Source organism: Mesorhizobium sp. CA7 (assembly GCF_020165015.1).
GTDB lineage: Bacteria > Pseudomonadota > Alphaproteobacteria > Rhizobiales > Rhizobiaceae > Mesorhizobium.
Genome location: NZ_JAIUHH010000017.1, coordinates 1 through 51,519, shown reverse-complemented (window position 1 = coordinate 51,519; position 51,519 = coordinate 1). Strand labels below are relative to the sequence as shown.

At 62.7% G+C, this 51,519-nt stretch carries 73 protein-coding genes (1 of these 73 only partly in view); 34 read left to right on the top strand and 39 right to left on the bottom strand.

The genetic code is table 11. The annotated features are described in order from the left end of the window. Both ppx and LB552_RS23845 read right to left on the bottom strand, forming a co-directional pair. Positions 1-58, bottom strand: the start of a protein-coding gene (gene ppx, locus LB552_RS23850; RefSeq protein WP_224610609.1) for an exopolyphosphatase. The gene continues 1,478 nt to the left of window position 1, outside the view; 58 of the gene's 1,536 nt are visible here — the first part of the coding sequence; the start codon lies at positions 56-58; the stop codon falls past the left edge of the window. After that, a complete protein-coding gene (locus tag LB552_RS23845) occupies positions 55-2,250 on the bottom strand; it encodes an RNA degradosome polyphosphate kinase (RefSeq protein ID WP_224610608.1) in 2,196 nt (731 codons plus the stop codon). Before LB552_RS23845 ends, ppx begins: the two co-directional genes overlap by 4 nt. Positions 2,251-2,502: 252 nt before the next feature. On the opposite strand from LB552_RS23845, the gene LB552_RS23840 reads away from it, so the two are divergent. Then, positions 2,503-2,748 carry a zinc-finger domain-containing protein gene (locus tag LB552_RS23840; RefSeq protein WP_027169907.1) on the top strand — a complete coding sequence of 82 codons (246 nt, stop codon included), beginning with the start codon at positions 2,503-2,505 and terminating at the stop codon, positions 2,746-2,748. A 15-nt stretch (positions 2,749-2,763) separates the two neighbouring features. Then, positions 2,764-3,996, top strand: a complete 1,233-nt coding sequence (locus tag LB552_RS23835) for an FAD-dependent monooxygenase (protein ID WP_224610607.1) — start codon at positions 2,764-2,766, stop codon at positions 3,994-3,996. A 58-nt stretch (positions 3,997-4,054) separates the two neighbouring features. Here LB552_RS23835 and LB552_RS23830 read toward each other — a convergent pair whose 3' ends face one another. The 5 genes from LB552_RS23830 to LB552_RS23810 form a co-directional block, all read right to left on the bottom strand. Beyond that, complete coding sequence (locus LB552_RS23830; RefSeq protein WP_224610606.1) at positions 4,055-4,723, bottom strand: TIGR02117 family protein; 669 nt, start codon at positions 4,721-4,723, stop codon at positions 4,055-4,057. A 173-nt stretch (positions 4,724-4,896) separates the two neighbouring features. Continuing rightward, positions 4,897-5,646, bottom strand: coding sequence for an amino acid ABC transporter ATP-binding protein (locus tag LB552_RS23825; protein ID WP_176477089.1), 750 nt, complete (start codon positions 5,644-5,646; stop codon positions 4,897-4,899). Between the two features lie 68 nt (positions 5,647-5,714). Next, a complete protein-coding gene (locus LB552_RS23820) occupies positions 5,715-6,872 on the bottom strand; it encodes an amino acid ABC transporter permease (protein WP_224544664.1) in 1,158 nt (385 codons plus the stop codon). Between the two features lie 4 nt (positions 6,873-6,876). Then, the gene (locus LB552_RS23815; RefSeq protein WP_224544663.1) at positions 6,877-8,064 is read right to left on the bottom strand and encodes an amino acid ABC transporter permease; all 1,188 of its coding nucleotides are present in this window, start codon (positions 8,062-8,064) and stop codon (positions 6,877-6,879) included. Positions 8,065-8,126: 62 nt separating this feature from the next. Then, positions 8,127-9,155 carry an amino acid ABC transporter substrate-binding protein gene (locus LB552_RS23810; RefSeq protein ID WP_140545460.1) on the bottom strand — a complete coding sequence of 343 codons (1,029 nt, stop codon included), beginning with the start codon at positions 9,153-9,155 and terminating at the stop codon, positions 8,127-8,129. 467 nt (positions 9,156-9,622) lie between these two features. On the opposite strand from LB552_RS23810, the gene LB552_RS23805 reads away from it, so the two are divergent. The 5 genes from LB552_RS23805 to LB552_RS23785 all read left to right on the top strand — a co-directional run bounded on the left by LB552_RS23805 (position 9,623) and on the right by LB552_RS23785 (position 14,046). Next, a complete protein-coding gene (locus LB552_RS23805; RefSeq protein WP_224610605.1) occupies positions 9,623-10,795 on the top strand; it encodes a cystathionine beta-lyase in 1,173 nt (390 codons plus the stop codon). A 143-nt stretch (positions 10,796-10,938) separates the two neighbouring features. Continuing rightward, positions 10,939-11,637 (top strand): RNA polymerase sigma factor, encoded by a 699-nt coding sequence (locus LB552_RS23800; RefSeq protein ID WP_224610603.1) that lies wholly within the window; start codon positions 10,939-10,941, stop codon positions 11,635-11,637. 93 nt (positions 11,638-11,730) lie between these two features. Beyond that, positions 11,731-12,255: a DUF4142 domain-containing protein gene (locus tag LB552_RS23795; protein WP_140840753.1), complete on the top strand. Its 525-nt coding sequence runs from the start codon at positions 11,731-11,733 to the stop codon at positions 12,253-12,255. Positions 12,256-12,341: 86 nt separating this feature from the next. Further along, the gene (locus tag LB552_RS23790) at positions 12,342-12,638 is read left to right on the top strand and encodes a cupredoxin family copper-binding protein (protein WP_224531102.1); all 297 of its coding nucleotides are present in this window, start codon (positions 12,342-12,344) and stop codon (positions 12,636-12,638) included. Between the two features lie 322 nt (positions 12,639-12,960). Continuing rightward, on the top strand, positions 12,961-14,046 hold the full coding sequence (locus LB552_RS23785; protein WP_224610602.1) for an HPP family protein: 1,086 nt from the start codon (positions 12,961-12,963) through the stop codon (positions 14,044-14,046). Between the two features lie 101 nt (positions 14,047-14,147). On the opposite strand, the gene LB552_RS23780 is transcribed toward LB552_RS23785, so the two are convergent. Together LB552_RS23780 and LB552_RS23775 are read right to left on the bottom strand one after the other, a co-directional pair. After that, entirely contained in the window at positions 14,148-15,371 is a 1,224-nt protein-coding gene (locus LB552_RS23780) for an anion transporter (RefSeq protein WP_140840747.1), read from the bottom strand. A 675-nt stretch (positions 15,372-16,046) separates the two neighbouring features. Beyond that, positions 16,047-16,211, bottom strand: coding sequence for a DUF3309 family protein (locus LB552_RS23775; RefSeq protein ID WP_095768421.1), 165 nt, complete (start codon positions 16,209-16,211; stop codon positions 16,047-16,049). A 202-nt stretch (positions 16,212-16,413) separates the two neighbouring features. On the opposite strand from LB552_RS23775, the gene LB552_RS23770 reads away from it, so the two are divergent. The 4 genes from LB552_RS23770 (at position 16,414) to LB552_RS23755 (ending at position 18,582) form a co-directional block, all read left to right on the top strand. Then, positions 16,414-16,581: a Thivi_2564 family membrane protein gene (locus tag LB552_RS23770; protein WP_140545453.1), complete on the top strand. Its 168-nt coding sequence runs from the start codon at positions 16,414-16,416 to the stop codon at positions 16,579-16,581. Positions 16,582-16,640: 59 nt separating this feature from the next. Next, positions 16,641-16,934, top strand: coding sequence for a hypothetical protein (locus LB552_RS23765; RefSeq protein ID WP_318012063.1), 294 nt, complete (start codon positions 16,641-16,643; stop codon positions 16,932-16,934). A gap of 147 nt (positions 16,935-17,081) precedes the next feature. Next, on the top strand, positions 17,082-17,489 hold the full coding sequence (locus LB552_RS23760) for a GFA family protein (RefSeq protein ID WP_318012062.1): 408 nt from the start codon (positions 17,082-17,084) through the stop codon (positions 17,487-17,489). A gap of 547 nt (positions 17,490-18,036) precedes the next feature. Then, positions 18,037-18,582 (top strand): hypothetical protein, encoded by a 546-nt coding sequence (locus LB552_RS23755; RefSeq protein ID WP_224610600.1) that lies wholly within the window; start codon positions 18,037-18,039, stop codon positions 18,580-18,582. A gap of 26 nt (positions 18,583-18,608) precedes the next feature. Here LB552_RS23755 and LB552_RS23750 read toward each other — a convergent pair whose 3' ends face one another. Then, positions 18,609-18,869 carry a hypothetical protein gene (locus LB552_RS23750; protein WP_224530970.1) on the bottom strand — a complete coding sequence of 87 codons (261 nt, stop codon included), beginning with the start codon at positions 18,867-18,869 and terminating at the stop codon, positions 18,609-18,611. Positions 18,870-19,040: 171 nt separating this feature from the next. Between LB552_RS23750 and LB552_RS23745 the strand changes: the two genes are divergently transcribed. After that, entirely contained in the window at positions 19,041-19,235 is a 195-nt protein-coding gene (locus tag LB552_RS23745; protein WP_127235553.1) for a hypothetical protein, read from the top strand. 109 nt (positions 19,236-19,344) lie between these two features. On the opposite strand, the gene msrA is transcribed toward LB552_RS23745, so the two are convergent. The 14 genes from msrA to LB552_RS23675 form a co-directional block, all read right to left on the bottom strand. Then, a complete protein-coding gene (gene msrA / locus LB552_RS23740; RefSeq protein ID WP_224610598.1) occupies positions 19,345-19,866 on the bottom strand; it encodes a peptide-methionine (S)-S-oxide reductase MsrA in 522 nt (173 codons plus the stop codon). 154 nt (positions 19,867-20,020) lie between these two features. Next, positions 20,021-20,338, bottom strand: coding sequence for a hypothetical protein (locus tag LB552_RS23735; RefSeq protein WP_224610597.1), 318 nt, complete (start codon positions 20,336-20,338; stop codon positions 20,021-20,023). After that, positions 20,338-20,532 carry a hypothetical protein gene (locus LB552_RS23730; protein ID WP_224601467.1) on the bottom strand — a complete coding sequence of 65 codons (195 nt, stop codon included), beginning with the start codon at positions 20,530-20,532 and terminating at the stop codon, positions 20,338-20,340. Before LB552_RS23730 ends, LB552_RS23735 begins: the two co-directional genes overlap by 1 nt. After that, positions 20,517-20,756, bottom strand: a complete 240-nt coding sequence (locus tag LB552_RS23725; RefSeq protein ID WP_224601466.1) for an ABC transporter permease — start codon at positions 20,754-20,756, stop codon at positions 20,517-20,519. The genes LB552_RS23730 and LB552_RS23725 overlap by 16 nt, the downstream gene beginning before the upstream one ends. A 109-nt stretch (positions 20,757-20,865) precedes the next feature. Beyond that, positions 20,866-21,069, bottom strand: coding sequence for a hypothetical protein (locus LB552_RS23720; protein WP_140697169.1), 204 nt, complete (start codon positions 21,067-21,069; stop codon positions 20,866-20,868). Next, positions 21,066-21,815 carry a glycoside hydrolase family 108 protein gene (locus LB552_RS23715; RefSeq protein ID WP_224610596.1) on the bottom strand — a complete coding sequence of 250 codons (750 nt, stop codon included), beginning with the start codon at positions 21,813-21,815 and terminating at the stop codon, positions 21,066-21,068. The genes LB552_RS23720 and LB552_RS23715 overlap by 4 nt, the downstream gene beginning before the upstream one ends. A 122-nt stretch (positions 21,816-21,937) precedes the next feature. Continuing rightward, entirely contained in the window at positions 21,938-23,014 is a 1,077-nt protein-coding gene (locus LB552_RS23710; protein WP_224610595.1) for an acyltransferase family protein, read from the bottom strand. 69 nt (positions 23,015-23,083) lie between these two features. Continuing rightward, entirely contained in the window at positions 23,084-23,794 is a 711-nt protein-coding gene (locus LB552_RS23705) for a LamG domain-containing protein (protein ID WP_224610594.1), read from the bottom strand. Then, positions 23,794-24,234 carry a hypothetical protein gene (locus tag LB552_RS23700; protein ID WP_224610593.1) on the bottom strand — a complete coding sequence of 147 codons (441 nt, stop codon included), beginning with the start codon at positions 24,232-24,234 and terminating at the stop codon, positions 23,794-23,796. The genes LB552_RS23705 and LB552_RS23700 overlap by 1 nt, the downstream gene beginning before the upstream one ends. A 12-nt stretch (positions 24,235-24,246) precedes the next feature. Then, positions 24,247-25,860, bottom strand: coding sequence for a terminase large subunit domain-containing protein (locus LB552_RS23695; protein WP_224610592.1), 1,614 nt, complete (start codon positions 25,858-25,860; stop codon positions 24,247-24,249). A 164-nt stretch (positions 25,861-26,024) separates the two neighbouring features. Next, on the bottom strand, positions 26,025-27,026 hold the full coding sequence (locus LB552_RS23690) for a bestrophin family protein (RefSeq protein WP_224610591.1): 1,002 nt from the start codon (positions 27,024-27,026) through the stop codon (positions 26,025-26,027). A gap of 208 nt (positions 27,027-27,234) precedes the next feature. Then, positions 27,235-27,975 carry a terminase large subunit domain-containing protein gene (locus LB552_RS23685; RefSeq protein WP_224610590.1) on the bottom strand — a complete coding sequence of 247 codons (741 nt, stop codon included), beginning with the start codon at positions 27,973-27,975 and terminating at the stop codon, positions 27,235-27,237. Beyond that, a complete protein-coding gene (locus LB552_RS23680) occupies positions 27,923-28,348 on the bottom strand; it encodes a hypothetical protein (protein WP_224610589.1) in 426 nt (141 codons plus the stop codon). Before LB552_RS23680 ends, LB552_RS23685 begins: the two co-directional genes overlap by 53 nt. Beyond that, complete coding sequence (locus LB552_RS23675; protein WP_224610587.1) at positions 28,341-28,709, bottom strand: hypothetical protein; 369 nt, start codon at positions 28,707-28,709, stop codon at positions 28,341-28,343. Before LB552_RS23675 ends, LB552_RS23680 begins: the two co-directional genes overlap by 8 nt. Before the next feature lie 383 nt (positions 28,710-29,092). Between LB552_RS23675 and LB552_RS23670 the strand changes: the two genes are divergently transcribed. The 4 genes from LB552_RS23670 (at position 29,093) to LB552_RS23655 (ending at position 30,883) form a co-directional block, all read left to right on the top strand. After that, positions 29,093-29,386, top strand: coding sequence for a hypothetical protein (locus LB552_RS23670; RefSeq protein WP_318012060.1), 294 nt, complete (start codon positions 29,093-29,095; stop codon positions 29,384-29,386). A gap of 154 nt (positions 29,387-29,540) precedes the next feature. Continuing rightward, entirely contained in the window at positions 29,541-30,005 is a 465-nt protein-coding gene (locus tag LB552_RS23665; protein ID WP_224610585.1) for a hypothetical protein, read from the top strand. 231 nt (positions 30,006-30,236) lie between these two features. Beyond that, the gene (locus LB552_RS23660; RefSeq protein WP_095768410.1) at positions 30,237-30,506 is read left to right on the top strand and encodes a hypothetical protein; all 270 of its coding nucleotides are present in this window, start codon (positions 30,237-30,239) and stop codon (positions 30,504-30,506) included. Between the two features lie 71 nt (positions 30,507-30,577). Continuing rightward, entirely contained in the window at positions 30,578-30,883 is a 306-nt protein-coding gene (locus tag LB552_RS23655; protein WP_095768409.1) for a hypothetical protein, read from the top strand. A gap of 92 nt (positions 30,884-30,975) precedes the next feature. Here LB552_RS23655 and LB552_RS23650 read toward each other — a convergent pair whose 3' ends face one another. Continuing rightward, positions 30,976-31,389 carry a DoxX family protein gene (locus LB552_RS23650; RefSeq protein WP_224610680.1) on the bottom strand — a complete coding sequence of 138 codons (414 nt, stop codon included), beginning with the start codon at positions 31,387-31,389 and terminating at the stop codon, positions 30,976-30,978. Between the two features lie 212 nt (positions 31,390-31,601). After that, positions 31,602-32,393: a tryptophan 2,3-dioxygenase family protein gene (locus LB552_RS23645; protein WP_224610584.1), complete on the bottom strand. Its 792-nt coding sequence runs from the start codon at positions 32,391-32,393 to the stop codon at positions 31,602-31,604. Between the two features lie 137 nt (positions 32,394-32,530). Here LB552_RS23645 and LB552_RS23640 point away from each other — a divergent pair, with 137 nt between their 5' ends. Further along, entirely contained in the window at positions 32,531-33,004 is a 474-nt protein-coding gene (locus tag LB552_RS23640; RefSeq protein ID WP_095768406.1) for an Lrp/AsnC family transcriptional regulator, read from the top strand. A gap of 113 nt (positions 33,005-33,117) precedes the next feature. Here LB552_RS23640 and LB552_RS23635 read toward each other — a convergent pair whose 3' ends face one another. From LB552_RS23635 to LB552_RS23620, 4 genes are all read right to left on the bottom strand, one after another. After that, the gene (locus LB552_RS23635; protein ID WP_224610583.1) at positions 33,118-33,285 is read right to left on the bottom strand and encodes a hypothetical protein; all 168 of its coding nucleotides are present in this window, start codon (positions 33,283-33,285) and stop codon (positions 33,118-33,120) included. Between the two features lie 144 nt (positions 33,286-33,429). Then, positions 33,430-33,789, bottom strand: a complete 360-nt coding sequence (locus LB552_RS23630; RefSeq protein ID WP_224610582.1) for an SPW repeat protein — start codon at positions 33,787-33,789, stop codon at positions 33,430-33,432. Positions 33,790-33,955: 166 nt separating this feature from the next. Beyond that, the gene (locus LB552_RS23625; protein ID WP_224610581.1) at positions 33,956-35,011 is read right to left on the bottom strand and encodes a PAS domain S-box protein; all 1,056 of its coding nucleotides are present in this window, start codon (positions 35,009-35,011) and stop codon (positions 33,956-33,958) included. A 60-nt stretch (positions 35,012-35,071) separates the two neighbouring features. Then, on the bottom strand, positions 35,072-35,317 hold the full coding sequence (locus LB552_RS23620) for a hypothetical protein (RefSeq protein WP_095768404.1): 246 nt from the start codon (positions 35,315-35,317) through the stop codon (positions 35,072-35,074). 94 nt (positions 35,318-35,411) lie between these two features. On the opposite strand from LB552_RS23620, the gene LB552_RS23615 reads away from it, so the two are divergent. Beyond that, positions 35,412-35,918, top strand: a complete 507-nt coding sequence (locus LB552_RS23615) for a hypothetical protein (protein WP_224610580.1) — start codon at positions 35,412-35,414, stop codon at positions 35,916-35,918. A 40-nt stretch (positions 35,919-35,958) separates the two neighbouring features. On the opposite strand, the gene LB552_RS23610 is transcribed toward LB552_RS23615, so the two are convergent. After that, on the bottom strand, positions 35,959-36,372 hold the full coding sequence (locus tag LB552_RS23610) for an HD domain-containing protein (protein ID WP_224544640.1): 414 nt from the start codon (positions 36,370-36,372) through the stop codon (positions 35,959-35,961). A 525-nt stretch (positions 36,373-36,897) separates the two neighbouring features. On the opposite strand from LB552_RS23610, the gene LB552_RS23605 reads away from it, so the two are divergent. Both LB552_RS23605 and LB552_RS23600 read left to right on the top strand, forming a co-directional pair. Next, a complete protein-coding gene (locus tag LB552_RS23605; RefSeq protein ID WP_224530904.1) occupies positions 36,898-37,101 on the top strand; it encodes a CsbD family protein in 204 nt (67 codons plus the stop codon). Positions 37,102-37,409: 308 nt separating this feature from the next. Further along, positions 37,410-37,658, top strand: coding sequence for a hypothetical protein (locus tag LB552_RS23600; RefSeq protein WP_224610579.1), 249 nt, complete (start codon positions 37,410-37,412; stop codon positions 37,656-37,658). A gap of 96 nt (positions 37,659-37,754) precedes the next feature. On the opposite strand, the gene LB552_RS23595 is transcribed toward LB552_RS23600, so the two are convergent. After that, on the bottom strand, positions 37,755-37,949 hold the full coding sequence (locus LB552_RS23595) for a hypothetical protein (RefSeq protein WP_095768400.1): 195 nt from the start codon (positions 37,947-37,949) through the stop codon (positions 37,755-37,757). A gap of 106 nt (positions 37,950-38,055) precedes the next feature. Further along, on the bottom strand, positions 38,056-38,265 hold the full coding sequence (locus LB552_RS23590; RefSeq protein WP_095768399.1) for a cold-shock protein: 210 nt from the start codon (positions 38,263-38,265) through the stop codon (positions 38,056-38,058). Between the two features lie 405 nt (positions 38,266-38,670). On the opposite strand from LB552_RS23590, the gene LB552_RS23585 reads away from it, so the two are divergent. The 5 genes from LB552_RS23585 (at position 38,671) to LB552_RS23565 (ending at position 42,193) form a co-directional block, all read left to right on the top strand. Continuing rightward, a complete protein-coding gene (locus tag LB552_RS23585; protein ID WP_224610578.1) occupies positions 38,671-39,981 on the top strand; it encodes an Nramp family divalent metal transporter in 1,311 nt (436 codons plus the stop codon). Between the two features lie 203 nt (positions 39,982-40,184). Continuing rightward, entirely contained in the window at positions 40,185-40,697 is a 513-nt protein-coding gene (locus tag LB552_RS23580; protein ID WP_224530884.1) for a ferritin-like domain-containing protein, read from the top strand. Between the two features lie 286 nt (positions 40,698-40,983). After that, positions 40,984-41,286 carry a DUF982 domain-containing protein gene (locus LB552_RS23575; protein WP_140840699.1) on the top strand — a complete coding sequence of 101 codons (303 nt, stop codon included), beginning with the start codon at positions 40,984-40,986 and terminating at the stop codon, positions 41,284-41,286. After that, on the top strand, positions 41,283-41,600 hold the full coding sequence (locus LB552_RS23570; protein ID WP_224610576.1) for a DUF982 domain-containing protein: 318 nt from the start codon (positions 41,283-41,285) through the stop codon (positions 41,598-41,600). The genes LB552_RS23575 and LB552_RS23570 overlap by 4 nt, the downstream gene beginning before the upstream one ends. Before the next feature lie 380 nt (positions 41,601-41,980). Continuing rightward, complete coding sequence (locus tag LB552_RS23565; protein ID WP_224610575.1) at positions 41,981-42,193, top strand: hypothetical protein; 213 nt, start codon at positions 41,981-41,983, stop codon at positions 42,191-42,193. 26 nt (positions 42,194-42,219) lie between these two features. Here the strand turns inward: LB552_RS23565 and LB552_RS23560 are convergent, their stop codons facing one another. Together LB552_RS23560 and LB552_RS23555 are read right to left on the bottom strand one after the other, a co-directional pair. Beyond that, entirely contained in the window at positions 42,220-43,278 is a 1,059-nt protein-coding gene (locus tag LB552_RS23560; RefSeq protein ID WP_224610574.1) for a YihY/virulence factor BrkB family protein, read from the bottom strand. A 9-nt stretch (positions 43,279-43,287) separates the two neighbouring features. Continuing rightward, a complete protein-coding gene (locus LB552_RS23555; RefSeq protein ID WP_224610573.1) occupies positions 43,288-44,391 on the bottom strand; it encodes a flavodoxin family protein in 1,104 nt (367 codons plus the stop codon). 267 nt (positions 44,392-44,658) lie between these two features. On the opposite strand from LB552_RS23555, the gene LB552_RS23550 reads away from it, so the two are divergent. Next, a complete protein-coding gene (locus LB552_RS23550; RefSeq protein ID WP_095768392.1) occupies positions 44,659-44,844 on the top strand; it encodes a hypothetical protein in 186 nt (61 codons plus the stop codon). A gap of 22 nt (positions 44,845-44,866) precedes the next feature. On the opposite strand, the gene LB552_RS23545 is transcribed toward LB552_RS23550, so the two are convergent. Continuing rightward, complete coding sequence (locus LB552_RS23545; RefSeq protein WP_095768391.1) at positions 44,867-45,172, bottom strand: hypothetical protein; 306 nt, start codon at positions 45,170-45,172, stop codon at positions 44,867-44,869. A 19-nt stretch (positions 45,173-45,191) separates the two neighbouring features. Then, positions 45,192-46,211, bottom strand: coding sequence for an SDR family oxidoreductase (locus tag LB552_RS23540; RefSeq protein ID WP_224601438.1), 1,020 nt, complete (start codon positions 46,209-46,211; stop codon positions 45,192-45,194). Between the two features lie 545 nt (positions 46,212-46,756). Here LB552_RS23540 and LB552_RS23535 point away from each other — a divergent pair. Continuing rightward, positions 46,757-47,056 (top strand): DUF982 domain-containing protein, encoded by a 300-nt coding sequence (locus tag LB552_RS23535; protein WP_095768390.1) that lies wholly within the window; start codon positions 46,757-46,759, stop codon positions 47,054-47,056. Between the two features lie 4 nt (positions 47,057-47,060). On the opposite strand, the gene LB552_RS23530 is transcribed toward LB552_RS23535, so the two are convergent. After that, on the bottom strand, positions 47,061-47,780 hold the full coding sequence (locus tag LB552_RS23530) for a Crp/Fnr family transcriptional regulator (RefSeq protein WP_224610572.1): 720 nt from the start codon (positions 47,778-47,780) through the stop codon (positions 47,061-47,063). Positions 47,781-47,943: 163 nt separating this feature from the next. Here LB552_RS23530 and LB552_RS23525 point away from each other — a divergent pair, with 163 nt between their 5' ends. Together LB552_RS23525 and LB552_RS23520 are read left to right on the top strand one after the other, a co-directional pair. After that, complete coding sequence (locus LB552_RS23525) at positions 47,944-48,174, top strand: DUF6894 family protein (protein ID WP_095768388.1); 231 nt, start codon at positions 47,944-47,946, stop codon at positions 48,172-48,174. A 39-nt stretch (positions 48,175-48,213) separates the two neighbouring features. Further along, entirely contained in the window at positions 48,214-49,107 is an 894-nt protein-coding gene (locus LB552_RS23520; protein ID WP_224610571.1) for an alpha/beta fold hydrolase, read from the top strand. A gap of 55 nt (positions 49,108-49,162) precedes the next feature. Here the strand turns inward: LB552_RS23520 and LB552_RS23515 are convergent, their stop codons facing one another. Continuing rightward, entirely contained in the window at positions 49,163-49,387 is a 225-nt protein-coding gene (locus LB552_RS23515) for a hypothetical protein (protein ID WP_224610570.1), read from the bottom strand. Between the two features lie 324 nt (positions 49,388-49,711). Here LB552_RS23515 and LB552_RS29930 point away from each other — a divergent pair, with 324 nt between their 5' ends. The 5 genes from LB552_RS29930 to LB552_RS23490 all read left to right on the top strand — a co-directional run bounded on the left by LB552_RS29930 (position 49,712) and on the right by LB552_RS23490 (position 51,418). Next, complete coding sequence (locus LB552_RS29930) at positions 49,712-49,927, top strand: KGG domain-containing protein (protein ID WP_095768385.1); 216 nt, start codon at positions 49,712-49,714, stop codon at positions 49,925-49,927. A 145-nt stretch (positions 49,928-50,072) separates the two neighbouring features. Continuing rightward, the gene (locus tag LB552_RS23505; RefSeq protein WP_140840685.1) at positions 50,073-50,567 is read left to right on the top strand and encodes a hypothetical protein; all 495 of its coding nucleotides are present in this window, start codon (positions 50,073-50,075) and stop codon (positions 50,565-50,567) included. 27 nt (positions 50,568-50,594) lie between these two features. Continuing rightward, positions 50,595-50,813, top strand: coding sequence for a hypothetical protein (locus LB552_RS23500; protein ID WP_224610683.1), 219 nt, complete (start codon positions 50,595-50,597; stop codon positions 50,811-50,813). Between the two features lie 50 nt (positions 50,814-50,863). Next, positions 50,864-51,061, top strand: coding sequence for a hypothetical protein (locus tag LB552_RS23495; protein ID WP_140543043.1), 198 nt, complete (start codon positions 50,864-50,866; stop codon positions 51,059-51,061). A 36-nt stretch (positions 51,062-51,097) separates the two neighbouring features. Further along, the gene (locus LB552_RS23490) at positions 51,098-51,418 is read left to right on the top strand and encodes a plasmid stabilization protein (protein WP_095768382.1); all 321 of its coding nucleotides are present in this window, start codon (positions 51,098-51,100) and stop codon (positions 51,416-51,418) included. Positions 51,419-51,519 lie beyond the last annotated feature (101 nt).

The following is a 51,519-nucleotide window of genomic DNA, read 5'->3' as shown; positions in this document are numbered from 1 at the left end:
TGTCGATGATCGACAGCGGCCGCCGGTCCTGAAGCCGGCCCTGGGAAACTGCAGTCACGCGGCGCTGTTCTTCTTGCGGCGCTTGAACTGGGCAATGCGCTTGGGCGCATGCGATTTCAGCGCGTCGCCCCGCCCGGAGAGGCTCGGATTGGTCATGAAATATTCCTGCGCGTTGAACGGCTCCTCGCCCTCCTCCAGCACAGCGCGCCGGGAGGTGCCGTCAGCCAATACGTCGAAACTTTGCTGGTTGTCCATGATGTTGCCCAGCATGATCTGGCCAAGCACCTGTTCATGCACAGTTGGATTGGTGATCGGCACCAGGGTCTCGACACGGCGGTCGAGATTGCGCGGCATCATGTCGGCGGACGAGATGTAGACGACCGCCTCGTCGGACGGCAGGCCGTGGCCGTTGCCGAAGCAGAAGATGCGGCTGTGCTCGAGAAAGCGGCCGACGATCGATTTCACCCTGATGTTCTCGGAAAGACCCGGCACCTGCGGCCGCAGACAACAGATGCCGCGCACGACGAGGTCGACCTCGACGCCGGCGCGGCTGGCGTCGTAAAGCGCGTCGATGACGGTCGGATCGACCAGCGCGTTCATCTTCATCCAGATGCGGGCCGGTCGGCCGTCGCGGGCATGAATGATCTCGTCCAAGATGTGTTTCAGGATGCGCTTGCGCAGCGTGAAGGGCGATACGGCAAGGCGCATCTCCTCGGCGGGCTCGGCATAGCCGGTGATGAAATTGAAGAGTTGCGCGACATCGCGCGCGATCGTCGGGTCGGTGGTGAAGAAGGACAGGTCGGTGTAGATACGGGCGGTAACCGGGTGGTAGTTGCCGGTGCCGAGATGCACGTAGTTGCGCAGCCGGCCATCCTCGCGGCGCACGATCAAAGACATCTTGGCGTGGGTCTTCAGCTCCAGGAAGCCGAACACGACCTGGACGCCGGCGCGCTCGAGGTCGCGCGCCCAGCGGATGTTGGCTTCCTCGTCGAAGCGCGCCTTGAGCTCGACAAGTGCCGTGACCGACTTGCCGGCCTCGGCGGCGTCGATCAGCGCGCGCACGATCGGGCTGTCGTTAGAGGTACGGTAGAGCGTCTGCTTGATCGCCACCACTTCCGGGTCGGCGGCGGCCTGGCGCAGGAACTGCACCACCACGTCGAAGGACTCGTAGGGGTGATGGACGACGATGTCCTTCTCGCGGATGGCGGCGAAGCAGTCGCCGCCATGCTCGCGGATGCGCTCGGGAAAGCGCGGATTGTAGGGGGTGAATTTGAGGTCGTCGCGCGGAATGGCGACAATCTCGGAGATCTGGTTGAGCGCCAGCGGGCCGGTGAGCACGCTGATTCGGCTCGACGACACGCCGAGCTCGCCGGCGACGAAGTCCCGCAACGCAGCCGGCATCAGCGTGTCGAATTCGATGCGGATCACCGAGCCGCGACGGCGCCGCTTCAGCGCCGTTTCGAACAGGCGCACCAGGTCTTCCGACTCTTCCTCGACCTCGATGTCGCTGTCGCGGATGATGCGGAACGTGCCGGAGCCCTTGACCTCGTAGCCGGGGAAAAGCTTGCCGATATAGATGCCGACCACTTCCTCCAGCGGAATGAAGCGGACATGGTTCTTGCGGTCGGGCAGGCGGATGAAACGCCTGAGCGCCACCGGCAGGCGCAGCAGCGCGCTCATCTCCTCGCCATTCTTGCGATGGCGCAATTGCAGGGCGATGGAAAAGCCGAGATTGGGGATGAACGGAAACGGATGCGCCGGGTCGATCGACAGCGGCGTCAGCACCGGGAAAACCTGTTCCTGGAAATGCTCCTCCAGCCAGGCCTTCTCATCCTTGGTCAGCGCGTCGCGGGTGATGCTCTCGATGCCTTCCTTGTTGAGCAGCGTCATCAGCGCCGAGAGGCTCTTCTGCTGATCTTCCTGAAGGCGCTCGACCTCCCGCAGCAATTGTTCCAGCTGCTGTTCGGGCGTGCGGCCGTCCGGGCTCTTCAGCGCGATGCCCTCGCGAACCTGGCCGGCAAGGCCGGCGACGCGGACCATGAAGAACTCGTCGAGATTGGCGGCAGAAATCGACAGGAAGCGGACGCGTTCAAGCAGCGGATGATGCTCGTTCAGCGATTCCTCCAGCACGCGGCGGTTGAATTGCAGCCAGGAGAATTCGCGGTTGACGAAACGATCGGGATTGCCGCCGTCGGGGCTTGCCGCCTCGACGGTGATGAACTCGCTCTGCACAGGCTTCAGTTCGTTCATGGTTTCCCGCTCTTGCCCGCAACCGTTCCGAGGAGGCGCCGCATACTGCCGTTCAACGACGCTCTAGCATGTCTTTATGACGCATGATCGTCACGGAATCGCTCCGACACCGGCCCCATGCGCTTAACCGGCTCAACTTATCCTCTGCCAGCCTTTTGCGACAGTTTGATTTCATCGATCTTGCAAACTGGCCTGTTATGCTCCAGATGCAAACTGGTCACACCCACTGGCCGAACCCAATTGGAGACGACGATGGCAGGCGGCAGCATTCCCCATTTCCAGAACGACGCGGGCCATCCGGTCATCGAGATCGGCGTCAAAGAATTCATGTGCACCGGCGCCAACCCACCCTTCGACCATCCGCATGTGTTCCTCGACATGGGCGACGACAATGAAAAGGTCTGCCCCTACTGCTCGACGCTCTACCGCTATTCACCGTCGCTGAAGGCGACGGAAACGCAGCCGGCCGGCTGCCTCTATGTCGACCAGGCCGCCTGATCGTCCCGATCGACCATGACTGAAATAAGGTCCCGGCAGATCGTCATCGCTGGGGCTGGCATTGCCGGGCTCGTGGCGGCGCTTGCCTTTGCCGAGCGTGGCTTCCCGGTAACACTGTTCGAGCAGGCCAGGCAACTCGAAGCGGCCGGCGCCGGCCTCCAGCTTTCCCCCAACGCGACCCGGATCCTGCGGCGGCTCAGCGTGCTCGATCGCCTGCTGCCCAACGCGATCCGGCCGCGAGCGGTGGTGCTGAAGGACGCAAGGAGCCTGCGAGAGCTGGCGCGCGTGCCGCTTGGGGAAACCGCAGAAAAGCGCTGGGGGGCGCCCTATCTCGCGGCGCACCGCGCCGACCTGCAGGCGGCGCTGATGGCGGCAGTGGCGAAACGGCCCGGTATCGCGCTTGTCACCGGTGCGCGCGTTACCGGCTTTGCCGTCGACCCGCAAAGCGTTACCGCGACGGTCGAGATCGACGGCAAGGCGACGGATGTCGCATGCGGTTTGCTGGTTGCAGCCGACGGCGTCTGGTCGTCGGTTCGCGCTCAGCTTGCCCGGACGGCCGGCTTTGCGGCAAGCCGCTTTTCGGGCGAGCTCGCCTGGCGCGCGACGGTCACGGCGGAAAGCGCCGCCGGCCAGGCCTTTATGCAAATCGGCGCTGCCGACTGCGTCACCACCTTCCTGCGTCCCGGCTTCCACATGGTCGCCTATCCGGTGAGCAAGGGCAGCGCCTTCAATCTGGCAGCCTTCACCAGGGGCGAGCGCATCGCCGAAGGCTGGTCCGGGCATGCGGATCCCGCCGTACTTTCGGCAGCGATGCGGGGCACGGCGGCAACGCTGGCGAAGCTGGCGGCGCTGGCCGGGCCGTGGACGGCCTTCCCCATCCACACGGTCGCGCAGCGGCGCTGGACCATGTCGGAGGGAGTGGCACTGATCGGCGATGCCGCGCACGCCATGACGCCGTTCGCGGCGCAGGGCGCGGCCATGGCGATCGAGGATGCCTCGATGCTCGCCAATCTCGTTGCCGACTTCCCCGGCGATCCAGCTCAGGGCCTTGCCATCTGGGAAAATTTCAGACGCCCGCGCGTCGAAAAGGTGCTGAAACGCGGCGCTCTCAATCGGCTGGCCTGGCACGCCTGGGGACCGGTGGCGATCGCGCGCAACTTGGTGCTGGCGGCGCGGCCGGCGGACAAGCTCGCGGCGGACCTGGACTGGCTCTATGGCTGGGAAGAGCGGAAGGTAGTGAGGCGGTAGCGCGCCCGACGGCCAGATAGACAGGCAGGACAGAGGGAGGCCAAGGAATGAGGCGCTTCTAATTATACAGGCTCAGCGACCAACCCAATGACATCGGCAGCGGGTTCCACAAACCTGTCCGGATGCCGGCAGTGCGCAATGCCGCCGCCGTCCAGGTGTTGCAGCCGACCAGCGCGTTGAAGTGGCCGTTGGCCTCGTAGAAACGGTCGTAAGTTGAATAGCCCGCATTTTCGATCGGTATCAGTCCGCCAGGCCCCTGCCGGAAGCCTGCCGCGATATAGTCGAGCAGCGCCGAGAAATGTTCCCCATCGACGTCAAAGCCGGCGACATCCGGATGCGGCTCAAGGATAGCGCCCGCGACATCGACATGCATCACCGCGGCGTCGAGCGTAAGCGCCTTCAGCACCGGCATGGTCTTCAATTGCGACCAGGTCGGCGTCTCCAGATAGAAGGCGCGGCCGCCCCAGCCGAAGACGATGTAGCGCGCCCCCGGAGCCTCGATCGGCAGGCCGGTATCGGCGAGAAAGGCAAAGCGCCGGCGCACGCCGTCATCGAGGGGCACGGCGATGTCGGTGTGGATCGGGTTCTTCAACACCAATATGTGCCGCGTCCCTTCGCCTTCGGCCCGTGCCGCCGGCCAGAGCGGACGCGGCACCAGCGTGCCGAGCGCGGCGGCAAGCACCGCCGCTCCCAACAGCATCACCATATATCGCAGGACTCGTCTCATCGGGTGCGGTCGTTCCGTCTCGTCTGCGTCAACCCCAGGATAACCTGGACGATCAGGCTAGACGATTTCGCAGCGTCAACCAAAAATGAGCCGATCCTTGTCCGATCGCCCGAATGCAAAAAAAGCCCGGCTGTTTCCAGCCGGGCTTCCTAAAATCTAGCGATCGCGCCCGCTCAGTGCAGGATCTGCGACAGGAAAAGCTTTGTGCGTTCATGGCGCGGATGGTCGAAGAATTCGGCCGGCGTGTTCTGCTCGACGATCTGGCCCTGATCCATGAAGATTACGCGGTTGGCCACCTTGCGGGCAAAGCCCATCTCGTGGGTGACGCAAAGCATGGTCATGCCCTCTTCCGCCAGCCCCACCATCGTCTCCAGCACTTCCTTGATCATTTCCGGGTCGAGCGCCGAGGTCGGCTCGTCGAACAGCATGATGCGCGGATTCATGCACAGCGAGCGCGCGATCGCAACGCGCTGCTGCTGCCCGCCGGAGAGCTGGCCCGGATATTTGTTGGCCTGTTCCGGTATCTTGACGCGCTTAAGGAAATGCATGGCGATTTCCTCGGCCTGCTTCTTCGGCATCTTGCGCACCCAGATCGGCGCCAGCGTGCAGTTCTCCAGGATGGTCAGATGTGGGAACAGGTTGAAATGCTGGAACACCATGCCGACCTCGCGGCGCACCTCGTCGATCTTCTTCAGATCGTTGGTGAGTTCCTTGCCGTCGACGATGATCTTGCCCTTCTGGTGCTCCTCCAGCCGGTTGATGCAGCGGATCATGGTCGACTTGCCGGAGCCGGACGGACCGCAGATGACGATGCGCTCGCCACGCATCACCTTGAGGTTGATGTCCTTCAGCACATGGAACTCGCCATACCATTTGTGCATGCCGACGATGTCGATGGCGACATCGGTGGTGGAGATGTGCATCTTGGCGGCGTTGACCTTGATTTCTTCCGCGCTGACGGCGTTTTCGGTGGCCATAACCTGTTCCCTTTTTATCGTTTATAACCGGTGTCGAGCCGGCGTTCGGTGTACATTGAATAGCGCGACATGCCGAAGCAGAACAGCCAGAAAACGAAGGCGGCAAAGATCAGGCCGGATCTCGCGGTCTGCGGGGTTGCCCAGTTGGCATCGGCGAAATTCTGCTTCACCACGCCGAGCAAGTCGAACATCGAGATGATCAGGACCAGGCTGGTGTCCTTGAACATGCCTATGAAGGTGTTGACGATGCCCGGAATGACCAGCTTCAGCGCCTGCGGCAGCACGATCAGGCTCATCTTCTGCCAGTAGCCGAGGCCGAGCGAATCGGCGCCCTCATACTGGCCCTTCGGGATCGCCTGCAAGCCGCCGCGAATCACTTCGGCCATATAGGCGGCGGCAAACAGCGACACACCGATCAACGCACGCAGATACTTGTCGAAAGTAACGCCCGCGGGCAGGAACAGCGGCAGCATGACGCTGGCGAAGAACAGCACCGTGATCAGCGGAATGCCGCGCACCGTCTCGATGAAGACGATACAAAGCCATTTGATGATCGGCATCTTCGAACGGCGCCCGAGCGCCAGCACGATGCCCAAAGGCAGCGACACCGCAATGCCGACGAAGGAGAGGCTGAGCGTCACGAGAAGCCCGCCCCAGCGCGAGGTCTCGACCACCGGCAGGCCGAACACGCCGCCAAGCAGCAGGAAGAAGGCGACGATCGGCAGCGCTACGAACAACAGCACCGCATTCAATCCCTTGCGCGGCACGCGCGGGATCAGCATCGGCACCAACAGCGCCACGAACAGGATGGCGACCAGGATAGGCCGCCAGCGCTCCTCGATCGGATAGGTGCCGAACATGAACTGGCCGAACTTGGCGTTGACGAAAGCCCAGCAGGCACCGGTCCAGCCGTCGGGCTGGATGCCGCCTTGCGTGACGGTGGTGCAGACGGTGCGATCCGGCCCGGTCCACTGGGCATTGAGGAAGGCCCAGCTGATGACCTGCGGCAGGATCCAAAGCACGATGGCGATGCCGAGGATTGTGAGGACGGTGTCGCCGACCGAACCGACCAGGTTCTTGCGCACCCAGGCATAGGCGCCGCGTTCGGTAGGCGGGGCCGGCTGGGCAAGCGCCATCTCGGTGCGCACCCAGGACATGTCATGTTCCTGCATGGCCCTACCTCTCCACCAGCGCCATTCTGGCATTGACGATATTCATGACAAAGGACGTCACCAGGCTCAGCACCAGATAGGCGATCATCATGATGAAAACGCCCTCCACCGCCTGCCCGGTCTGATTGAGCACCGTGCCGGCGGTGGCGGTAAGGTCCGGATAGCCGATAGCGATCGCCAGCGAGGAGTTCTTGGTCAGGTTGAGATACTGGCTGGTGAGCGGCGGGATGACTATGCGCATCGCCTGCGGGATGACCACCAGCCGCAGGATCGGACCGGAGCGGAGGCCGAGCGCCGCCGCCGCTTCGCTCTGCCCTTTGTTGACGCCCCTGATGCCGGCGCGCACGATCTCGGCGATGAAGGCCGCCGTGTAGAAGGAGAGCGCCAGCAAGAGCGACAGGAATTCCGGTTTGACCCAGAAGCCACCGGTCAGGTTGAAGGTCGACTGCTTCGGAAAATCGAAGGTGAGCGGCATGCCGCCGAGCAGGAAGGCCAGCACCGGCAGGCCGACGATAAGCGCGACCGATGTCCAGAAGACCGGAAATTGCTGGCCCGTCGCCTTCTGCCGCTGTCGCGCCCTGTGGGCGACGAACCAGACCATTGCAATGGCGAGCAGCAGTGCGACGCCGATCAGCCAGGAGCCATCGCCCCAAACGGCGCGCGGAAAATAGAAGCCGCGCTGGTTGAGGAACGAGCCGAAAGGCAGGTGGATGCTCTCGCGCGGCGGCGGCAGCACGGCCAGCACGCCGGAATACCAGAAGAAGATGACCAGAAGCGGCGGGATGTTGCGGAAGATCTCGACATAGACCGTGCAGATCTTGCGGATCAGCCAGTTCTGCGACAGGCGGCCGATGCCGATGGCGAAGCCCACGATGGTCGCAAGCACGATGCCGGCGGCGGCGACAATGATCGTGTTGAGCAAACCGACGACCAGCGCGCGGAAATAGGTCGAATCAGACGTATAGGCGATCGGCGTGTCGGAAATGTCGAAACCGGCCCTGCTCCTGAGGAAACCGAAGCCCGACGCGATGTGCAGACGCTGGAGGTTTTCGATGACGTTGTGGACGATCCACCAGATCGAACTGAACAGCAGGATCACAACCAGCGTCTGAAAGAACAGGCTGCGTATTCTCGGGTCATTGATGAAGGAGCCGCGACTCGGCTCCTCGCGAAGGATTTCCTGCGAAGCCATGGACCGTCCTCTGGAAAGAGAAACCGGGAGACAGACGACCTGCCTCCCGGATCACGTTTCAATCAGCGGATCGGCGGGCCGTATTGCAGGCCGCCCTTGGTCCACAGCGCGTTGATGCCGCGCGCGATCTTGAGCGGGCTGCCCGAGCCGACATTGCGCTCAAACATTTCGCCGTAGTTGCCGACAGCCTTGACGATGTTGACGACAAAGTCGTTGGAGAGGCCGAGATCGGCGCCATACTTGCCGTCCGGTTCAGTGCCGAGAAGGCGCTGGATGTTCGGGTCGGTCGACGTCTTCATCTCATCGACATTGGCCTGCGTGATGCCGGCTTCCTCGGCGTTGAGCAGCGCGAAATACGTCCAGCGCGCGATATGCGCCCACTGGTCATCGCCCTGGCGCACGGCCGGGCCGAGCGGCTCCTTGGAGATGATCTCGGGCAGCACGACATGGTCGGCCGGCGAGGAGAGCGTCAGACGGATACCATAAAGGCCGGACTGGTCGGTGGTGTAAGCATCGCAGCGGCCGGCGTCATAGGCGGCGTTGACCTCTTCGAGCTTCTCGAACACGACGGGGTTGTACTCCATCTTGTTCTTCTTGAAGTAGTCGGCGAGGTTGAGCTCGGTGGTGGTGCCGCTCTGCACGCACACGGCGGCGCCCGAAAGCTGCAGCGCGGAGTTCACGCCGGGCAGCTTCTTGGCGTTGATCATGAAGCCCTGGCCGTCATAGTAGGTGATGCCGACAAAATCGAGGCCGAGCGCGCTGTCGCGGTTGCTGGTCCAGGTGGTGTTGCGCGACAGGATGTCGATCTCGCCCGACTGCAAGGCGGTGAAACGCTCCTTGGCGCTGAGCGGCGTGAACTTGACTTTGGAGCCGTCACCGAAGACAGCGGCCGCAACGGCGCGACAGAAGTCCGCGTCGATGCCCTTCCAGTCGCCCTTGTCGTCCGGCGCCGAGAAGCCGGCGAGGCCGGTCGAGACGCCGCACTGGATAAAGCCCTTCTGCTTCACGGTATCGAGCGTGCCGGCCGAGGCGGCAGACGCCATGAACCCGAGCGCGGCGACGCCAAGAATGCCGATTGCAATGTGTTTCATGACCCACAGACCCTTTTCTGTTACAGGCGCCCCTATTGCCAGGCGACGCTCGATCTTTTTTCGTTTGTGAATGCAGCTCCCACTCCAAGGCCCACTCCCGGGACCCGCATCGGTTGCCGATGCGCTGCCTCCCATTCACGAAACGCATCGAAGGCGATTATTCCTGTGAGGTCAAGGGAAATGACCGATTCCAGGGAGGTTTGAAAAGCAATTGGCGCAAATGCCTGAATTGCGGACAAGAGCACATGAAACCGGCAGGCCGTGCGAACAAATCAGTCAAGTCGCGCCGTCGCGAATCCGTGGTCCGGCGATAGAATCCGCTGCGGCACTAGCGGTGCTTTACTGGGCTTGTGCGCCTTTGGATTGGCCCAGCGGAAGACCGGCTTTTGGCGGGCCGGGCGCGGTTGCGCCGGCTTTGCCGCCGCTTTATGGCTGGTCCCCTGACATCATTCGATAGGCGACGAACCATGGCTAGAGACGGCATCGAGATGGGCATCAACACGCTGCTTGCCCATTCCGGCAACAACCCGCGTGACTATTTCGGCTTCGTCAACCCGCCGGTCGTGCATGCCTCGACGGTGCTTTATCCCGACGCCGCTTCGATGGCCGGGCGCAGCCAGAAATACACTTACGGCACCCGCGGCACCCCGACGATGGACGCGCTGACGCTCGCCGTCGATGCGCTGGAAGGCTCGGCCGGCACGATCGCCGTGCCCTCCGGGCTGGCGGCGGTGACGGTGCCGCTGCTCACCTTCCTTGCCGCGGGCGATCACCTGTTGATCGTCGACAGCGTCTACCACCCGACGCGCCACTTCGCCGACACGATGCTGAAGCGGCTCGGCGTCGAGATCGAATATTACGAGCCGCGCATCGGCGCCGACATCGCTTCGCTAATCAAGCCAAACACAAAAGTGGTGTTCACCGAATCGCCGGCATCGAACACCTATGAGGTGCAGGACATCCCGGCGATCTCCAAGGCTGCACATGCGGCGAACGCCATCGTGATGATGGACAACACCTGGGCGACGCCGCTCTATTTCAAGCCGCTGGACCATGGCGTCGACATCTCGATCCACGCGGCGACGAAATATCCGGCCGGTCATTCCGACGTTCTGCTCGGCCTGGTTTCGGCCAACGACGCCTGCTGGACGAAGCTTTATGATGGGTTTTGCGCGCTGGGCTGCTGTTCCGGTCCCGACGATATCTACCAAGTGCTGCGCGGCCTGCGCACGATGGGCTTGCGGCTCGAGCATCACCGCAAGAGCGCGCTCGACATCGCGCGCTGGCTGGAGGAGCAGCCTGGCATCGCGCAGGTGCTGCATCCGGCGCTGGAAAGCCACCCCGACCATGCGCTCTGGAGGCGCGATTTCTGCGGCTCGAGCGGAGTCTTCTCGATCGTGCTCAACGGCGGCGGCCAGAAGGCCCAACACGCCTTTCTCGATGCGCTCAAGATCTTCGGCCTCGGTTATTCCTGGGGCGGCTATGAAAGCCTCGCCGTTCCGGTCTTCCTCGGCGACCGCTTGGTTGCCAAAGGCTCATATGCCGGCCCGCTGATCCGGCTGCAGGTCGGGCTGGAGGATGTCGAAGATCTCAAGGCCGACGTTCTGCGCGGGCTCGCGGCGGCCGCCGCACCCGGATGACAGGCTGATCGGCACGGAATCCGCACCGGCGGCAGACAAGCCCCGGTCGAAGCGGTAGCATGGTCCGTGCAACCAGCTCGGGAACCTTTTATCGGCAGGCGCATCCAACCGTGGATGCAACATCTGTCGGGAGATCGGGCGCGATGATAAAGCCCGCCATCGAAACCGCTGAGGTCGGTACGGCCGAAGCCGGCGACATGGCATTGGTTCGCCGGGCGCTTGCGCGCGATCCGAATGCGTTCCGTGCCATCATCAAGACGTACAACCAGCGACTCTACCGCATCGCGCGCGGCGTGGTGCGCAACGACGCGGAGGCCGAGGACATCGTGCAGGAGGCCTATTTGCACGCCTTCGCAAGTCTGAGCAGCTTTCGCGGCGAGGCTTCGCTCTCCACCTGGCTGTCGCGCATCGTCATCAACGAAGCGCTCGGCCGGCTGCGCAAGCGCAAGCGCGTCGCGGCCATGCATGAGAACCCGGAGGCGCAGATCATCCGGTTTCCTTTGAATCCAACCGACTTGAACCCAGGCGACGATCCGGAGCGGACGATGGCGCAGCGGCAGATTCTGAGGCTTGTCGAACGGGCGACCGACAGCCTTCCCGATGTCTATCGCACCGTCTTCGTCGCCCGCGTCATCGAGGGCCTGAGCATCGAGGAAACCGCCGATTTTCTCGGCGTGAGGCCCGAGACGGTGAAGACCAGGCTGCACCGGGCGCGAACGCTGGTGCGAAAGGCACTGGACGACGAGATCGGTCCGGTGCTGCTCGACGCCTTCCCCTTTGCAGGCCGGCGTTGCGAGCGGCTGACGCAGGCGGTGATGAAAAGGCTGGATTTCGAGGTCTAACTTTCCCGGGAACGTTTTGACGCGTCCGGCATCCAATCTACCGTCAACCTCAAATGAAGCCCGAGGCCAGCGCCGTCGGGTGAAGGAGATGCCATGTTCATGCGATCAACCGCCGCCCTCGCCGCTCTTTTCTTCGTGAGCACGGCGCCGCTGGCGCTAGCCGCCGAAAAGCCCACCGATCCGCAGATCGCCCACATTGCCTATACGGCCGGCACGCTCGACATCGAAGCGGCCAAACTGGCGATCAAGAAGTCCAAGAACAAGGAGGTCGTCGACTTCGCCAAAGACATGGAGCGCGACCACGAGGCGGTGAACAAGCAGGCGCTCGACCTCGTGAAGAAGCTGAAGGTCACGCCCGAGGACAACGACACCAGCAAGGCCCTGACCAAGGCTGCGAAGGAAGAAGACGCCAAGCTGGCGAAGCTCAAGGGTGCCGCCTTCGACAAGGCCTATATCGAGAACGAAGTGGCCTATCACAAACAGGTCAACGGCGCGCTCGAAACCTTGCTTATCCCCTCGGCAAGCAATGCCGAACTGAAGGACCTGCTGGAGACCGGCCTCAAGATTTTCCGGGGGCATCAGCAACATGCCGAACACGTCGCCGGCATGTTGAAATGAGGCTGCTATTGCTTTGTTTTGAGGCAATTCCTGACGGAAGGCTACGGCGAAGTCGCTGCGCCCAACCGTTTCACACTTTTCCAGGAATTGCTTTGCTCACTCTGGCGCTGGCGCTCATCGCATCGCCGGCGTTCGCGGCGACGATCGAGATAACGATCGACAAGCTGGTCTTCTCGCCCGCAAACATTCAGGCCAAGGTCGGCGATACGATCGAGTGGACGAACAAGGACGTGATCGCCCACACCGCGACGGTGAAAGGCGGCTGGGACGTGATGATCCCGGCAAAGTCGAAGGGCAAGGTTACGCTGAAGGCGGCGGGAACAGCGGACTATTTCTGCCGCTTCCATCCCAACATGAAAGGCCATGTCGAGGTGGCGCCCTAGCTATCCGAGAGCGAGGCGCGCGCAGCGCCTCGCTTGACCTTGCAGCAATCCTCCCATGCCCCAGCCTCAGCGCCGCGCGCCGCACTCGCACACTTTCGCCTAGGCCAGACATTCGGGCGAATTGCCGAACCGACTCTGCAAACCGTCGTAAAGGCTTGGCGCGATTGAGAAAGCCGAGGCCGCTGGCGGCGCGTCCTGCGCGGATCGCTGTGCAATAATATTCCCTTCAGCGGCGAATCTACGGATTGGTTTGGCTTTCAAATCCGCGGCTTCAGCGGCATTGCGGGCAACGCAATTCCACCTCTTCGATCCAGGGCCTGCCATGGCGTTTCGCCTTTTCGTTCCGATCCTTGCTGGCGCGACGCTTCGCGAGCGGCTGCTTGCCTGCATCGGCGCTACCATCGGTATCGCGCTCACCGGCATGATCAGCGGGCTCGCCATGGGTAGCGGCCCGCTAGTGGCGATGCTGGTGGCGCCAATGGGCGCTTCGGCGGTGCTGCTCTTTGCCGTTCCCTCGAGCCCGCTGGCGCAGCCCTGGTCGATCATCGGCGGCAACACGATTTCGGCGCTGGTTGGCGTGACGGTGGCGCATTTTGTGCATGACACGGTGATCGCCTCCGGCCTAGCGGTGGCGCTGGCGATCGCCGCCATGTCGTTCACGCGCTCATTGCATCCGCCGGGCGGCGCAGCGGCGCTTACCGGCGTGCTCGGCGGGCCGGCCGTAGCCGCCGCGGGCTTCCTGTTTCCCTTCGTGCCGGTAGCACTCAACTCGATCATCCTGGTTGCGCTCGGCTTCCTTTTCCACAAGCTGTCGCGGCGCAACTATCCCCATGTGCACGTGCCTGCCGCCCGCGGCCACGGCACCGCCGACCGGCCGCCGGCCGAGCGCGTCGGCTTCCGGCCCGAGGATGTCGACGCCGCCCTCTCGGCGCTCGACGAGACCTTCGACATCGACCGTGACGACCTGGAGCGCCTGCTGCGCCAGGTCGAGTTGCAGGCCATGGTGCGCTCGCAGCGTACGCTGCTTTGCAAAGACATCATGTCGCGCGATGTGATCTCCGTGGCGGAAAAGGCCTCGGCCGACGACGCGCGCAAACAGCTGATCGACCACAATATCCGCACCTTGCCGGTGATCGACGCGGACGGTCGGCTCTCCGGCGCGGTCGGCCTGCGCGAGCTGACAAGGGCGACCGACACGGTCAAAGGGGTGATGTCTAAGGCCGGCACCGCCTCTCCCGACACCCCGGCGATGAGCCTGCTACCGGTGCTGACCGACGGGCGAAGCCATGCGGTGGTGATCGTCGATGCCGAGCGGCGCATCCTCGGCCTGATCACCCAGACCGACCTGCTCGCGGCCGCCGCACGCCTGCAGCAGGCAGACAGGGCGCCGTTGAAGGCGGTGGCCTAAGCAAGGCCCTCACCCCGGCAAGCCGACTGCCAGGTCGAGACGCTGCCGCCGGTCATGTCGCCGCGGCGCCCTCGATCAGGCGGTCCGCAGGGACAGCGTCTTCAGGCCCAGGCCAGCCAGGCGGTTCCGGCAAGAAGCGTCACCAGCGTCAGCGGCAGGCCGACCTTAAAGAAAGCCGAGAAGGAAAGCTCCTTGCCGGCAGCTTTTGCCTGCTCGGCGACGATCAGATTGGCAACCGAGCCGAGCAGCGTGAAATTGCCGGCAAGCGTCGAGCTCATCGCCACGACCAGCCAGGCGCGCGCCGGGTTTTCCAGCCCAGGAACGAAGGGCCGGAGCGCCAGCACCGCCGGCACATTGCTCATGATGTTGGAAAGCACCGCGGTGAAGCCGGAGAGCCGCCAGACATCGTCGAGTCCGATGTTCTTGGCCCAGGCGATCATGTCGGGCGTGAGCAAGGTGCGCTCGGCACCCGCCACCACCACGAACAAGCCGGCGAACATGAAGAGCAGCGGTCCGTCGATCTCGCGGTAAATGCGCCGCGGCTTGATTGCCCGCGTGACCAGCAGGAAGGCGCCGGCAATGAGCGCCGCCTTCGCGACCGGAACGCCGGCGAAAAAGGCGAGCGCCAGCAACACGCAGACGATGGTGGCCTTCAGCACCTGCCCGGGCAGCATGCGGCCGCGATAGACTTCCGGGCTGAGTTCGGCAGGGCGGGAGAATTCGGCCCGGTAGACGATGCGCACGATGACGATGACGCAGAGCAGGCCGAACAGCGCCACCGGCGCGAGCGCCAGCGTGAAAGCCGGATAGGAAATGCCGGACAGCGCACCGATCACCATGTTCTGCGGGTTGCCTGTGATGGTGGCGACGCTGCCGCAGTTCGAGGCCGTGCAGGTAGCGATGAGATAAGGCACCGGGTTGCGGTTGATGACTCGTGTGACGTGCACGACGATCGGCGCCATCACTAGGCAGATCGCGTCGTTGACCAGGAAGGCCGAGAGCGCGCCGGTCAGCAGCGTCACCATCACCAAAAGCATGAAGGGCGCGTGGGCATGCTCGATGGCAAAGCCGCCGAGCGCCCGAAACGCGCCCGAGACCTTCAGATGCGCGACCACGATCATCATGCCGAGCAGCAAGGTGATGGTGTCGAAATTGATGGCTCTGTAGGCATCCTCGATGCCGATCGCGCCGATTGCGATCATGGCGGCGCCGCCCAGCAACGCGATGCCGGCGCGGTCGAGCCGCAGGCCCGGAATACGGCCGACGGCGACGCCGGCATAGGTGAGCACGAGGATGAAAAGCGCGCCCGCGCCGGTCCATGTCATTGCAAGAAGATTCCCTTTGCGTGCCCTGATCCGTCGACGCATCGGGCGGCACCACATTTAACAACGCCAGCGCAAAGGGAAAGCGCACAAGCGCGTGAAAGCCTATGTCGCTTTCACGCCTTTCACATTCATAAACCCTAATGTAAAGAATAGTGAATTAACATATGTGACCGATAATCCAGGCGTTGGGGACTAAACGGATGAACACGGTCGTTGAAGCGGAACATGGCGTCCCGTCACGGGAGGAACTGATGCGTCCGCAGGAATGCTCCCGCTGTCACGGGGCCAAGAAGGTTTTCGTTTGCGCGCGGTGGCTGAGCTCGAACGGCCATTGCTGCCCAGGGGGCACGCACCGGCTGAATTGTCCGGGACACAGTATCGTGTGCCTCGAATGCAGTGGGCGCGAGAGCTAGCGGGATTCGCGGATCTGCCGCCGGTCGACCCGCAACGCCGCGGAATCTCGTTCTATTGCAGCAATGATCATCCGACTGCGACGCGCCCTGCGACGGCAAATGCTTCCGCTCCTTGCCGTCGTCGCGCTGATCGCCGCCTTGGCCGCCAAAACTAGCCGAAACGCAGATCGGGAGCCGCGACGCCAGCCGCGAAGCAATCGCCTGGCGGCGAAGCTGAGGGACGCGCTGGCGACACCCTGAGGCGTAGTCGCATCGTGGGCCGTCAGATGCGGCCGAGCAACACCAGGATGATCACGATGACCAGGACGAGTCCGAGGCCGCCGCCGCCATAGTAGCCGGTGCCGTAGAAAGGCCCTCCGCCTAAGCCGCTGAAGCCGCCAAGCAGGGCAAGAATGAGAATGATGATGAGAATCGTGCCGAGGCCCATGGTTTCTTCCTCTCTGACAGTGCGATCCCGCGCATTGCTATCGAGGAAGTGAACTCGCAAGCCGCGCGCATGTTCCGCCGACGTCGAAGCCGGCTTCTGCTTTCGGACGACACGATCGGTGGCTCAATCCGCTTGGAACCATTTCGCAGCCGGCAACGTTGGAGCCTGCCCATCCGGGCAATCTTGGCAACGAGGCAGGCAAATGGGCGCATCGATCCTTATCGGCATATTGATCACCTTCCTGGTGGTGATCCTGGTGCTTTACCTCGTGCAACGCCTGCCGCTCGATGCCCGCGCGCGCCAGATCGCGCAGATCATCGTCATCATCATCGGAATCGTTTCGCTGCTCAAATATCTTGCGGTGTTCTAGCCGCGATCCATATTCGACACCCGGAAACTTCAAAACCTGGCGTCCCCATGAGAACCCTGTTGATCGCACTTGCCACAGGCAAAATGTTGTGCGCCGGCCCAACGTTGTGCACCGTGAGCGCCGCCTACGCCCGGCCGGACACGCGCGCGATGACTTGCGAGCAGACGCAGACGCTAATCAAAAGCGATCGTGCCGTGGTCTTGAGCACAGGCGCGGATACTTATGACCGATTCGTTTGGCAATTCGGCAATGAGTGCGACTGGCCGGAAGTGCCTGTGTCGTCGACGGTTCCGACCAAGGACGGCGTGTGCCGCGTCTATCGGTGCGAGGAGCCGATCAACCTCCCCGACTGACCGTGCCTTTTGCACGCAGGCGTGGAACCATCGCAACTTGTTGCGGGTTTTAGCAGCCGGCAGCGGGACCTGCCGGCGAATTGGCTCTGTGCATAGCCGCAGGAGGAACAGCAATGCCTGAAATCGCGCGCAGCGGGAGTTGCCTGTGTGGCGGGGTGCAGTTCCCGCGTCACTGGGGAGCCGCTCCGGGTCGGCCTCTGTCACTGCAAGGACTGCCGCAAGACAAGCGGATCGGCCTTCCATGCCTACGCCGTATGGCCGCTAAAAGCGTTCGAAACCACCGGCATCACCAGCAGCTACGGCGCTCGGAGCTTTTGCCCCACCTGCGGAAGCCGCGTTCCGTTCGTCGGCGACGACGAGGCCGAAGTGACGATCGGTAGCCTGGACGTTGCGCCAACCGAAGGGCTGGTGCCGAGCTATGAACTGTGGATCGGACGCCGCGAGCCCTGGTTGCAGGCCCTCCCCGCGGCGCGCCAGTTCGAGCATGACCGGATCGCCGATGATTCGGCCGCAAGCGCTGAAGCCGACCAGGAGCCGCGGCAAAGATTGGCTTAGGTTGATTTCTTGGCAGACTTTAGTCCGAACGACAGCGACCTTCAGTCCGGTGACGCTTCGGCACATCCGGGATGACGCCCGACCGCGGACTGATATGCGCGAGCTTTTCTCTAAGTTTCGCGTTTTTCAACCACCGGTCGGTTTGCCGGCCAATCGGCTGACGCTAGCATTTGGATAGCTGCAAATATGAGGCGGTAAGCCGGCTTGGCTTCCTGCAGCAGCATGCAAAGAGTTTTATTTTTTTACAAAATATAAGAATTTTCAACCATGCTTCTTGCGGAAATACAACCTTCGGGATTGTTTCGCCTGCTTGTCCGCCGCGTTTTCGTGTGAAACGCCAAGCGGCAGTTGCAACATCAAAGTGAAAATTCTTTCGGCTCAAGAAATTTTTCTTCGCCGTCTTTCCGGTTATATCAAACATGGCATTCCGAATTGCCACCGGCAGCAAGCCTTATGACTTCGGGCCTTGTACAAAAGGCCATGTTTGTTTCTTACCGTTTTTGCGACATAGTGCTGCCAAAGCTTGAAACCGGACGGGGCGGTTTTCATGACGTCGGCGCCTGAACACGGCCGCAACATGCATATGCGGTATCCACCGATCGACGGGTTCTGGACCTGGGACATCAAGCGCGATCGCGTTTATGGCGACGCCAATCTTTCAGATTATTTCGGTCTGACACTCGATGAGTTCTCTCACGGCGCCTCGCTTGAACGATGCATGCAAAGCATCGATCAGGACGACCGTTCACGGGTTCGGCTGGCGATCCGCAAGGCCGTGGAGCGCAGGTCCGCATTTAGGGAGGTCTACAGGGTCCATTCCGAAAAGATGGGGTTGCGCAAGATCCTGGCCGTCGGCCAATGCTATGTTGACGGGACGGGCGAGGCAGCGCTCTATCCCGGCTGGTTCGTCGATTTGACGGACGACGCCGCGTGCGAAGAGCAAGCGCTGCGCGAGATCCGCAACCATGTCGGGCAAGCCAAGGACCTAGCGCGGTTGATCGGACACGACCTGATGTCCTATCTCCTGGACAACATCGAGGAAGAGGTCGAGCAGCGGCTTGGCGCAAGGCTGGGGAGGCGAAGATCGTCTTGAAGCAGCTTTCGCCGATTGTTTGCGGGTCAATTTCGCTTGCCGCGCCGGCCGACTTCAGCCGCGACCATGCGCGCAAAATGCGACTGGGGCGACCGGCGCTCTATGAGCTTGGCCCGCTCCAGGGCTGCATCGCCGTAAAATTCGATCAACACGCCGGCGGCCTTGGCGGCGTCGGCTCTCAATCGGCCGAAATCGGCTTGCCCGCTCTCGCTCGGGGGCTCGCTTCTGGCGATCACGTCAAGCATGGCTTGCAACTTGTCAGGAGTGCTGCCCTCGTCTTCGTGCATGGTCGCCATCCGATTGGGCGCGTAAAATATCGACATTTCCGCGCAATGTCCAACAGCTTCGTTGATCGGGCGTCCTCAGTGCAACCGAGTACAGCTTCACCGCGAGCGAGGCGATAATCTTCGTACAAGTATAGTGAGCCAAACTTACCGCACCGACATTTGGGGGCACCCATGGACCAGCCTAGCAAAATGGAAAACCTGCAATTTGCGCAGGGAATCCTGCGAGAGCTTCGCCAAAAGGCGGAGGCCGATGGCGAGAAGCTTCTGACCTACCTGATCGACATGGCTTATCTCGAAGCCAGCGACCGCATCCGCGCCCACTGGATCGGCAGCCACGAGCACGAAGGCCGCCGAGCCAAGGGCTAAGGCCGCCGGGCCGGGCAACCGGCCGAAACACAAAAAGCCCGCCATGCCTTCCGGCATGGCGGGCGGATCAAACCGCGTGAAGACTATGTCAACACACCGCAGTCGCTGATTATGATGCGGCCGCCTGTTGACGAACCGGAAGCTTCCAGCCCGGCCGTGCGAAATGGCAGGTGTAGCCGTTGGGATATCGCTCGAGATAGTCCTGATGCTCGGGCTCGGCTTCCCAGAAGGGCCCGACCGGAGCGAGTTCGGTGACGACCTTGCCAGGCCACAAGCCGGACGCGTCGACATCGGCTATCGTGTCCTCGGCGATCCGTTTCTGTTCATCGCTGGTATAGAAAATCGCCGAGCGATAGCTCGCGCCGATATCGTTGCCCTGGCGGTTCTTCGTCGTCGGATCGTGGATTTGGAAGAAGAATTCGAGCAGCGTGCGGAAATTGGTCCTGGCCGGGTCGAAGATGATCTCGATCGCCTCGGCGTGGGTGCCGTGGTTGCGGTAGGTGGCGTTGGGGACATCGCCGCCGCTGTAGCCCACTCGCGTCGAGATCACGCCGGGCAAGCGCCGGATCAGATCCTGCATGCCCCAGAAGCAGCCGCCGGCAAGGACCGCGCGCTCGGTGGAAGAAGCCATGTCGTACCTCCTTTGGATTGCTCCATAGATAGGCGTTGCGCCTGGATTCTTCCAGCGGCTCGAGCGGGCAAACCGCTGACACCGTTATCTTGGTATCGTGTGGACGATCTCCCGGTCGATGTCTCGATGCCTGCACGGCTTCGGTCCGCCGCGATCAGGAATCCGTTTGTTTGAATCTTCGCACGACCAGTTCGAAAACGATGTCCGAGATCCACATGGCCGAGACTCCGATGAGGAAGGCTGCGGCGAGCGTGGTGGTGTCGTCGGCGGCGGGGATTGGCAGGCCGCTTGCCCGGACCCAAGCGACGACAGGCAATGTCAGATAGGCGGCGGCCAAGGCGCCGCAGATGGGCGAGGCAATCATCTCGCGCAGCTTGTAGCGATGGCGCGACAGCGCCCGCAGCACGCCGCCGGCGAGCCCCGCTGCCACGACCTGGCCCTTGATGCCAAGAAGATCGAAGATGTCATGCATCACGGCCTCCAGCCGCAGAGTTTTTCGCCCTTGCGGTTGTGCGCAAGCAGCGCCCTCGCCTCCTGGTCGGACAAGGCATCGACCGCGCTGGCAGAGAGGCGCATCGGCGGCGCGACGGCGCAAAAGCTGCCCCTGGCCGTCGTGCAGCCGGCGAGCGCGGCGACGATGGCGGCGACGATCAATCCCTTGCCCATGATTTCAGCTCCTTTCTGACCGCGTCAGCCGGCAAAGCGCCGACATCGTTGTCGACCTGGTCGGCGACATCCCGGGCCGCGGCCTCGGCGTCGGCCTGCTTGCTGCGCTCAGCCCTTGCGCCTGCGAGGCGCTGGCGGAAGCCCCAGCCGAGCGCGCCGACGAGGCCGGCGCCGATCGCCAGGATTGTCGGATTGGTGAGAAGCCATGCCAGCAGCGCGCTCATAGAAGCGCTCCGACGAGAAGACCGGCGACAAAGCAGGCGGCGCCGATGACGACATACGGCCTGGCAGCTTCGATACAGGCGGCGAGCAGACCTTTCAGATTTTCCATGGTCAATGCTCCCAGCCGAACCGACGCGCGAGCAGATGCCACCACTCGGCCGCGGCGGCGATGGCAAGACCGAGGCCGGTCTCCAGCGCCATTTGAATGTCGGGATCGGCGGAGAACGCCGAGGCGTCGTCGGCGCCCAGAAGGCCGCGCGCGACAAGCACGCCCGCGCAATAGCGCAGGGCGACGCGGATGATGACGGCAATCATTGGCAGAACACTCCGAAAAGATTGCAGGAAAGATGCGCGGTCCAGACGATGAGCGAGCCGAGCGCCAGCGCGATCAGGGTGAGAATGCCGGCTGCCTTGGCAGCCGATGCGGATTTGTGGGGCACAGCGGGCGCCTCGCCGGCGGCAGGCAATCCGGCGCCGGCAGGCGCTGCGGCTAGCGGGACATCGGTGGATGCCGGCCCCGGCGAAGCGGATCCCTCAGTCGCCGACGGCCCGGCCGACATCAGCAGCGCCTGCCGGCGCACGGAGGCGACTCGGGCGCTCCAGCCCCGGCCGAAGCTCGGCCAGGTCGATAGTTTTTCGAGGAAGGCGAGCCGCGCGTCGCACAGCGCATCGATGACGACGCCGGCGGGCTTTGCCCTCGCCGCCGCCAGCGTGGCCGGGCCAATGCGGCCATCCTGAACAACACCGAGCACACCCTGAAGATGCTTCGCAGCCCTGCCCGGCCCGCTGTTCACGGCGAAGTCGAAGAGCGCGTAGTCGATGCCGCCGGGGAGCTGAGCGCCCACCACAGCATCCCAATAGAAATGGCGGTAGACGGTGGCAACTTGGTCATCCGAGATGGCGCGCAGATCGGCCTTCGTGGCGTCTGCTTTGACGTAGCGGCGGAAATTGGCGAGCGTGACGCCCTTCATGGTCGCACCGCCGGGGTCGGCGGGGTTGTCGGACCAGCCGCCTTCGGAGGTGAGGACGAGCGAAAGGGCACGCGCAAAGTTGCGGTCCATGGGGGTTCCTTTCCGCCGGGAGGGGCAGATTCTTGAGATTCAGGGGTGCGAAGGAACATGCGGCGAGACGGAGCGCTCGCACGCGGCGGTCAGCGACCAAACTAAAGGTGCAGTGGCAATATCTACGCGGCTTCTAAACGCGGTGCGCCTTTAACGATGGCGCGAGAGAGTTTTTGCCCAAGCGCAATTCCGGGCAGCTCAATCAATCGGTAGCTGACGGCTGCCAAGGAGACGCTCGGGGGGATAATGACGAGAGATACCAGAATGCCCGCCATCACTGCATCCGACGGAAGCCAACTTGGCGGCACATTGTGAAGTGCGTTCAGAAAGAGGACATTCCACAGATAGAGGCCGAAGCTCACACGCCCGAGAAATGCGGGAAGAGGCGAAACGAAGAACGGTGACGAAGCCGCCCTGTCATCGTGGAACAACAGCGCGAGCAACACAAAACCTAACGCTGCCGTCAGAAGCTCAAGGCCGTGCACGAATTGCCTAAGCAACAGGAATGCGACCAGGAGCAGTGCCCATCCTATCGGCCTTGCCAACTTAGCAGCAAAGGCACCCAGCCCGCTCGGCACCAAGGCCCCAAAGATGAACAGATACCCGTAATCTGAGAGCAATTGTACTCCAAGCAGTTCAGGATTTTTCCGAGCGATGCATGTGTAAACGAGCACTGCAAGAGTGCCCCACATGCCCCACCGAAGCGTAAACACTCCAGCAAGCAGCATCAGTGGGACGGCGAGCATTTCCACCTGCAGTGTCCAACTTGGTTGTATGACTGCATAGGACCACAGGGCCATGTTCGCACAGGCTTCCGACCACGAGATAGGCCATGCCTGAAGCAATGCCGCGGCCAGCACACAGGCTATGAGCCCTGGATAGATGCGAAACACGCGCTTCACGGCAAACGATGCGCCTGCACGCCACGGATTACCAATGTCAGAAAGGGAACGGATCAACACGCAACCGCTTAGAAGGAAGAACAGCTCGACCGCCGCCGTGCCGTTGAAAATCGAGAGCCACAGCTTGGGCCACTGGTCGGTTGCGGTCACTTCCCAGAACGTTTTTGGCAAAACGCGCTGTATCAATCCCTCATCAAAATGAAGGATACCGTGATAGAAGATGACCGCGATTGCCGCGTAGGCGCGAAGGCCATCGAGCGCCAACAAACGCTGTCTGTCGCCCGTACCGAATCCCATTCTGATCATGTCCCTCGCAAACCGCCGACGTTAGTACGCGCAGCCGATGCCAGATGTCCAGATGAACAATCAGTCGTAGCGATCAAATGCAGAACCGGCCGGTGTGAAGTTGGCGATGTAGCGGGCAAGATTGTTCGAGATCCGAATCTCGTCCATATTCCCTTTGTATTTGTGGTCTGGCCCGCCGGTGTCCCGCTCACCGACGAAAGTTCCGATGTTCAGCGAAGTGCTATCCCAGGCAACCGAGGTGGAGAAGTTGCTTCCAAATTGCGTGCCGTTGAGAAAGCAGCGGATCACACCCGAGGCGCGGCAGATTGCCCAATGATACCAAGTACCGGCGGTGAGCGTGCCGGACGTGGCGCGCTTGACGCCCCCGGCGCCATCATTTGCATCAATGTAGATATCTAACTGCTCACTCGGATTGAGATTGATGAAGAACCCAGCATTGTTCGTGCCGCCTCGTATATCGAATACCGGGCGCGAGTTTGTGGTTTCCGCAGTGCATCGCATGCGACCCTCACACGTGAAATCCCCCGGCAATTTGAGTGCCGCCGGATGGTCGCAGTAAAGGTAATCGCCAATCCCATCAAAGGTGCAGCAACTTCCTCCGAAGACCGACGTAGACGTGTCGATTTGAACGTTACCTCCAAACCCTACGGCGAGATTGTTGAGCGAGCTATCGACAAAAACTTGCGATCCGTTGGCCCCGTCGAAATGCAGAAGCATGGTCGCCTTCTTCTGCGGCGGCGCGACGATCTTTGGGATGATACCAGGATACATTAGATGCCCAGCCCGAGGACCGACTTCAGCTCGCTGATCGAGACGCCGGATCCCGCCAGCATAGCACCCACCTTCTCCTCTGCCGTCGGCGGCTCCCGTGGCGGCGGGGTGTCCTCGATTTCGTAGACCTGCTGGATCACGCCATCGGTTTCCACATAGGACGGTGCGCCGACGACCTGTTTTCCTTCCGGCACTACGAACGGCACGGCAATCCTGCCGCCCACCGCCTCGACTTCGTCGATCGTCCAAAGGCCCTGGTCGTAGAAGCCGCGCAGGCTGTCGCCGTTCATCTGGATTTCGACAGGATAAGGATCGCATGGCGTCTCCACTTGCCGGCCATCCCCGTAGATGGCGGTATAGGTACCGACCATCTGGGTCACGATCGAGGAGGCGTGCCACTCCTGCCAAACGTCATTGATCTTGCGTACGAGAAGGGACATCGGGCTCTCCTGTTAGGTTCTCAAAACGCTGGTGATGACAAGGCGGCTCGCCGTGTCGACAAAGCCGGCCAGGAAGACGGTTTCCGTCGTCTGGATGGTGATCGGAAAGCTCTCGACGCCGGCCGCTGGCACAAGATTTGCGCTTAGGCTCACGGTGCGTGCGGACGTCACGGCGGTGATCTTGAGCACGAAGCCGAACTGGGGCACCGCATTTGTCGGATTGCCGATCGTGACGTTCGTCGACGCAGCCAACGAAGCGTTGTTGCCAAGCGACATATCCCACGAGACCGACGCGCCGGACGTAAGTGTCTGGTAGGCTACGGTCGACTTTAATGCGGCCGCCGTGAGAAGCTTGCTTGCCGTGCCGAGCTGGAATTCGCTGTTCGACGCGATCGCCGCCGAAGCGAGCATGGCATAGGTCACCAGCCCGGCCGGCACCATGCCTGCCGTCAACTGGCCGAAACCCAGCGCCGAGGACACGCGCCGCAGCAGAGTGTCATCCGACCCGGCCGCGATATCCGCGCGCGTGCCGCTCGAATTGGCCGATCGGCCGAGGACCGACACCGCAGCGCTGTCAGCCAGGGTGTTCAGTGCTATGGCGTTCGCCGGCGGACTGAAGGTGCCGGTGAAAGAGGCATTGACTTTCGGCGCCAGGCTCGCCACTGCCACGCCGCTGTCCTTCACCAGCTTGCCCGTCGTGCCGTTGAATGTGGCGATGTTGTCGGCCGCGGCCGAGGCCGGCCCTGCCACCAGGCTTCCCACTGCCACGCCACTGTCCTTACCGGCCTTCCCCGTGGTGCCGGCGAAGGTGACGATGTTATCGGTCACCGAGGAGGCCGGGCCTGTGAAGTCACCCACGCCGGTGCCATCCGCGCCCTTGTCGCCAGCGCGGGTGAAGATCAGCCAGATGCCGTCGGTGCTGGTCGGCAAAGTGCCGGCGCCGCTGACATAGGCGAGCGTAAGCTTTCGATAGCGTGTCGCGGCCATGAGATCGTCACGCAGCTTCACCACTTGGCCGTTCTTTCGATGAAAAAGCCTGAATTCCTCAAACCATGCGTGAAGGGTCGAAAACACCTTGAAGCGGCCGGACTGCATGCGATCGAGTATATCCATCAGCCCGGCCTCGACCGAAACCGAGCCGTCGGCGAAGCGGGCGTGGCTAGTCAGCATGTTCAGCCCGTGGGCGGCATATTGCTTTGCCAGCGCCACACCGGCGCCTTCCAGCGTTTCGCGGCGGCCATCGCGCGGCCAAGCGAAGGGCAGCCAGTCGCCCCAGCCCTTCAGCGCCAGCGCCTGCATCGCCGGCGTCTGCTGCGAAGCCCGGTGAGCTTTCGTCACATAGACGACATCGGCTTCGGTATCCCAGGCCAGCTCGACCGCGGCCGAAGGATGGTCCCAGCCGAAATCGAGCGCGCCGATGCGCGGCCACCAGCGCGGCAATTTGAAGGGCTCGCAAGCGATCGTCTCCTCCGCCACCGGGAAGATGCGGCCGGAGCCCAGCACCGGAATGCCTTTCGCGCGCGCTTCGCGCTCGTGCTCGGGATAGGCAGCGACGATTTCTGCGCGCTGCCCGGGCGAATAATGTCCGGCATCGTCGATGGTCATGAAGGTAACGTGGCGGGACATGGCAAACCTTTCCCTTCTCCCCTTGTGGGAGAAGGTGGATCGGCGCGCAGCGCCGAGACGGATGAGGGGTGTTCCAGCGGAGAGACGCGCTGGCGTTCCCTGGAGCACCCCTCATCCGGCCGCTTCGCGGCCACCTTCTCCCGCAAGGGGAGAAGGAAAGAACTTCACGTCGCGATGTCGTTCACCGGCGCCAGCGGCGCGGGAAGCGCGGCCTCGCCAAGGCCACGGCGCAGCTCGATCTCGATGTCGCGGCAGATTTGCGAGATCGGCACGTCGTTGGCGTTGCCTTCGAACGGATTGGCGCTGCTTTCGCCGACCAGGTCCAGCGACATGTAGACCCAGCCCAGCAGCGCGCTGAACGGGATGGTCAGCCAGATCGAGATCCAGCCGAGCACGCCGCCCAGCTTGGCCATGTCGGCAAAGACCGGAACGACGCCGAAGGGCAGCAAGGTGCAGAAGATGATCATGAACATTGAGCTCACGATCGCGTATTGCCGGGGATAGGGATTGTTCTTGATGCGATCGCAACGCGCCTGCTGGTCCTGGAAGTCGCGTATCAGCTTGGTCAATTCGGAATAGACCTGCGTCGGAATGGCTGAACTCTTCAACAAGCCGTTGACCTCGGCCAATTGCCTGTCGAGAAGTTCTATCGCCGGCTGCGGCGATTTCAGCACGTTTTCGGCTTCCTCGCCCAGCAGCCTGCGCAGTTCCTCGGCAAGCGACGTCTTGTCCTCCTCAATGTGATAGCGCCGCCGCCGGAACTCGATATTGGCTGCCTTCGCCAGCGATTCCCAAGGCATCGGCCGCCGCAGCGAAAAGCGCAGCGCCGTCAGCCAGGCGAGATGGCGGTGGATCAGCCGCCGGGCGGCGGCTGCATCCATGAAATCGCGGCAGAAACCGGACAGCATCCGGCTGCTGGCCGTGATCTGCGAAAAGGCCTGCAGGGCCTCGTTGGCGCGGGTGAAGACCTGGGAATTCTTGAAGCCGGCGACCAGCGACACCGTGGTGCCGAGCACCAGCACGACCGACCATGGCACCGAGAAGCCCGCGGTCGCCGGAAGGCGGTAGGCGGCGATCGCCAACCCGCTCACCACCACCATGTAGATGACGCTGCGCCGCGACCAGAGCGCGAAGTCCAGCAACCGGTAAGAACGGCCTACATACATTCCCGAAGTCCCTTACGGCATGCAAATCGCGCGACCGCGCGTTCGCGCACCATAAGCGGTGGAAATCGTTTTGATAGGGCCTACGGCAAGCTCCAGTTCGTCGCCCCCACGCAAGTGAGGGAGAGATGGCGCGGCGAAGCGGCGACGGAGTGGCGGCAGCGCCGGCCTTCGATGCAAGAGCGGAAAGCTATTCGTAGAGCTTATCGCCCTACGAAGCCCCCCTCTCCGGCCGCTGCGCGGCCACCTCTTCCCCGCCTTGCGGGGGCGAGGAACCCAAGTCCTGAACCGCCTCCGCGCTCAAAAACCGCAGCACCACGTCGCTCATGCCGAGCAGCGGCGTGAACGTGACGATCGTGATGCCGTCCGTGGCATTCGTACGGGTGAGGCCCTCGGAATAGATATCCAGCGGCGGTTCCTCGTCAAACCAGACGCCGTGCAGCGTCTCGCCCTGCCATTTCTCGCGGCCTTTTTCGTAGCTCTTGAAAGAAAGCACGCTCTCGCCGGCCTGCACATCGCCGCCACCGCCCCAGCGCACGACGACGCTGTCCAGCGCTCCCGGCGCGCCGCGGCCCATTGCCGTGTCGGCGATGGCATCGGCCGGGATCATGCCGGTGCCCCACTCGCTTTGCTGCTGCGGCGGGCCGACCAGCACGCGCTGCGGATTGTCGCGCGTGCCCTCGCCGGTGACGCCGGCGGCCCAGAGCCTGACGGGTTGGCCGAACACCTTGCCCTTCCACCAGCCCGGATAGCGACCGGTGAGGTGCATTGCCCATTCGGCACCCCCTGCCCTGGTCTTGCCCAGCTGGTTTCCGGCCATGAACAGGCGTTCGCGGTTCGTCGCCCCTGCCGCGTGAAATTCGGCCTGCTGCTTGTAGGGCGCGTAGGCTGCAAGAAGATTATGACGACGCCTGCGGTCCAGCTCCTCGAGCAGCGCCAGATAGGTCTGCATCGCTGTCCAGGAGGGGCCGGAGGCTCGTTTCGAGGCTGCGGATGCGGCTGCGGATCTCCTCATCGCTCAATTGCCCGAGGCTGGTTTGCTTGGCATCGACACGTTCCGAGAAATCCTTGGCCGAGAAATCCTTGGGCAGCAGCGTCAGCACGACCTTCAGATACTGCTCGGGTTTTTCGGCGCGCACCGCGGCGATGACGCCGGCGCCATGGACGCGGAAATCGGCGCGAAGCGCGGCGGCGAAATCGTCGACGAGCGTCCTTCGCGAGCGCTTGGGGCGGGGGGACGGAGCGGCAGCGGCTTTGGTAGCTTTCGGCTTTCGCCCCGCCCGCTTCGCGCCTACGGCCTCGCGGCGTCTGTTTTCGTCAGCCATGCGTGACAGAATCCGATGGCGCTGCTTTCGCCGCCTTCGCCTTGCGGACCTTGCGGGCCGGCTTCCTGCGCGGCCTTGCCCTGGCCGGCCTGGCGGGCCGGGCATCGGCGGACGGCGCGGCCATTGCCTTCAGCCCCGCCGTGGCTGTGCGGACCGCAGCCGGGCCGAGGCCCTGGCGCGGGAAACCGAAACCGGCGACGGCTTCATCAAGGCCACCGCGAACCATACCGATGCGCACGCCCGGCGCGACCTGCTCGAAACGGCCCGAGCGGTGCGGAAGGCTTGTGCCTTCGAATTCGCCGATAGCGCTGACGATCTCGGCGCCGTCATCGGCGGTGACGATGGTGGCATAGCGTGGCATCTGGGCCTCCAGCAGAATGTTGAAAGCGCCGCAGGACAGGGAAGGCGCCGCCAGCGCTTCGAAAGAATGGATGGCGCGAAAAACAAAAAACCCGCCGGCGGCGGGTCGTTGGCGCAAATCAGCACCATGGATAAAATAGTAGCATAGCTGCCTTCACCAGGCAATAGCCTCTAGGTACATTTTCCTAAATTTCTCAAAATACCGGGGGCAAAGCCCCCGCGCGCGCCACACCTATAGATTGAAACGCCGGGCCAGATGACAACAATTTTTGTCGGAACCAACCTTGGTCCGACGGATTCCACCCCTAGTCGCAACGCGACAGATGACCGTCTCGCAACAGAGGAGAAGAGATCATGCTTACAAGGATTCTTGCAGCTTCGGCCTTGACCATCGGCCTCGCGATGGCGGCGATGGCCCAGAACGCGGGCACCGCCGGAAATGACGGCACGGGCAGCGGCCAGACCGTTACCGTCGAGCCGAAGACGCCGGCCGCGCCGTCGCCTGACCAGGCCGCTCCGCCCGATACCGGCACGACCGGCAGCATCACAGGCGGCGACATGAATTCGAACGCCGACAAGAACTGCGCGAATCATCCGCAGGGCGCAATGGGCGATGCCAATAACAGCACCGCCACCACGGTGCAGCCGAACGTGAACGACAACAACTGCGGCAAGTAACTGCGGCAAGCAAGGGCATCGGGCTTGGACCAAGGGCCGTGGAGTTCGCTTCGCGGCCCTCGTCTTTTGGTCTGGCGGCGCGCCTGCGGAAAACCGCGGGGGAACAATGGCACGGCTCGGCCGTTCGTTCCCAGGAGGCAAAAAGGAGAGACCGATGGCAGACAATGACACCAGCACCACCAATTCAGCCAACGGCAACGCGAAAACCGCCGCCGCGCGCCCCACGCGCACCCGTCCCGCGTCCCGCAGCAGCGCACGAGCCTCGCGGGCATCGGAAGACGCGATGAAGAAGCAGATCGCCGAATTGAAGCGTGAGGTGAACCGGCTGAACCGCACGCTTTCCGAACAGGCCGGGGAAGCCGCAGAGACCGCGCATGGCTGGTATCGGGGCGCGGCCGACCGGGCTTCGAACCTTTACAGCGGCGCCTCTGACCGCGCGTCGCGCGCGGCGAGCCAGTTGCGCAGCCAGGCGCAGAGCGTTTCGGAGACCGTGCAGCAGAACCCCGGCACCTTCTCGACCGCGATGTTGATCGGCGGGCTGGTCGGCTTGCTGGCCGGCATGGCGATCAGCCGAAGCTCCGCCCCCGAGCCGGACTGGCTGCATCGTTGGCACAGGTAGACATTTCCGGCCCGGCCAGAGAGCCGAGCTGGAAAACAATAGTGAGCGAGGGTTGCTTTGCGGCAACCGCGCGGAAAGGCCGGGCCGTCGCGCCCGGCCTTTTTCTTTCCCCGCCGGCTTTTTAGTTTTCGAGGTTGTGCTGGGGCCCGCTCTGTTTCGGCGGCCGTCCCGGGCTGGTCATTAGCCGGTGCTTATGGGATCATTCCCTAAGGGGAATCGCGGAGAGCAGGCATGGACAAACCTGCCATGGCATCCGTCTTTCGGATGCGGCATGTGCCAGCAAGCATTTCGGGCGTTCGCAGCCTGGGCCGGGGCCAGGCCGATCCGATCTTCCATTCGAGACCGCTCGGCGAAGCGATCCGCTTCATCGCCCAGGCCGAGGGCCAATATGACCTCAGCGCCGTCGCTGTCTTCTACGGTGACCGCCAGACGCCGCCGCTCGGCAACCGCGAGATCAGGCGGCTTTGGAGCGAATATGGAGAGCGGTGGATGGAGGCCTAAGCGAGGCTCGCGCATCTCCGGATCGTAACCGCGGCTCGCGCGTTTCACCCCGGTCAATGGGAGCAAAAGCCATGAATGTCGCCAATCTGCAGCTCGAGGGCCTACTGATGGCCGTCGCTTCGGTCAACCAGGTGCTGGTGCGCAAGGGCGTGCTGACGGTCGAGGAGATCGACATCGCGTTGCGCAAGGCGGAGGCCAGCGAAACCAGCGAGGAGCGCTCGGAAGGCATGTCGGCCTCGAGCCGCGACGCCGTCAACTTCCCGATCCGGCTGCTCGAACTCGCCAACCAATGCCAGCCGGAGGCCGACATGCCGTCCTTCTCGAAGCTGGCGCGCATGGTCGGCCAGATGAAAGAGCCGTATAACGATCAGATGTGAGCATGTGGGAAGGCGCCTTGTCTTGAAATGTTGGCGCCGCCCCTCATCCGGCCTTCGGCCACCTTCTCCCGTAGAACGGGGAGAAGGAAAGTTCATGCCCTGCCCGGCCAACCCAGCTTGGCGGCCAGCACGCTGCCCGGGCCGTGGACGGCGGCGTAGAGCAGGCCGGCGGCGAACGGGAAATGCGACATGAAGGCGCCAAACTCGGCCTGGTTTCCGGCCCAGTGCGACGGGCCGTGAAAGGCGAAGCCGAGGAAGGTGACGTAGACGGCGCCGATCAACGCCAACGGCGTCAGATAAGCGCCGGTGAGGAAGGCGATCACCAGCAACGCTTCGAGGATCGCCGCGCACCAGGCCAGGAACAGCGGGAACGGGAAGCCGGCGGCCGCGATGTAGCCTGCGGTGGCGCCGATATCCATCAGCTTGAAGGCGACGGCCATCGCGAACATGGCGGCGAAGATCAGGCGGGCGATGAGAATGGCGGCGGTCTGCCAGGTCGACTGCATTTCCACGATGTCCTCCGGATTGTTGAAGCGGCTGATGCCCCCAAGGACGGGCGGAGAGAGATGGTTCCGACAGGCGCTGGAAAAATTGTTTGGCGAGGCGCCACAACTTTCTCCTTCTCCCCTTGTGGGAGAAGGTGGATCGGCGCTTCAGCGCCGAGACGGATGAGGGGTGTTCCAGCGGAGTGAAACGCTGGCTTTCCCTGGAACACGCCTCATCCGGCCCCTTCGCGGCCACCTTCTTCCACAAGGGAAGAAGGAGAAAGTTGCGGCGGATGGCTGATCGAATCCCGAACGGTGCCGTATTCGGCGCCCCAGCGGTCCGTCATGGCGCAGCGAATGTCCCAGAGCTCGGGGAAGAAGCGGTGGCGGGCGCCGCCTTCGAGGATCTCCACCGGCCTGCCTTTCAGCGACTTCGCGCCGAGCCCGATCGAGCGGTGGATCAGATAGAGGTGATTGGCGCGGAATTTCTGGAACAGCTCGTCGAACTCGATCAGCGCCTCGGCCACGACATAGGAATCGCCGTGGTCGTAATGCTCGTCATAGATAGCCTCCACGGTCAGTCCGCGGCCGTCGAGATAGGCATGCTTGAAGGCCCGCCAAAGGTCCGGCGGCAGGCGCAGCAAGAGCCTGAAGCCCGGCGATTCCTGGCCGCTGCCATTGCCGAGCTGCAGGCGGATCTGCTGGTACTCCTTGGGCGACATGGTCTCCAGCAGGTCGAGCTGCGCCGTCATCATGCCCATCAGGCGGTGTACGCGGCCCATCAGCGTGACGATGCGATGCGTGTCCTGTTTCTCCAGATAGTCGAGGACGTCGACCAGCGTGTAGGCGATGAGCTTCATCCACAGTTCCTCGACCTGGTGCACGATCTGGAACTGCAGCTCGTCGGCGTTGACCATGTCGGAGAGCGGTTTCTGACAGGTCAGAAGCTTGTCGCATTTCAGATAGACGCCGTAGTCGCGCATCTCGGGCGCCTCGATGCGAGCGTGGTAATCGTTCTTGTCCATGGCTTCTCCTCCTCGCGGCAGGTTTTCGACCGGGCGACAAGGATAGCGCTTTCGGCTTGAACATTGTTCCTTTCTGTTATCCAAATGACGTGGAATGAAGGACGATCGTCGATATCTTCTGTCATATTGGAGAACGAGTGACGCTGGATGCTCTCGACCGCAGAATAGTCGCCGCGCTTGAGCGCGACGCACGCATCTCGTTCGGCGAACTCGCCGAGGAGGTCGGCTTGAGCAAGACGCCTTGCTGGAAACGGGTGAAGGCGCTGGAAGAGGCCGGCGTTATCCGGGGATATTCGACCCGCATCGACCCGGCCAGGATCGGCTTCGGCATCGAGGCCTTCATTCAGGTGTCGATCGACTTCGAGGTGTCGGATGCCTTCGAGGCGGCAGTGAAGAAGCACCCGCTGATCCGCCGCTGCTACGCCACCACGGGCGAAGCCGACTATCTGCTCCAGATCGTCACCGTCGACATGATGGCGCTCGACCGGATGCTGCGCGAGGAACTCAGCCGCCTGCCCGGCGTGCGCCGCACGGTGACTTCGATGGCGATGCGCGAGATCAAGGGCGACATCTCGTTCGCCGAGGCGGCGGCGCGTGCGCTGAGGGGATAAGGCGAGCGCCAAATTGAGACGTCGGCTCGACGGTATCCCTGTCGGCAATCGAGCCGTGGACGCGGGCCGCGCAGGCCCGCGCCGCATGGGTCTTTATGGCGACGCAAGGCGATCTACTGGTTGGAGGACGCGTGACGAGAATATGGGAGCCTGATCACGGCCGGCTCGCGCTGCACCTTTTCCTTCTCGGCGTCGGCCTTGCGTTTCGGGCATTCCTCGAAATCATGGTCGCGGCCGCCGCAGTATGAGCAGCACTTGGCCGGGGTGTCGGGGTTAAGCATCGAGACCATTCCCAAGAATGCACCAAAACGCTTCCCGTTGCAGCAATCGCGTGAAGACGCTGCAATGGCCGCTCAGCCCGATGCCCAGACGCCGCAGTAGCAGGAGCTCGCCGCTTGCGCGGCGGGCTCCCGCTCAATCACCGCTCACGCATGAGCGTGGGGATGACGCAAGTCCCAGACAGCCCAGGCCGATGCCGCGACCACCAGCACGCCGAGAACGACATGCGTGGCCATGACATACGTGTCAGCCGCGAAGTGTAGCAACCAGGGCGACACGATCAGCCAGAGCCCGAGGACGACGTTTACCCATTCTTCCCATTCGGCGAACACCGAAAGCGTCGCGAGCGCCAGCGCGCCGAGGAGAACGCCGACAATCCAGGCGTTCCACGCGGGGACCGTCGCTGCGGTGAATCCGATGACCCATGGTGAGATGAACAGGCAAATCGCCAGGATCAGGGTGATCCAGTCCTGACTCTTTCTTGCTTCCATCAGTTTGCTTGGCATGACAACCTCCATAGACGAAGCTTGACCAAAGCAACTGTATCCGCGTGGACATTGCACGCTTAGCGATTGATGTAATTACGTTTCTATCAGGCTGCAAGTGGCGGGCGGGCGGGCCCGAAACGCGCGTCGCCCGGCGTGGGATGGCAGAAATCCCGCCGCCTGCCGCTCAAACGCCGAAGTCGGCGTCGCCCTCTGCCCCGAGCTGCGGAACGACGATTGCCTCGAGCGGCGCGTCGAGCGTCCATTTCACGCTGCCGGGCGAGCGTTCGAGGCTTGAGGAACCGCTCAGCGACTGCGGCGCAACCCGCTGCAGCACCACAGTGCCAAAACCCTTGCGCTCACTCGTCTTCTGCTCAGCTCCAACGGCCGTCGCGCCGGATGTCTCGTGCCACAGAAGATGAAAGCGCCGCTGCGCTTGCGGGCCGGGCTCGACCTGCCAGGTGATTTCGATGCGGCCGCCTTCGCCCGCCAGCGCGCCATATTTGGATGAGTTGGTGCCCAACTCGTGGAAGGCCATGCCGAGATTCTGCACGGCGTTGGACTGCAGCGTCAGGAGCGGCCCGGAAAGCGAGATGCGCTCCTCATGGCCGAAAGGCTTCAGATGCTCCTGGATCAGGTCGAACAGGCTGGCGCCGGCCCATTCGGAGGTGACCAGGAGATCGTGCGAGCGCGACAGCGCCATGATGCGCGAACGGATCAGTTCCTCGAACTCGCCCGGATCGGTGGAGCGCTTGCTGGTTTCCCTGATCATCGACAGGATCACGGCGAACTGGTTCTTCACGCGGTGATTGACCTCGCGCATCAAGAGCCGGATGCGGCGCTCGCTTTCCTTGGCAGCGCTGATATCGCGGGCGATCGTCGAGGCGCCGATGATCTCGCCCGCATTGTTCTTGATCGGCGAAATCGTCAGTGAAACGGTGATCAGCGAGCCGTCCTTGCGCCTGCGCACCGTCTCAAAGCTCGGAATGCGCTCCCCCTTGCGAATGCGGCCGATGATCTCGGTTTCCTCGTCTTGCATATGCTCTGGGATCAGCATCAGGATCGACCGGCCGATGGCCTCTTCGGCGGTATGGCCGAACATGCGTTCGGCCGCGTGGTTCCAGTCGGTGATCACGCTGTCCAGAGTCTTGCCGACGATGGCGTCGTAGGAAGAATCGACGATCGCGGCCAAGCGCGCATCGGCGTTCGGATCGTGTCGGAACGGCCCCCCGGGATTGGTCATGGACGGTAATTAGGGCCGGCCGAGGTCAAGGCAATCTGCCGCGAGCGAGCGTGCATCTGCTCAGGGTTTCGAGTCGCTGGAGCCATCTGCGACCTTCCGATCCAGCGATATCACGCCGAAATCCTGCGACTTCGCGCCCAGGTCAGCGGTCAGAAACCCATCGGACGCCAGCCCACGGCGCAAAAGCTCGCGCACGGCGGCCGAGCGGCTTGGCATGCGTTTTTCGAAACGCCAGTTTTCTAACGCCGCCAATTCCTCGTCGGTCAGCATGATCTGCAACCTTTGCGGCCGTTCAAGCTCAACCACCTCCGCCTCCATCCGAGCCGAACACTGTGAGTTAGTATGTGCCTAACTGTGAGTAGAAATAGGAAATGGCCATAAGGCGTCAAGAGGGGATGATTTGCCGATCGGTAATGAAGCCAACGATGCTAAGGATGCGGTGAAATCACGTTTGATATACTTTGCTAACTGGCTGATTTATTTATTGTTTTTAAAATTTGTGTATTGCCAACCGCACTGCTCCAGCGCATGGTTGCAACAGAGGGATAGACCCCCGCGAAAGGAGGGTTTTCCAATGATGCGAGGATTTTCCAACCGGCTGCGCGACGACTCTCACTGCAAGGTCCAGCAGGCCCTGCGGATCGACGGGATCGTCAACATCATCCGGGTTGCGGAAGAAATCAGGCTCAAGAACCTCGCCGAGAACATCGCCCGCGAGGACATCGAAAGCCTGGTGATGCAAATCGCCCAACTTTACGGGGCGCCGATCGAGTTCGACGACCAGGCCTTGACGGCGCTCGACCTGCCGGCAGCCACGGGCCGCGACAACCGCAACGACCTCGAAAGGGCCCTGTGGGAGCACGCGCTGCCCGACGCGCGGCTCGATTTGCTGCAGCTAGACGAATAGCGGGGCGACGCCGGCAGCAGCCTAGTGCCCCCAACGCCGCTCAGTCCCTGGCGGCCAACTCGCCCAGAATCTCGAGCCCCGTCTCATACCGGTCCGGCGCAACGCCCGCCTGATGAGCTTGCCACAGATTGTCGCGCAGGTCGGCTATCTTAACCGGCAGGGCAAGCTCGTTTGAGGCGGCGCGGAAAATGAAACCCTCCTCGCTCTCGTCCATGCGCCTGGTCAGCGCATCGACCGCCGCCACCACCGGCAGGCCGAAGCCGGCGCCGTGCAGCCGCTCGAGACTCCAACCCTCGCCTTTCTCGACCACGTCATGCAGATAGGCAACCGTCTTTTCGTCCAGCGTTTCGACCGCATCGGCAACCCGTCTCAGATGTTCGATGTAGGGTCTGCCGGTCTTGTCTTTCTGACCCCGATGGGCCTGCTCGGCGATTTTGGCGGCTTGGTGAAGCATGGTCCTTCCGATCTCGTCACGATAAAGCCCGTCCCGGCGAGGGACGGCCGAGGCGGGCTTGCTCGGGTCGGAACCCGGTCCGGATGACGGGCCTTCGGGGAACTGCGCGCCATCCATGCATGCAAGAACCTCGGCACCGGCCTAATGTTCCAACGCTGCCGGATTTTTGAGGATGCGCCATCGCCAATCCGCGCCACCCGTTCCAGGCGGGATGCCAGCACCTGAGGCGCGTCGCTGAAACGAATTCAGACGACACGCTTTAAGTCTTTGTTTTGATGCCCGTCGTCCCAGAACCGCTGCGCATTCTGGGCGACATGCATTAAAAAGAAGCCCGGACCAGGAGCCGGGCAAGAGAGGTCTTGGGAACAGCGTTTGCTAATTTGGCGGTTCATTATGACGGCCAGATGAAGGCACATTCGTCCGTGTCGTTGTGCTCAGTGCCTGCCTCGACGCAGAAAGAGCTTTCGACAGGAACTTCGCGGTCGTGTTGCCGTTAGCCCTCCGTATCCAACAGGAGGTCCGGCCATGGACTGGAACCGCGTCGAAGGCAATTGGAAGCAGGTGAAGGGCAAGGTGAAGGAACAGTGGGGCAAGCTGACCGACGACGATCTCGATCGTATCGCCGGAAAGCGCGACCAGCTCGAAGGGGTAATCCAGGAACGCTACGGCCTGGAGAAGGATCGCGTGCGCCGCGACATCGACGACTGGTACAGGATGCAGAGCTGGTAACGGCCGGCTCCCCAAAACGAAGGGCGCTGCCTCGCGGCAGCGCCTTTGAGTAAGCCGGTCACCCGCGCGACGGCGGCGTATCCGTCTCGACCTGCAGGTCGGGCGGCATGAATGGCTCTGATGGGCTACATGGCCGAGTTCCGCCCGCGCCAATGGCGCGCTGGATTATCCGGATCGGCTTGCCTTCGCGAGGCCCCGGGCGCGCCGCCTTGCGCCGGTTCCAGAAAGGCGCCGCATCGGGAATCAGCCGCGGATCTCATGGTCCGCCGCCAGCGGGACGCCCCCGGATATCAAAATTGCAGAAACGCATGAAACATGCCGCCGCCTCGAAAGTTCCTACCGGAAGGAGTTGGCTCATGATCAACCGAGGCGACGGCGCCGAGCCCGGCGATGGCAAAGCGGCTCAACCAGCACAGGGCGATGTGGAATTGCTTGCCCGCCGCCTGGCAAAGGATACCGACATCTCGGAGGACGAAGCTCGCGAACTGATCAAGCTTATCGGCCCTGACTGGACTTCACTGGTGAGAGAGGCGAGGTTCCTCAAGGGACGGCACTGATCAAAGGCTTATCGAGATTTTCCCGCAGCCGGGGCGACCCATCTCAGGAAAGGGTGAACCCAGCCCGGCCGCCACGGCGCCGCTCACGCCGCGCCCCTATTTGGCGGCGGCCTTCTTCTTCACCTTCTTTACCGGCTCCTCCACCGGCTCCTGCGCAAGCCTGGCCTTGCGAAGACGCGCCGTTTTGGCAATCCTGGCCGCCGCCTCGCTGTCGATGATGGCGCGCGCGGTTTTTGTAGTGGCCTCGTTCTTGGCGTCGCCTTTCGGCTTGAACACATTCGTATCAGCCATGTGCTACCTCGCTATGCAAACGAAAAAGGCCGGGCGAACCCGACCTTCCCTCAAAGCCCCAGCGCCTGTGCCGGTACATCCGTGGTCAAAGGCGCCGACGCATGGCTTAGGCTGCCTGGAGGTTTTCCGCGGCGCTCTTGCCGCTGCGAGCGTCCTTGACGACGTCAAAGCTTACCTTCTGGCCTTCGACGAGAGAACGCATCCCTGCGCGCTCCACGGCGGAGATGTGAACGAACACGTCCGGCTGGCCGCCGCCCTGTTCGATGAAGCCAAAGCCCTTGGTGGCGTTGAAAAACTTCACGGTTCCAGTAGTCATACGATTTCCTTTCAAATCGACGCAAATTACCGCCGCTTGGCCGAATGCCAAACGTCACGGTTTTCGAAATTGAGAGGGAAGATCGTCGGGCGCAAAGGCCCTGAAACAACGTTCGTTCAACAAGATCGATGTGGCACATATAGCGTTTAAACTGACTCCCGGCAAGACAACCCCCGATATATTTATGCAGGACCCTTTTTCGGCACCCGACCGGATCCGCCCTCTGATGCGAAAGTGACGGTGACGGCGGAACCGACGTCATCGCCGCCAGTTACCCACCATCTTCGTTAGCTCTTGCTTATCTACGCAAAACACCTGTCCGAGCCTGTCGTACAGTCGCTCCGATTAATCCCTGGCCTCGGCTGCCATTGCGCTAGCGCTCGGCCGGGCATGGAAGAACCAAGGATGGCCGAAGTCGGTTCGCACATCGAGAGAGAACGAAGCAACACGTCGGCGAAGGGACCTTTGCAACGGTTCCTGCGTACGATCGGCCCCGGTTTTATCACCGGCGCATCCGACGACGATCCCTCCGGCATCGGAACTTACAGCCAGGCCGGCGCGCAGCTCGGTTTCAATATAGGCTGGAGCATGCTGTTCACGTTCCCGCTGATGGCGGCGATCCAGGAGATCGCCGCCCGCATCGGCCGCACCACCGGCAAAGGGATTTCCGGCAACCTCAGCAGACACTATCCCGCCTCGCTGCTCTGCGTCGTGGTGGTGCTGCTTTCCGTCGCCAACGTCATCAATATCGGTGCCGACCTCAGCGCCATGGCGGACGCGTTGGAGCTGCTCATCGGCGGGCCGAGCCCGCTCTATGTCATCGCATTCGCGATCGCCTGTATCTGCGCGATCGTCTTCATCGACTACACCCGCTACGTGAAAGTGCTCAAATGGACAACTTTGAGCCTCTTCGCCTACGTCATTGCCATGTTCGCCGCGAATGTAGCCTGGGCCGATGCGGCCAAAGGCTTGCTTGTTCCGCACATTCAATGGAGTGGCGCTTTCTTCACCACGCTGCTCGCGATCCTCGGCACGACCATCTCGCCTTATTTGTTCTTCTGGCAGGCCTCGCAGGAGGTCGAGGAGGAGGAACTCAAGCCAAGCGCCAAGCCGCTCCGATGGGCGCCGTGGCAAGCTTCCAGGGCATTCCGGCGGATACGCGCCGATACGCTGGTCGGAATGGCGTTTTCGAATTTGATAGGCGTCGCGATCATCTTCACCACGGCCGCCACGCTTCACAAGGCGGGGGTGACCGACATTGCTTCGTCCACCGACGCGGCCAAGGCTCTGGAGCCGGCCGCCGGAAAGTTCGCCTTCATCATTTTCTCGATGGGAATTATCGGCACCGGGCTTTTGGCTGTGCCGGTGCTGGCGGGGTCAGCGGCTTTCGCCGTCGGCGAAGCCCTGCACTGGACGGTGGGGCTGCAGCGCAAGCCGAAGGAAGCGTTGGCGTTTTACGTCACACTCGCCGCCGCGACCGCTCTTGGCACCGGGATCATGTTTACCCCGATCGACCCGATCAAGGCGCTTTACTGGAGCGCCGTCATCAACGGCATATGCGCCGTTCCCGTGCTGATCGTCATGATGCGAATGGCCGGCCGCAAGGACATCATGGGTGAATTCCCGGTTCAGGGTTGGCTGCGCGCGATGGGATGGCTAACGACAATCACAATGGCAGCCTCGTCGGTGGGCCTCATCGCGCAGTGGTTTGCGTGAATCCTGAGCAGGGGAAAGCGGCCTTTCAGATGCGACAGTCAGGCGATTCATGCGTCGGTCCGGCCAATTGCCTGGCCGCGGCGGTGCTTCGTCGCCGTCAATAACAATTGATGCTTTTAGCTGTGTCGCCGCATGTATTTCTTTCTGGAACAACTTTGGTCGGGCCGTGTTGGTGGTGATCCAACCGCACCAGGAGATTCAGAATGGCGACGACGAAAGCGGCCTCGAACAAGGGCCTCAACGAACTTTTCCATGACACGCTGAAGGATATCTATTTCGCCGAGAAGAAAATCCTGACGACGCTGCCCAAGATGGCGAAGGCGGCGCAGGACGACGCGCTGAAAATGGCCTTCGAGAAGCATCGCGACCAGACGGAGGAACATGTCGCCCGTCTCGAGGAAGTGTTCGAGGTGATCGATAAGAAACCGGCGGGCAAGACTTGTGCCGCCATCATAGGCATCACCGAGGAAGGTGCCGAGATCATGGACGAGTACAAGGGCTCGCCCTCGCTCGACGCCGGCCTGCTGGCTGCCGCCCAAGCCGTCGAGCATTACGAGATCTCTCGCTACGGCACGCTCAGGACCTGGGCGCAGGAACTCGGCCTGACGGAGGCCGTCACCTTGCTCGACAAGACGCTGAACGAAGAAAAGGAAACGGACGCCGCGCTTACCCAGCTTGCCGAATCCGCGGTCAACGTCGCGGCTGAAGCCGCATAGCGGACGATCCGCTGACGGCCGCCGAGCCCCGGCAGCTTGCCAGGGCTCTCTGCCACATTGCAGGTCTAATCGAACGACGGCGGCCGCTGCCCTCGCCACCAACGATCTTAGCTGTTTGTTGGACCGATAATTCGTCCTGGATGGCAGAATTGGCGCGCCGGTTCTTGCAGCGACCCCGGGCCTCTTGACGGTCAAGATCTACAAACCCATATCGCCGCTGAGCTTGGGCCGCTGTCGGCACCAAGCCGTTGCCTGAACTCAATTGTTCGTTCGATTGGAGGACGTTATGAACGATCGCATGTTCGACAGCCCTGTTTTCGTGAAGAGCGGAGACAGCCTCATCCAGGAAATCGCGTGCCTGGAAGATGCCCTGGAATTTCTCTACGCGTGGCCCAAGAACAGGCGCGGAACCATTTTTGAAACGGCACTTCGTGCCTGCCAGCGGGCATTCGACAGCGGCTATCCGCTGACTGCCGCCAGAGATGCTTTTAGCGGTTTCGCAAGGTCGGTCAAAATTCTCGAGGACGTGAGTATGCCCTTGCCATGGATGACCGGCAAAGGCGGCCGCGGCGGCGGACTGACTGTTTGAAAGTTTCGCGGTTATGGGAGTTCGCGATGCTTTCCAAACCTTTCGAGAAACCCCTTCGCGTTTGGGTCGGACTGGGCTTTCCCCGGCAACTGAACACCGTCGTCGATGCCTATCAGTTCGCGACCGACTGGTGCGGCAATAGCCCGGAGCAGAAAGCGGCTATCCGTGCCTGCAAGGCGGCTTTGGTCGGCGAAGTCGACGCGGAAACCGCGCGAGGCGTTTTCGCCGCATTCGCGCGCAAGAAGGATATCCTTGTCGAGGACGGACCAATCCCCCCCGCGATAGAAAAAGCTCGGCCGTCAGATTACCGATGAGGATCGGGGCGCGCCCCGCGACCGCTGTCGGGGCGCCTCACAGCGTGCCGCATGTGATCCGGTCCGCCCCTTGGCACTGGATCGTTGGCCTCGAATGAACGCCCACCAGTCGCGGGAATGATGGGCGTTCAAACAGTTGACGATGAAGGGACTCAAATATCCGTCAAACCGTCCCCCAACCACCAACGGCGGGCCAAGGTTTCACTGCTTGGACCAAAGCGGCGCTGCGTGCGACTTCAGTCCAAGTGAGTTATATGTCGCGGCCGGGCCAGCCTGCCTTCCCGGTTTCCAGTAAGTGCCTGATGCCGCCACCGTCTGGAGGAACATCGGCTAAATGGAACTTCGATCCTGATTGTCTGTTCATTGGAAGGCGGGCCAACATGACCAGATCGTCGCTTCATCTTCTCAAGGGTACAGGGTATCTGATTTCCACAGTGAGCGTGGCGCTGCTGGCGATCGTCAGTTGGGACAATGCCTCGAAAAGTCCGTTGCTGATTGCTTGTCTGCTCGGCGGAGCCGCTACCTCGGTTATCGGCATGTTCTGCCGCTGGCTGTCCTACGAAATCGAGAAACGGCAGGAAGAACGGCGGTAAGGCACGAGCCCGGCGACGAGGTCGTATCAGCCTGAGCGGCGCAAGACCCCCGTGACAAGTAGAGCGATCAGGCTGCCGAGGACAATCCATAGGACGATCCCGCCGCCGGATGCCCGACGCGCCGCCGCGCCGACACTTGCACCAGCGTCGGCCGGCATCGTCGTCCCCGGTTTGGCTACTTCTTCGGCATGGTGCAGCGCAGCCCGGTCGGTTGCATTCGCAACGACCGGCGCGAGGTCGCGCCGGCTGCCGCGCCGTACCGAATAGGTGCGGGTAATCTCGGCGCCGAAAAGAAAAATCTGTGCCGAATAATAGACCCAAACCAGCACCACCATCAGTGCGCCCGCCGCTCCGTAAGACGTCGCTATGGCGCTGGTGCCGATGTACCAGCCGATCAGCGACTTGCCGATGGTGAAGAGCAGCGCCGTGACCGCAGCGCCGATGCCGACATCGCGCCATTTGAGCGTGCGGTCCGGCAGGACCTTGTAGATCGCGGCGAAGAGCAGCGCGATCAATGCGAAGGAGACGACCGTGTTGATGCCGCTGACGATCAGCGTTCCAAACGGCAGGCTGCGGTTAATGACTTCGCCAAGCGCGGCGATTGCAGTGCTGGCTGCAAGCGACACCAGCAGCAGGAAGCCGAGCGCCGCCACAAGTCCGAGGCTCACCGCCCTCGCCCGCACCAGGCGCGAAAACGACACGCTGGTGGGCTTGACCTTCCAGATCTCGTTCAATGTCTGCTGCATCTCGCCGAAGACGCCGGACGCGGTGATCAAAAGCGTGACCAGCCCGATCAAGGCGGCCAAAGTACCGGACCCGCGCTGAGAGGCGGTCTCGACCGTTGCCTTGAGAAGATCAGCGCTCTGCGGTCCCATGACGCCCGATATCTGTGCCGAGAGCGCCAGTTGCGCGGCATCGTTGCCGATGACGAACCCGGCGATCGCGACCACGATCAGCAGGATCGGCGCCAGCGAGGTGGTGGCGTAGAAGGCCATCGCCGCGCCGTGGCTCAGCGCATTGTCGGCAATATAGCCGGAGACGCTTTCCTTGAGGATTGTCCAGCCTTCGTTGGCCCAGCGCGGCATCTTCTTCCTCTATTTTGGGCGTGGATCCTTGAGGTCGGCTCCGATGGTGGGGAATTCCCCTGCCCGGCGCCTCGCCACCGCTTCGGCCAGGGCTAGCGCGGCGTTGGTTACTTCAACCTGAACGTCCTTGTCAGCGTCGAGCTCGTCATGGCTGGTTGCATAGGGCTTCCAGTAGCCAATATAGCGGTCGAGTTCGGCAATCTCGCCGACGGGATCGAGCTTCATCGAACGCAGCCAGTCGGCAAGCGCATGCCGCACGTTCGCAGCGCCTTCCGTATCGCCATGAACGACAACCGAAAACAACCGGCCTTCGAGATGGCGGGGATAGCTCCAGCCAGCGAGTTCGGCTTGCTTGGCAAGCGCTGCATCCTTGCCCTGCGTCAAAGACGGATCGGGATTGCCACCGTCAGCGCAGACCAGCCGGTCCATCATCAACTTCACCGGCGAGGAGGTCTGGTACCAGTTGACGGGCGTGACGATCATCACGCCATGCGCCTCGACCCAAAGGGGATAAATGTCGTTCATCCAGTCGTGCGCCTGGCCGAGCGAATGGTTCGGATAGCACGAGCACGGCCAGTGGCAGAGCGCCGCCGCTGTCGAGAAGCAGGCCTTGCAAGGGTAGATCCTGCGGCCATATTCGGAAGCGAGCCGCGACAGATCGAGCACTTCAACGGAAAAGCCCGGCCTGCCGGCAATGGCGCGGCGCGCCAGTTCGACGAGACGAAAGCTTTTCGACATTTCGCCCGGGCAAGTATGCTCGCTGCGTGAGGAGCCGTTGATGATCAGGATGCGCGACGGTGCAGTTCTGTCCTCGTGGCGCCGTTGCGCGGCCTTGACCGCATCGTGAGCGGCGATCCATTCGACGGAGAGATCGTAGCTTGGGTCGTGAAAACCCTCCCCCGCTTTGCGGGTCACCGGACTTTTGCGTTCCTCGCTATAGGCCTGCCAAGCGATTTCGGCCAGCCTGCCTATGGCTTCGGCCTCCGGCTCGAAGGCCGGATCGTAGAACAGCTTCCTGTAGCGTTGCTTGAACTCGCTCTCGCCGAGACGCGGGCTGGGCATGCCCTTGCGCGGTTCGACCCCGCCACCGTTTGATTCCGTATCCACTGCCATGTACTGCCCCAAGCTCGGAGCGGGCCGGGTGGGACAAGAGCTCGACTGCCTTTTCGTTGGCCAGGGCGGGAAGCCGGAGAAACCAGCCCTGTTCTCTTTGCCACCAGGTCCGGCTGACGCGGCCCGCAAGTCACAATCCTGTGCCGGTGCAATGGTTCCCAATGGCACAGGCAGCCCAGCAGGATCGCCAAAAGCAGCGGTGAATTTGCAATGAGAAACAACGGGCCTATATTTAGCTGACTAAGCGATTCATGGCGCGGTGAACCGATGGCCAAGAAGAAGCACAGACGGCCGGCTTCCACTGTTTCGGCGGCTTCCGAGGCCGAGATCCTCGAAGCGGCTTACTTTGCCCGCAAATGCGGCCTCACGCGTGAGGAGGCATTGCAGATGATACGCGAGGCCCACAACTTGCCGGCCGCCAAGGCGACCGAGGGCGAGAAGCGCAAGCATTGAACCCTTGTTGTTGAAGACGGCCTCATTGGCCGGTCTGCGGCGGAATTTCGCCCGGCTTGATCACCGGCATGTCGCTGCCTGTCGGGGGCGGCGGCGTCGCGTTCTTGTCGCCGGTCGGCGGCGGCTTCAGCACGCCGCCGCAATTGCCGAGTTTTTTCGACAGCTCATCGGTGTCGGCCTGCTGCTTCTGTTTCTGCTGCTGGTCGTTGGCGTCGGGCTTGGCCTGGCAGTTCTGCGCCTGCTGGTCGTTCGGCTGGGCGGCATTCTGGGCCACCGCCGGCAGGGCCGGGATCAGGGTGACGACTGCAATGAGAAGCGCTTTCTTCATGAGATCCTCCTCATGGGTGTCAGTAACCCCCGATGATCGGCAGGATTTCGCCAGTTATGTAGCTCGAGCATTGCGGCGAGGCCAGGAACACGTAGGCCGGCGCGATCTCCTCCGGCTGGGCGGGCCGCTTCATCGGCGTCTTGGCGCCGAACTGCGAAACGTCTTCCGCTTGTTTTTCGGATGGGTTGAGCGGCGTCCAGACCGGACCCGGCGCCACCGCATTGACGCGGATGCCCTTCGAGATGAGGTTGCCGGAGAGAGCGCGGGTGAAGGCGTGAATGCCGCCCTTGGTCATCGAGTAGTCGACCAGTTCCTTCGAACCCTCGATGCCGGTGACCGAACCCGTGTTGATGATCGCCGAGCCCGGCTTCATGTGCGGCACAGCTTCCTGCGCCATGTGGAAATAGCCGTAGAGATTGGTCTTCAGCGTGGTGTCGAAATGCTCCTCGGTCAGATCGGCGAAATCGGTGGAGTGGATTTGAAAGGCAGCATTGTTGACCAGCACGTCGAGCTTGCCGAAGGCCTTGAGCGTCTCCGCCACCGCCTTGCGGCAGAAGGCGCGTTCGGCGACATCGCCGCGCAAGGTGATGCAGCGCCTGCCCTCCGCCTCGATCGCATGCTTAGTCGCCTCGGCATCGCGGTCCTCGCTGAGATAGGCGATGGCGACATCGGCACCCTCGCGTGCGAACAGCACGGCCACAGCGCGGCCGATGCCGGAATCGCCGCCGGTGATCAGCGCGACCTTGTCCTTGAGCTTGCCCGACCCTTGCCAGAAGGGCGCATCATAAAGCGGCGCGGGCTCGATCGCCCATTCCTCACCGGGCTTGGGATGATGCTGCCTGGGGAAAGGCGGCGTGGGGTATTTGCGCGCGCCGGCCTGCATGGCGCCCGGCGCTTCCGGCTTCGGCTTGCTGCGGTCCGTGGCATCGACCTTGCGCTGCACGCCGCGCTGCCTGTTCGCGGCCTTCGCCGTGTCTGTCTTCTTGGCGGTCGCTGATTTTCTGGCTGTGTCGGTTTTCGTTCGGCTGCTGGTCGGCATGGTCATCTCCTTTCGGAGGACAACGCATGCCAACGGAAAAGGTTGGCCCTTGGATCGCCGCACCTCGCCGAGATGCCTGCGCGTACATCAAAGTTAAATGCGGCCGCCCGGCCGCGGTGCTAACGCTTGGTCGCTGGGGGACTCTTCAGGAGGAGTCCACATGGACGTTCGAACTCTCATCGGCAGTCTCTCGGCCGCAATGCTGCGCCGGCGCGCCGCAGCGCCACCAGTCCCCGTCAGGGTGATCCGTGCTTCGCTGGCCGAAGTGCCGCTCAGGCCGCGCCCACGTCCGCCGCACCGCCCGGCGCCGCCGGCCCGGCCCGCGAGCAATATGTAGCCTCGGATTTGCAGCCTCGGACCATCCGGCCGGATGCAACCGACTGCCGAAGTCATCGTTTACTGCCATCCGCAATTTTTACGGTGAAACATGAAATCCATGCGTACGAACAGCCCGCTTTTTGTCCTCGCCGCCGCCATGATCACGGCCGCGCCCTTTGTCGGTCTTGCTTGGCGCACGCGCGAATGGCTCGGATGGTGAAGGACCGATGAGCCGTTTCCTGCCCCTCACGATACGCTTCGTCAGCGGTGGCACGATGGTGGTTACCACCGTCGCCGAGGCCAAGAAGGCGCTTGGAGGCGCATGGAAGAACAAGGAGGCGCCGGCCTATCTCGAGGCGGCCCGGCTGGTGGACGACGCGATCGCCGGCACCTGCCGTCCGGCAATCGCCTTTGCCGCCTTCAAGAAGGTCGCCGCGCAGCAGGGCCTGCTGAGGCCTGCCCAGCCGAGTGCCGCGCTTACCATGCTGGACGAGCTGTGGTCGCGATCCAAGACCCCGCGCAGCTAGATGCCTATCTCGGCTCGCGGGTCATGCTGAGATAGGTTGGGTCGAATTCGGCGATCGCAATCAGCCGCTCCCAGTCAAGGATCGTGATCATATGGTTCGTCCAGCTGACCACGTTCATGCGGCGCAGCGTGCCGATGACCCGGTTCATATGGACGACGGAGAGGCCGAGCACGTCGGCGAGCTCGGCCTGCGACAGCGGCAGATGGAAGGTCATCTCGCGCGTCTTTTTCACCACCTGCAGCCTGACGAACAGCTCGCATATCAAATGCGCGAGATGAGAGGTCTTGGAGCGGCGCCCCATGGCCACGATCCATTCGCGATGGATGGCGCCGTCGACCAGCGTGTCCAGCCACAACAGCCGGGTAAGGTGCGGCGCCTGCTCGGTAATCGTCTTGAGCTTGCTATGCTCCGCTGCGGCGACATGGCAGGGAGATAGCGCGACGATGCCATGGTCCATCGTCTTCAGCAAAAAAGCATGAAGGTCGACGAAATCGCCCGCGACCTGCAGCGAGGTGAACTGGCGGCCGCCATGCTCCAACACCTTGTAGCGGGCGGCAAACCCGTCGATGATGAGCGTGCTGTAGATCGGCCGCGTGCCTTCCGTGACGATATCCTCGCCGGCGGCGACGTATCTTTCGAGCGACATGGCGCCGGCGAGGAGCGCCTTCTCTTCCTCTGACAGGACGTCATGCTGGCCGAGGTTGAGGTAAAGCGATTCCAGCATCCGCGGTTCTCCATGGGCAACAGCTAACGCCGCAGGGCTGGGCCGGTTGCAGTCGGCCGCGCATCAAGGGCCGGCGCGCCGCGGATTTCCCTGAGGATCAACCGCTTGGAACCATGATCGGGGCCAGGGATTGAACTTGCCAAACGCCCGGAGTGCTTCACCGATGGAACGCTATTATTTCGACCTCCATAACGCCGAGCATGGCCAGATTGACGACCACGGGCAGCTTTTTGCCGACCGCGAGCGTGCCCGTCTTGAGGCGTTGCGCATCCTGCACGACATTGCCCGCGACGAGGCGCCCGGGACCGAACAGTTGAAGATCACCGTGAAGCTGCGCACCGAGAAGGAGCAGATATTCGAGGCGTCGCTGACGCTGGACTCGGCCTGGAAGTGAGGCCTTTGCCATCAGCATCGCATCCCGCCGGAGCCAAGCATGTTCGCCGATTTTGACACATTGGAAGTAGACACCGGCGAGGCGCGTATCTTCGTCCGCTATGGCGGCAGCGGGCCCGGCCTGCTCCTGCTGCACGGCTTTCCCGAAACGCATGCGATGTGGCGCGACATTGCGCCCAGCCTGGCGCGGGATTTCAGCGTCGTCTGTGCCGATCTGCGCGGTTATGGGCAAAGCTCCTGCCCGCCATCGGCTGCCGACCATGCGCCCTACGGCAAGCGCGCCATGGCCGCCGACATGGCGGCGCTCATGGAGGACCTCGGCTTCCAACGTTTCCTGGTCGCCGGCCATGATCGCGGCGGGCGCGTCGCCTACCGGCTGGCGCTCGATCATCCGGAGCGCGTCGAGAAGCTCGCCGTGCTCGACATCGTCCCTACCGCCGAGGTCTGGGACCGGGCCGATGGCAGGCTGGCGCTAAGTTTTTGGCCGTGGTCGCTGCTGGCGCAGCCCGAGCCGCTGCCGGAGACGATATTGGCGGCGACGGCCGAAGCAATCGTCGACAATGCGCTTTCTGGCTGGGGATCCGCCGCCGACGCGTTCCCGCCCGGCGTACGGCAGGCTTATGTCGATGCGCTGCGCGATCCGGCGCATATCCACGCCATCTGCGAAGAGTATCGCGCGGCGGCTTCGCTCGACCGGCTGCACGACCATGCGGACCGCGAGGCCGGCCGGCGTATATCCTGCCCCGTGCTGGCGCTGTGGAGCGAGCATGGCGCGCTGGCCGAATGGTATCGGGACGAAGACGGACCGCTGGGCATATGGCGGAACTGGGCCGACGACGCCAGCGGCGGGGCGATGCCCGGCGGCCATTTCTTTCCGGAGGAATCGCCGATCGAAACGGCGGCCACGCTCGACGCCTTCTTTTCCGGAAGATAGAGACGATCCTTTCCGGCAGATGGCGCCGGCCGGCCAAGCGGCCGGTCGGCCTGGCTCACCTCAGCATCAGCCAGAGCAACGGCAGGGCCGCCAGGCCGATCGCCATTGTGATGAGCGCGGCATGGCCGAGACGCTCTGCGCGCCTGGCAATATCGGCGACCTCGTCCTCGTCATTGATGATGTCGAGGAACGAAAGATCGGCAAGGGTGGTACGCTGGTTGTCATTGGCAGGCAGGCTTTCGGCATTCTGCCGAGCGGGCTTTGCAGAGATATAGGTCAAAACGTCGTCTCGCTCCGAAGTCGGCTGCGCGGCCTTCTGTTTATGGATAACGGTGCCCGCCGGAATTGCGCGGGGCTGACCGGCGGGCACCATGATAGCCGGCGATGGAGGGGGCTTTCTCGTCGGCCGCTCACCAATTCGCAAAAAGAGATTTGGTTGCACAAGCCAGCCCAATGCGCTGGCCGGATCGGACTTCAGTCTGACGAGTCACAAAATGTTTCGACCGGAACATCGATCGCCGGCGCCTGTTGCCCTTACTCAGGGATGTTGGACGCGTCCTTGAATTCACCCTCAAGAAAAATCCGAATCAACGGAGAATTCGATATGCCCAATCAAGGCGGAACCCACGAACAGCACGTCAAGGCCGGCCAGCAGAGCCACAAGAACCGCGAAGACCAGCATCGCGGCAGCGGGCAGCAGCAGGCCGAGGATCGCAACATGGGTCAGCGGAGCGCCGGCCAGCACCGAGGTGGCAGCGGCAACTTCGCCGAAGACCGCCAGCGCGCCTCCGAGGCCGGCCGTAAAGGCGGTCAGCGCTGAATTCAAATGGCGTCCGTGTCCTTCACGGACGCCATTTCATCTGCCCGCGGGATCTCCCCCGCGATGGAACTTCTGCCCCGCCCTCCAGTTCCTCTTCAGTCGGTTGCCCAGGCTGCCGCCGCAGGATGTTTGAACGGAGGCATCAATGTCGCTGCAAACGCTTCATCCCGAACAGGTCGATGAGACCCGCATGCAAGCCTACTCGACCTTCGGTCCGTTGCTGATCCAAGCTCTGGCGCAGAAACTTGGGCACTGCCAGGGCATGCGCGAGTTGGACAAGCTCGAACAATCGCTTGTTCGCCTGGTCGAGGAGACCGACGTCGCCGCCCCGCACGGCGAGGAGATGAAGGAATTCGCCGTCGAACTCGTCGTGTCGACGCTGCGCAATGTGCGCGAGCATCCCGACGCCAAGCAAGATCTGGAAGAGATCGACGGACGTCGCGCCGAAGGCCGTTCGGAAGACCCGGATACGCTGGAGGAGCAGTTGCAGTCCGGCCTTGAGGACTCCTTTCCGGCAAGCGATCCGCCGGCCGTGGTCTCGACCGCGATCACCGGCGGCTCGAAGGACATCGTCGGCACCGACGAGGTGCTGCGCCGCAAGAAGGAAGCGCGCCGCAGGCACTCCCAGACAGCGAACTGATACGGCGGAAATCGAAGGAGGCCTGCGATGATCCAGGCGAACGACAATATACCGAACCGGCCGGGCGCCGCCGATGCGACGGCGACCGGCAATTTGCCGACCAAGGGCGGCGACGATCCCGACGTGCGCTTCCTGGCGGAGAACACCGATCTGTCGCCAAAGCAGGCGCGCGAACTGATCCGGGAGCACGGGCACGACCGCGACAAACTCTTGAAGATCGCACGGACCATGAAAGCGGAAGGCTGACGGTTCTCCAAGGACGGAGGGCAAACGGCCTTCTCGAAAGCGAGGTTAAGATGAGCAATTCACCCAATACCGGACGTCCCGGAACCTCCGATCAATGGCCGCGCTGGGAAGGCCCGAAAGCCAACAAGCCGCGCGGCTATCTGCCGGCCAAGGATGATCCCGACGAGGATCGCGACGCGGCCGACGAGAACAACAAGGATCCGGAACGGGCCGACCTCGGCGATGTCGCCAAGAAAAAGGGTTCCTGAGACTCACATTCACTCAGCGCAACAAGGAGCAGGACAATGCCACGTGGAGATAAATCGAAATACACCGACAAGCAGGAACGCAAGGCCGACCATATCGCCGAAGGCTACGAGAAGCGCGGCGTGTCCGAGAAAGAAGCCGAGCGCCGCGCCTGGGCGACGGTCAACAAGGACGACGCCGGCGGCAAGAAGGCAGGGGGCTCCGGCCGCGGCAAGCATACCGGTCATCCGGCGGCGCATAAGGGCGGGAAGGCTGGCGGCAAGGCGTCGGGCGAGCGATCGGCGGCCGCGCGCTCCGCTTCCGCGAAGAAGGCAGCGGCCACGCGCAAGCGCAACGCGGAGCACCACGCCCACCATTGAGGACTTTGCCTTCTCCCTTCTTGTGGGCCTGTTGCGTAATTGGCTGGTTGTGATTCTCTGAGAGGAAGCTCGGAGGGAATCGCGATGGCTGTGAAGCAGAC

Bases quoted from the DNA above. Each gene is read 5' to 3' on its own strand.
- LB552_RS23745 (WP_127235553.1), top strand. From the start codon at position 19,041: ATGGACCAGCCTAGCAAAATGGAAAACCTGCAATTTGCGCAGGGAATC.
- LB552_RS23685 (WP_224610590.1), bottom strand. From the start codon at position 27,975: ATGCAGACCTATCTGGCGCTGCTCGAGGAGCTGGACCGCAGGCGTCGT.
- LB552_RS23560 (WP_224610574.1), bottom strand. From the start codon at position 43,278: ATGCCGCGCTGGGCCAACGAAGGCTGGACAATCCTCAAGGAAAGCGTC.
- LB552_RS23705 (WP_224610594.1), bottom strand. From the start codon at position 23,794: ATGTATCCTGGTATCATCCCAAAGATCGTCGCGCCGCCGCAGAAGAAG.
- LB552_RS23680 (WP_224610589.1), bottom strand. From the start codon at position 28,348: ATGGCTGACGAAAACAGACGCCGCGAGGCCGTAGGCGCGAAGCGGGCG.
- LB552_RS23665 (WP_224610585.1), top strand. From the start codon at position 29,541: ATGGCAGACAATGACACCAGCACCACCAATTCAGCCAACGGCAACGCG.
- LB552_RS23755 (WP_224610600.1), top strand. From the start codon at position 18,037: ATGACGTCGGCGCCTGAACACGGCCGCAACATGCATATGCGGTATCCA.
- LB552_RS23830 (WP_224610606.1), bottom strand. From the start codon at position 4,723: ATGAGACGAGTCCTGCGATATATGGTGATGCTGTTGGGAGCGGCGGTG.
- LB552_RS23750 (WP_224530970.1), bottom strand. From the start codon at position 18,869: ATGCACGAAGACGAGGGCAGCACTCCTGACAAGTTGCAAGCCATGCTT.
- LB552_RS23565 (WP_224610575.1), top strand. From the start codon at position 41,981: ATGACCAGATCGTCGCTTCATCTTCTCAAGGGTACAGGGTATCTGATT.
- LB552_RS23775 (WP_095768421.1), bottom strand. From the start codon at position 16,211: ATGGGCCTCGGCACGATTCTCATCATCATTCTCATTCTTGCCCTGCTT.
- LB552_RS23520 (WP_224610571.1), top strand. From the start codon at position 48,214: ATGTTCGCCGATTTTGACACATTGGAAGTAGACACCGGCGAGGCGCGT.
- LB552_RS23610 (WP_224544640.1), bottom strand. From the start codon at position 36,372: ATGCTTCACCAAGCCGCCAAAATCGCCGAGCAGGCCCATCGGGGTCAG.
- LB552_RS23545 (WP_095768391.1), bottom strand. From the start codon at position 45,172: ATGAAGAAAGCGCTTCTCATTGCAGTCGTCACCCTGATCCCGGCCCTG.
- LB552_RS23530 (WP_224610572.1), bottom strand. From the start codon at position 47,780: ATGCTGGAATCGCTTTACCTCAACCTCGGCCAGCATGACGTCCTGTCA.
- LB552_RS23810 (WP_140545460.1), bottom strand. From the start codon at position 9,155: ATGAAACACATTGCAATCGGCATTCTTGGCGTCGCCGCGCTCGGGTTC.
- LB552_RS23535 (WP_095768390.1), top strand. From the start codon at position 46,757: ATGAGCCGTTTCCTGCCCCTCACGATACGCTTCGTCAGCGGTGGCACG.
- LB552_RS23660 (WP_095768410.1), top strand. From the start codon at position 30,237: ATGGACAAACCTGCCATGGCATCCGTCTTTCGGATGCGGCATGTGCCA.
- LB552_RS23605 (WP_224530904.1), top strand. From the start codon at position 36,898: ATGGACTGGAACCGCGTCGAAGGCAATTGGAAGCAGGTGAAGGGCAAG.
- LB552_RS23630 (WP_224610582.1), bottom strand. From the start codon at position 33,789: ATGCCAAGCAAACTGATGGAAGCAAGAAAGAGTCAGGACTGGATCACC.
- LB552_RS23645 (WP_224610584.1), bottom strand. From the start codon at position 32,393: ATGGACAAGAACGATTACCACGCTCGCATCGAGGCGCCCGAGATGCGC.
- LB552_RS23550 (WP_095768392.1), top strand. From the start codon at position 44,659: ATGGCCAAGAAGAAGCACAGACGGCCGGCTTCCACTGTTTCGGCGGCT.
- LB552_RS23795 (WP_140840753.1), top strand. From the start codon at position 11,731: ATGTTCATGCGATCAACCGCCGCCCTCGCCGCTCTTTTCTTCGTGAGC.
- LB552_RS23800 (WP_224610603.1), top strand. From the start codon at position 10,939: ATGATAAAGCCCGCCATCGAAACCGCTGAGGTCGGTACGGCCGAAGCC.
- LB552_RS23715 (WP_224610596.1), bottom strand. From the start codon at position 21,815: ATGGACCGCAACTTTGCGCGTGCCCTTTCGCTCGTCCTCACCTCCGAA.
- LB552_RS23585 (WP_224610578.1), top strand. From the start codon at position 38,671: ATGGCCGAAGTCGGTTCGCACATCGAGAGAGAACGAAGCAACACGTCG.
- LB552_RS23575 (WP_140840699.1), top strand. From the start codon at position 40,984: ATGAACGATCGCATGTTCGACAGCCCTGTTTTCGTGAAGAGCGGAGAC.
- LB552_RS23635 (WP_224610583.1), bottom strand. From the start codon at position 33,285: ATGCTTAACCCCGACACCCCGGCCAAGTGCTGCTCATACTGCGGCGGC.
- LB552_RS23540 (WP_224601438.1), bottom strand. From the start codon at position 46,211: ATGCCGACCAGCAGCCGAACGAAAACCGACACAGCCAGAAAATCAGCG.
- LB552_RS23820 (WP_224544664.1), bottom strand. From the start codon at position 6,872: ATGCAGGAACATGACATGTCCTGGGTGCGCACCGAGATGGCGCTTGCC.
- LB552_RS23495 (WP_140543043.1), top strand. From the start codon at position 50,864: ATGAGCAATTCACCCAATACCGGACGTCCCGGAACCTCCGATCAATGG.
- LB552_RS23805 (WP_224610605.1), top strand. From the start codon at position 9,623: ATGGCTAGAGACGGCATCGAGATGGGCATCAACACGCTGCTTGCCCAT.
- LB552_RS23675 (WP_224610587.1), bottom strand. From the start codon at position 28,709: ATGCCACGCTATGCCACCATCGTCACCGCCGATGACGGCGCCGAGATC.
- LB552_RS23815 (WP_224544663.1), bottom strand. From the start codon at position 8,064: ATGGCTTCGCAGGAAATCCTTCGCGAGGAGCCGAGTCGCGGCTCCTTC.
- LB552_RS23835 (WP_224610607.1), top strand. From the start codon at position 2,764: ATGACTGAAATAAGGTCCCGGCAGATCGTCATCGCTGGGGCTGGCATT.
- LB552_RS29930 (WP_095768385.1), top strand. From the start codon at position 49,712: ATGCCCAATCAAGGCGGAACCCACGAACAGCACGTCAAGGCCGGCCAG.
- LB552_RS23505 (WP_140840685.1), top strand. From the start codon at position 50,073: ATGTCGCTGCAAACGCTTCATCCCGAACAGGTCGATGAGACCCGCATG.
- LB552_RS23700 (WP_224610593.1), bottom strand. From the start codon at position 24,234: ATGTCCCTTCTCGTACGCAAGATCAATGACGTTTGGCAGGAGTGGCAC.
- LB552_RS23720 (WP_140697169.1), bottom strand. From the start codon at position 21,069: ATGATTGCCGTCATCATCCGCGTCGCCCTGCGCTATTGCGCGGGCGTG.
- LB552_RS23770 (WP_140545453.1), top strand. From the start codon at position 16,414: ATGGGCGCATCGATCCTTATCGGCATATTGATCACCTTCCTGGTGGTG.
- LB552_RS23845 (WP_224610608.1), bottom strand. From the start codon at position 2,250: ATGAACGAACTGAAGCCTGTGCAGAGCGAGTTCATCACCGTCGAGGCG.
- LB552_RS23595 (WP_095768400.1), bottom strand. From the start codon at position 37,949: ATGGCTGATACGAATGTGTTCAAGCCGAAAGGCGACGCCAAGAACGAG.
- LB552_RS23590 (WP_095768399.1), bottom strand. From the start codon at position 38,265: ATGACTACTGGAACCGTGAAGTTTTTCAACGCCACCAAGGGCTTTGGC.
- LB552_RS23655 (WP_095768409.1), top strand. From the start codon at position 30,578: ATGAATGTCGCCAATCTGCAGCTCGAGGGCCTACTGATGGCCGTCGCT.
- LB552_RS23625 (WP_224610581.1), bottom strand. From the start codon at position 35,011: ATGACCAATCCCGGGGGGCCGTTCCGACACGATCCGAACGCCGATGCG.
- LB552_RS23780 (WP_140840747.1), bottom strand. From the start codon at position 15,371: ATGACATGGACCGGCGCGGGCGCGCTTTTCATCCTCGTGCTCACCTAT.
- msrA (WP_224610598.1), bottom strand. From the start codon at position 19,866: ATGGCTTCTTCCACCGAGCGCGCGGTCCTTGCCGGCGGCTGCTTCTGG.
- LB552_RS23580 (WP_224530884.1), top strand. From the start codon at position 40,185: ATGGCGACGACGAAAGCGGCCTCGAACAAGGGCCTCAACGAACTTTTC.
- LB552_RS23555 (WP_224610573.1), bottom strand. From the start codon at position 44,391: ATGGCAGTGGATACGGAATCAAACGGTGGCGGGGTCGAACCGCGCAAG.
- LB552_RS23825 (WP_176477089.1), bottom strand. From the start codon at position 5,646: ATGCACATCTCCACCACCGATGTCGCCATCGACATCGTCGGCATGCAC.
- LB552_RS23525 (WP_095768388.1), top strand. From the start codon at position 47,944: ATGGAACGCTATTATTTCGACCTCCATAACGCCGAGCATGGCCAGATT.
- LB552_RS23735 (WP_224610597.1), bottom strand. From the start codon at position 20,338: ATGCATGACATCTTCGATCTTCTTGGCATCAAGGGCCAGGTCGTGGCA.
- LB552_RS23690 (WP_224610591.1), bottom strand. From the start codon at position 27,026: ATGTATGTAGGCCGTTCTTACCGGTTGCTGGACTTCGCGCTCTGGTCG.
- LB552_RS23785 (WP_224610602.1), top strand. From the start codon at position 12,961: ATGGCGTTTCGCCTTTTCGTTCCGATCCTTGCTGGCGCGACGCTTCGC.
- LB552_RS23600 (WP_224610579.1), top strand. From the start codon at position 37,410: ATGAAACATGCCGCCGCCTCGAAAGTTCCTACCGGAAGGAGTTGGCTC.
- LB552_RS23650 (WP_224610680.1), bottom strand. From the start codon at position 31,389: ATGCAGTCGACCTGGCAGACCGCCGCCATTCTCATCGCCCGCCTGATC.
- LB552_RS23695 (WP_224610592.1), bottom strand. From the start codon at position 25,860: ATGTCCCGCCACGTTACCTTCATGACCATCGACGATGCCGGACATTAT.
- LB552_RS23725 (WP_224601466.1), bottom strand. From the start codon at position 20,756: ATGAGCGCGCTGCTGGCATGGCTTCTCACCAATCCGACAATCCTGGCG.
- LB552_RS23730 (WP_224601467.1), bottom strand. From the start codon at position 20,532: ATGGGCAAGGGATTGATCGTCGCCGCCATCGTCGCCGCGCTCGCCGGC.
- LB552_RS23490 (WP_095768382.1), top strand. From the start codon at position 51,098: ATGCCACGTGGAGATAAATCGAAATACACCGACAAGCAGGAACGCAAG.
- LB552_RS23710 (WP_224610595.1), bottom strand. From the start codon at position 23,014: ATGGGATTCGGTACGGGCGACAGACAGCGTTTGTTGGCGCTCGATGGC.
- LB552_RS23840 (WP_027169907.1), top strand. From the start codon at position 2,503: ATGGCAGGCGGCAGCATTCCCCATTTCCAGAACGACGCGGGCCATCCG.
- LB552_RS23500 (WP_224610683.1), top strand. From the start codon at position 50,595: ATGATCCAGGCGAACGACAATATACCGAACCGGCCGGGCGCCGCCGAT.